The sequence below is a fragment of the uncultured Ruminococcus sp. genome (genome assembly GCF_937915125.1).
Taxonomy (GTDB): domain Bacteria; phylum Bacillota; class Clostridia; order Oscillospirales; family Ruminococcaceae; genus Ruminococcus_C.
Genome location: NZ_CALDMP010000056.1, coordinates 1 through 45,557, shown reverse-complemented (window position 1 = coordinate 45,557; position 45,557 = coordinate 1). Strand labels below are relative to the sequence as shown.

At 47.4% G+C, this 45,557-nt stretch carries 21 protein-coding genes and 4 pseudogenes; 7 read left to right on the top strand and 18 right to left on the bottom strand.

Annotated elements, in window-relative coordinates; all coding sequences use genetic code 11:
* Window positions 1-104: 104 nt before the first annotated feature.
* The gene (locus Q0418_RS05630) at window positions 105-1,775 is read right to left on the bottom strand and encodes a SulP family inorganic anion transporter (RefSeq protein ID WP_298483036.1); all 1,671 of its coding nucleotides are present in this window, start codon (window positions 1,773-1,775) and stop codon (window positions 105-107) included.
* Window positions 1,776-2,043: 268 nt separating this feature from the next.
* Window positions 2,044-2,796 carry a site-specific integrase gene (locus tag Q0418_RS05625; protein WP_298483034.1) on the bottom strand — a complete coding sequence of 251 codons (753 nt, stop codon included), beginning with the start codon at window positions 2,794-2,796 and terminating at the stop codon, window positions 2,044-2,046.
* Window positions 2,797-3,292: 496 nt separating this feature from the next.
* Here Q0418_RS05625 and Q0418_RS05620 point away from each other — a divergent pair, with 496 nt between their 5' ends.
* Complete coding sequence (locus tag Q0418_RS05620; RefSeq protein WP_298483032.1) at window positions 3,293-4,771, top strand: nucleotide sugar dehydrogenase; 1,479 nt, start codon at window positions 3,293-3,295, stop codon at window positions 4,769-4,771.
* A gap of 41 nt (window positions 4,772-4,812) precedes the next feature.
* A complete protein-coding gene (locus tag Q0418_RS05615) occupies window positions 4,813-5,856 on the top strand; it encodes a diguanylate cyclase domain-containing protein (RefSeq protein WP_298483030.1) in 1,044 nt (347 codons plus the stop codon).
* A gap of 631 nt (window positions 5,857-6,487) precedes the next feature.
* On the opposite strand, the gene Q0418_RS05610 is transcribed toward Q0418_RS05615, so the two are convergent.
* The 4 genes from Q0418_RS05610 to Q0418_RS05595 form a co-directional block, all read right to left on the bottom strand.
* The gene (locus tag Q0418_RS05610; RefSeq protein WP_298483028.1) at window positions 6,488-17,110 is read right to left on the bottom strand and encodes a hypothetical protein; all 10,623 of its coding nucleotides are present in this window, start codon (window positions 17,108-17,110) and stop codon (window positions 6,488-6,490) included.
* Between the two features lie 45 nt (window positions 17,111-17,155).
* Window positions 17,156-18,211, bottom strand: a complete 1,056-nt coding sequence (locus tag Q0418_RS05605; protein WP_298483027.1) for a hypothetical protein — start codon at window positions 18,209-18,211, stop codon at window positions 17,156-17,158.
* A gap of 26 nt (window positions 18,212-18,237) precedes the next feature.
* Complete coding sequence (locus Q0418_RS05600; protein ID WP_298483024.1) at window positions 18,238-19,065, bottom strand: hypothetical protein; 828 nt, start codon at window positions 19,063-19,065, stop codon at window positions 18,238-18,240.
* Window positions 19,066-19,137: 72 nt separating this feature from the next.
* Window positions 19,138-20,094, bottom strand: coding sequence for a hypothetical protein (locus Q0418_RS05595; RefSeq protein ID WP_298483022.1), 957 nt, complete (start codon window positions 20,092-20,094; stop codon window positions 19,138-19,140).
* Between the two features lie 1,025 nt (window positions 20,095-21,119).
* On the opposite strand from Q0418_RS05595, the gene Q0418_RS05590 reads away from it, so the two are divergent.
* Window positions 21,120-23,459, top strand: a complete 2,340-nt coding sequence (locus tag Q0418_RS05590; protein WP_298483020.1) for a glycoside hydrolase family 9 protein — start codon at window positions 21,120-21,122, stop codon at window positions 23,457-23,459.
* A gap of 168 nt (window positions 23,460-23,627) precedes the next feature.
* On the opposite strand, the gene Q0418_RS05585 is transcribed toward Q0418_RS05590, so the two are convergent.
* The 9 genes and pseudogenes from Q0418_RS05585 to alr all read right to left on the bottom strand — a co-directional run bounded on the left by Q0418_RS05585 (window position 23,628) and on the right by alr (window position 34,434).
* The gene (locus Q0418_RS05585) at window positions 23,628-24,644 is read right to left on the bottom strand and encodes a glycoside hydrolase family 5 protein (RefSeq protein ID WP_298483018.1); all 1,017 of its coding nucleotides are present in this window, start codon (window positions 24,642-24,644) and stop codon (window positions 23,628-23,630) included.
* Window positions 24,645-24,719: 75 nt separating this feature from the next.
* Window positions 24,720-25,298: pseudogene (locus tag Q0418_RS05580) on the bottom strand (glycoside hydrolase family 16 protein); the annotation flags it as partial.
* A gap of 129 nt (window positions 25,299-25,427) precedes the next feature.
* Window positions 25,428-26,006 (bottom strand): annotated as a pseudogene (locus tag Q0418_RS05575) (glycoside hydrolase family 16 protein); the annotation flags it as partial.
* 129 nt (window positions 26,007-26,135) lie between these two features.
* Window positions 26,136-26,711 (bottom strand): annotated as a pseudogene (locus Q0418_RS05570) (glycoside hydrolase family 16 protein); the annotation flags it as partial.
* 132 nt (window positions 26,712-26,843) lie between these two features.
* Window positions 26,844-27,116, bottom strand: a pseudogene (locus Q0418_RS05565) (dockerin type I repeat-containing protein); the annotation flags it as partial.
* A gap of 119 nt (window positions 27,117-27,235) precedes the next feature.
* Window positions 27,236-28,054, bottom strand: a complete 819-nt coding sequence (locus tag Q0418_RS05560; RefSeq protein WP_298483016.1) for a helix-turn-helix domain-containing protein — start codon at window positions 28,052-28,054, stop codon at window positions 27,236-27,238.
* 503 nt (window positions 28,055-28,557) lie between these two features.
* Complete coding sequence (locus tag Q0418_RS05555; RefSeq protein ID WP_298483015.1) at window positions 28,558-29,790, bottom strand: 2-hydroxyacyl-CoA dehydratase; 1,233 nt, start codon at window positions 29,788-29,790, stop codon at window positions 28,558-28,560.
* A 232-nt stretch (window positions 29,791-30,022) separates the two neighbouring features.
* Window positions 30,023-32,953 carry an acyl-CoA dehydratase activase gene (locus Q0418_RS05550; RefSeq protein ID WP_298483013.1) on the bottom strand — a complete coding sequence of 977 codons (2,931 nt, stop codon included), beginning with the start codon at window positions 32,951-32,953 and terminating at the stop codon, window positions 30,023-30,025.
* Window positions 32,954-33,285: 332 nt separating this feature from the next.
* Window positions 33,286-34,434 carry an alanine racemase gene (gene alr, locus Q0418_RS05545; RefSeq protein WP_298483010.1) on the bottom strand — a complete coding sequence of 383 codons (1,149 nt, stop codon included), beginning with the start codon at window positions 34,432-34,434 and terminating at the stop codon, window positions 33,286-33,288.
* A 387-nt stretch (window positions 34,435-34,821) separates the two neighbouring features.
* On the opposite strand from alr, the gene Q0418_RS05540 reads away from it, so the two are divergent.
* The 3 genes from Q0418_RS05540 to Q0418_RS05530 all read left to right on the top strand — a co-directional run bounded on the left by Q0418_RS05540 (window position 34,822) and on the right by Q0418_RS05530 (window position 38,176).
* A complete protein-coding gene (locus tag Q0418_RS05540; RefSeq protein ID WP_298483009.1) occupies window positions 34,822-35,637 on the top strand; it encodes a TatD family hydrolase in 816 nt (271 codons plus the stop codon).
* A 27-nt stretch (window positions 35,638-35,664) separates the two neighbouring features.
* Window positions 35,665-36,648: a biotin--[acetyl-CoA-carboxylase] ligase gene (locus Q0418_RS05535; RefSeq protein ID WP_298483007.1), complete on the top strand. Its 984-nt coding sequence runs from the start codon at window positions 35,665-35,667 to the stop codon at window positions 36,646-36,648.
* A 508-nt stretch (window positions 36,649-37,156) separates the two neighbouring features.
* A complete protein-coding gene (locus Q0418_RS05530; protein WP_298483005.1) occupies window positions 37,157-38,176 on the top strand; it encodes an aldose 1-epimerase in 1,020 nt (339 codons plus the stop codon).
* Between the two features lie 124 nt (window positions 38,177-38,300).
* Here the strand turns inward: Q0418_RS05530 and Q0418_RS05525 are convergent, their stop codons facing one another.
* Window positions 38,301-41,477, bottom strand: coding sequence for a carbohydrate-binding domain-containing protein (locus Q0418_RS05525; protein ID WP_298483003.1), 3,177 nt, complete (start codon window positions 41,475-41,477; stop codon window positions 38,301-38,303).
* Window positions 41,478-42,104: 627 nt separating this feature from the next.
* Here Q0418_RS05525 and guaB point away from each other — a divergent pair.
* Window positions 42,105-43,577: an IMP dehydrogenase gene (guaB, locus tag Q0418_RS05520; protein ID WP_298483001.1), complete on the top strand. Its 1,473-nt coding sequence runs from the start codon at window positions 42,105-42,107 to the stop codon at window positions 43,575-43,577.
* 82 nt (window positions 43,578-43,659) lie between these two features.
* Here the strand turns inward: guaB and Q0418_RS05515 are convergent, their stop codons facing one another.
* Together Q0418_RS05515 and proS are read right to left on the bottom strand one after the other, a co-directional pair.
* Window positions 43,660-43,857, bottom strand: a complete 198-nt coding sequence (locus tag Q0418_RS05515) for a (2Fe-2S)-binding protein (RefSeq protein WP_298482999.1) — start codon at window positions 43,855-43,857, stop codon at window positions 43,660-43,662.
* Between the two features lie 83 nt (window positions 43,858-43,940).
* On the bottom strand, window positions 43,941-45,401 hold the full coding sequence (proS, locus tag Q0418_RS05510; protein ID WP_298482997.1) for a proline--tRNA ligase: 1,461 nt from the start codon (window positions 45,399-45,401) through the stop codon (window positions 43,941-43,943).
* Window positions 45,402-45,557 lie beyond the last annotated feature (156 nt).

Genomic DNA, 45,557 nt, shown 5'->3' with positions numbered 1-45,557 from the left:
TATACGGATTATGGAGTTGGACCATTATAGTCCAGCTCCATTCTTTTTCAAGACGCGGTGTATTTGACGGTTACAATGCAATTCATGGTGCTCTGGATGCACTGTTATGACAAACGTTTCTGTTCCAGAAATTCTGCGCGCTGTAAAGCCGCATCAATATGGTCACAGAAATTTTCTTTGCCAATGCGTTCTACAAACCCTGCTTTCTCCATAACCGCCATGGGCTGCTCATTGACGTGGGAGAATACCACTGCAATATTGTGCTTTTCACAGCGATTGACAATTTCTCTCAGTGTTTCGACACCTGTGGCATCCATGGCAGGAACATTTCTCATGCGAATACAGAGTACATCAATATTCGTGTCAGAAATCACATACATAAATTTATCGGATGCTGCAAAAAACATAGGTCCGTTGATCTCATAGACCTTTGTATTTTGCGGCACTTTTTTCAGTTCGATATGATCCGGATCATCATCTTCGTCGTCTACATAGACCCAATCCTGAACACCGGATACATCTGCCATCTGCTTCATAAACAGCAGGGAGGCCAGCACAAGTCCCACACCAATCGCAACGACCAGATCAAAGACAACCGTTAAAATCAACGTTACCAGCAAAATCAGAACGTCACTTTTCGGCGCTGTCCGGATGGTATCCACAATGGTTCGCCATCCGCTCATATTATAGGCAACGACAAACAGAATGGCTGCAATTGTCGGCATAGGAATCATGGAAGCATAGGGCATGAGCAAAACCAGAATCAACAATATCACAATGGAGTGAACCATGCCGGCAATGGGCGTTCTGCCGCCATTTTTGATATTGGCGGCTGTCCGTGCAATGGCACCAGTTGCAGGAATTCCGCCAAACAGAGCAGAAGCAATATTTCCTGCCCCTTGTGCAATGATCTCCATGTTGGAGCGATGTTTAGAACCGATCATGCCATCGGATACCACGCAGGAAAGCAGAGATTCAATTGCAGCCAGAACCGCAATGGTAAATGCATTGGGAAGCAGTGCTTGAATCCGTGCCAGACTCACCTGTGGAATACTGGGTGTGGGAAGTGCCGATGAAATGGTGTATAAATCGCCAACGGTATTTACTTTCAGATGGACCAGCTGAACCACCAGTGCACATACAATAACAGAAACAAAAGAAGCAGGGATTTTGTTCAGCTTTTTCGGCCAGAAAATTAAAATTGCCAAAGCAAGCATTCCCACAGCAAAAGCCTGTACGTTGAAGGTGGAGATGCTATGGATCACTTCTTTCATTTTATCAATAGATTCTACCGGTGATTTGGCAAAGGTCAAGCCCATAAAATCCTTTAATTGCCCAATGACAATGGTGATGGCGATGCCAAATGTAAATCCAGTGGTAATGGTGTTCGGGATGTACTTGATCAATGTGCCGAATCGGAATAGCCCCATGAGTATCAGAAGAATACCTGCCATGACAGTGGCGATAATCAGACCGTCCATTCCTTCAGTTGCCACGATCCCGGCAACGATTGTGGCAAACGCAGCAGTGGGACCGGCAATCTGTACACGACTTCCACCCAGAAATGCTACAACAAATCCGGCAATGATTGCAGTATACAGGCCCTGTTCCGGGCGAACGCCGGATGCCAATGCCAGTGCAATGGATAGGGGCAGCGCAATGATCGCAACAATTACACCAGAAATAACATCTTTCAGAAACTGTTCTTTCGAGTAATGTTTCATGACCGAAAAAAGTTTTGGCTTCAGTTTTTCTTTACTGATTTGTTTTTCCATACATACGTCCTTCTTTTTCAAGTTTTTGTCAATTATTGTATGAGACGACAACTTGAATATTATATCACGAAGGAGAAGATATTGCAAGGGATTTTTCCTGGTTTTTTCTTTTGTGATCAAACTTGTGGTTGTTCCAAGGAGAAAGTTTGAAAAGAATTGATATGGAAATATATAGATGTAAGCAATGTGCCGTTTGCAGATGAAAGACCACCAATAAAAAAGAAAAGCCTGCATGTGCGGGCTTTTCTCTCTGCCTGGGAATATATGCTCAGTGATTCTGAATAATACCATTGAAATAGTCATCGATCACCCTGTACGCTTTCGTGCGCTCGCTGTCGAAAGTCTCCTGATACACGTTCTTGTACACATCCGGCGTGCTCCAGCCGCCCATTTCCATGGCGTACTTCTCTGAAATGTGCAGCATTGCCGTGGTGCTGGCGAAGATATGCCGCAGGTCGTGAAACCGGATGTCCTCCAGCCCGTTCTCCCGTACCAGCTTTTTGAACCGCTTGCGGATGGTGTTGGGGGTGAATGGGATGATGCGATCCGTTTCCTTCTTGTGCGGAACTTCCTGCATCAGCTGATAAATGTACGCCGGCAGGTTGACATACCGCATACTCTTGGCAGTTTTGCAGTGGTCGATCTCTGCCCAGCCGCTGTCTATTTTGACGATCTCACGGCGCACATAGAGCCGCATCTGTACCGGGTCTACGTCACGGAACTGCAATCCCGCTACTTCCCCGATACGCAGAGAGAGCCACATGGCAAGCAGCACCGGGAGTTCACTGCTTGTCCCCTTCACAATGGAATAGATCACGTCTGCGGAGGGAAGCTTACGCTCCCTGATCTCCTTTTTCGGCAGGCGAATGCTGCCCATTTTGATGGTCACATCGTTTGCATTCAGAACTGCCCGGAGGAACCCAAAGGCACACTTGATGGACTTGTGACTGAGCCGCTGAGCATCGATATTGATGGCCACCTGAATATCCCGGGAGGTCAGCTCCTCAATTTTGATGTCCATGATGTATTGCAGCTTGTTATACTAATCTCTGATCAGTTCCATGAAAAGATTCGCCGACAGGCATTCGCTGATCAAGGAAAACGTCCGCAGGCAGGCTGTCGCCTGGCAAGGGCGTTTGACGACGAGCAGCGAGTGGATGGCGGTGAAGATTTTCATGGGTTTGGTCAGAGATTAGTATTACGAACAATCTCTCTGTAGCAGCACAGACTGGTGGGTTCCAGAACTGATAGGAGATATCAACCGTACAGAGCGTATATATATCGTGTGCGGATACACGGATATGCATAAAGCAATAGATTCACTAAAGAACCAAGCAATAAAACAGCGAGCGATTACACCCTTAACAGTTGTTTGGTTCGGTATTCGTACCATTCAGCTGAAAACAGAATCCCAAAAAGTCGTTCCAATATCATTGACAATTGATTTTAATAGTAGTATAATAAAACTACACTATCAAAAAAATTCAGTTTAAAACAGAATGTTGGAGTGGATAAAAATGAAAAAGCTATCTATTGATAAACTCGTGGATACAATCCACACTCTCCGAAAGGAAAAAGGACTTACCCAAGCACAGCTTGCCGATGCTACAGGCATCAACCGTGCAATGATCGGTCGTATAGAGAACAAGGACTATATTCCGACAGTGGAGCAGATGCAGACATTGGGAGAAGTACTCGGCTTTGAAGTAGTAGATATGTTTGTGAGTGATGAAATGTCAGACGCTCACACAACCGTTGACAAGTCCTACAACATCGCAGTTGCAGGTACAGGCTATGTAGGTCTTTCCCTAGCAACTCTTCTCGCACAGCACAACCACGTTGTTGCAGTTGACATTGTTCCTGAAAAGGTTGATATGATCAACAACAAAAAGTCACCCATTCAGGACGACTACATTGAGAAGTATCTTGCCGAAAAGGAACTTGACCTTACAGCAACTCTGGACGGAGAATCAGCATACAAGAACGCTGACTTTGTAATCATTGCTGCACCTACAAACTATGACAGTAAGAAGAATTTCTTCGATACATCAGCTGTTGAAGCTGTAATTGAACTTGTTCTGAAAGTAAATCCCGATGCACTGATGATTATAAAGTCAACTATCCCTGTAGGCTATACCGCATCAGTAAGAGAGAAGTACAACACCAAAAACATCATATTCAGTCCCGAATTCCTCCGTGAATCCAAGGCACTGTATGACAATCTCTTCCCGTCAAGAATTATCGTTTCCTGCGATGATGATTCAAGAGAAAAGGCAGAGATTTTTGCAAAACTCCTCCAGCAGGGTGCAATTAAGGAGAACATTGATACTCTATTCATGGGATTTACCGAAGCAGAGGCAGTAAAGCTTTTCGCAAATACATACCTTGCACTTCGTGTTTCTTACTTCAACGAACTTGATACTTATGCAGAATCAAAGGGTTTGAACACACAGGAAATCATCAATGGTGTTTGCCTTGACCCAAGAATCGGTACACATTACAACAATCCTTCTTTTGGCTATGGCGGTTACTGTCTGCCAAAGGACACAAAGCAGCTCCTTGCAAATTTTGAGAATGTTCCGCAGAATATGATGTCTGCTATTGTAGAATCCAACAGAACACGTAAAGATTTTATAGCTGACCGTGTGCTTGAAAAAGCCGGTTACTACAGCTACGGAAATAATAATGAATATGACAGTTGTAAGGAAAAACAAGTTATTGTGGGCGTGTATCGTCTTACTATGAAATCCAATTCTGACAACTTCCGTCAGAGCAGTATCCAAGGCGTTATGAAGCGTATTAAGGCAAAAGGCGCTACCGTTGTTATCTATGAACCCACACTGCCGGCAGGTTCAACATTTTTTGGTAGTCGTGTAATAGGTGATTTAAAGGAATTCAAGTCTATATCTCAGGCAATTATTGCAAATCGCTATGATGCCTGTCTTGATGATGTAAAAGAAAAGGTTTACACAAGAGATATTTTCAAGAGAGATTAAAACAGTAATTTCTATAAACATTTGCATCCCGGAGGTGTAATATGATAAACATGAAAAAACTGATGCTGTACGGCGGCATTGAAGCGGAAGAATACAAAGAAATAGCCGGCAACATCAAGGAAGAAAACAAGAAGTGCCTGAGAATGTATACGGTACTATGCTCATTTGTCTTTTTAGGTCTGTGTGCAGTATCCTTTGTTTCCGGAATAGGATATGTGAACAGAATCATATATCTTACTGCCTTTGTGCTTACAACCCTCATTCATCTGGCACTGGTTGTTCTGAAAACAGACAAAATAATGCTCCTTGAAGACCTTTTTATCTTCATTTTATACGGTTTCGGAATTGGTTTATCTGTGAATAACCCCGATACTCCGACGCTTACGTTTATCATTCTGCTTGTTGCAGTGCCAATTGTTTTTACTGATATCCCGCTGAGATTCATAAGCACAATTCTTATTGCAATCATAGTATACCTCATAGCCGCAATTCCTGTTATGCCAATGGATGTGCTTGGATTCAATATGTATAACATCTGCGCATTCAGCTTTGTAAGCATTGCATTAAGTTCCTATCTGTCAAGAGTAAAAATTGAGAGAATGCTCCTCATGCACAGAAACAAATTTCTCATTGAATGCGACCAGATGACAGGACTTTACAACCGTGCAAGTTACGACAAGGACATTCAGAGCGTTAAACCTCAGGAATATTTCAAATTAGTAAGCATGGACGTAAATGGTCTGAAACGTGAAAATGATACATACGGTCATGCCGCAGGTGATGAAATGATACTGTCAGCGGCAGATTGTTTAAAAAAGGTAATTGCACCATACGGCAAATGCTATAGAATAGGCGGTGATGAATTTACCGCCATAATAAAGACACAAACGGAACAGAATTTCCCGAAAATGCTTCACGATGAGGCAGAAAGCCATATCTGCACAACAGGCACCAGGCTTTCAATCTCAGTAGGTGAGGCAGATACAGGAGATTCCGACAGTATTCTTGGCATCATGCACCTTGCAGATACGAGAATGTATGATGAGAAGAAGGAATATTACAGAGTTTCTGGTGATAAAAGATGAAAAATTCCCGGTTGCGTGACCGGGAATTATTTTTTAGGTGTGGATTTAGCGATTTAAACTGGTGAAATACTGTTAGAGTCGGGGGCGTCAGTTTGTTTTCCACATACCCTGACAAATTACAGTGACTATCCCTGACAAAATATGTTCACTTCTGGATGACAAAATAGATGGGCTCCGACACCTGTTATTGAAAAGGGGCTGCCCGATCCTTCTCTTGTTGCAGATATAATGCAGAGGAAGTATCAGTTTGGTAAGCCGCTGTGCCGTCAGGAGCAGTATTGGAATCTGAGAGTCATCTATCTGAGCCGCACCTATCGAGACAGCCGAAGCAAGACTGTTGCGGAGGAACTGCGCCTTGATCGACAGAATGCTATCTGGCTACTTCTTCAACAGAATGATAAGGAAATCGTATAATATAAGGGCACCTCTAAAAACCTAGGGCGATTCGGCAAAGTGCACAAGGGACGCCGGATTCTAGGCGCAAAACCGCAGGCATACTTTGTGTCTGGCAAGGTTTTGCAACGACGAAGACGGTGTTCATTGGGCATTTTGACGAACGTCATAGTTTTTTAAAGGTGTCCATAATAAAATAGGCTTGATGAGGGTTAAAACCTCATCAAGCCTATTCGTTTTAAGATACCTCTTCAATCATAGAAGGATCAATTTTGGCATTCGTGTAAATGATATAAGAAGTTCTCTCATTATTGGATGAGCCATTCAGATGAACTGTTAATTGTATCTTATAGTTTGCATATTCCTTCTTTGTAAAGGCTTCATCTTTCAGAACATTGCAGGTGAAGTCTGTAAAAAAGACTGCATCCTTGTCAATACCATCAAGATCAAGATCTCTTGTATATACATACCGATTGACAGAGACATCATTTCCGTCTGCATCCGTCCATGTCACTTCTTCCACACGTTCAGTGAGATTGTTTTCTTCAGAGGGAATATCGGAATCCAGCAGTTTTACATCTATAATATAGTCAGAAATGTTGACCTGTTTATATTCCGTCTCACCGTTTGTGGTCGTTTTTCGGAACAGCTCCAATGTATACTCGATCGACGTTGAGTTCGTGTAGTCCTTGATATCAATTGCATTATAAACGGACTTGCCATGTATCACATTATTGTATGTGAAGTAATCATTGACACCCAGTCTGCTGTTATTCTTTGTGTTTGTACCGATATCCTCTTCATCAAGCTCATCAAGTACATCAAATGAGAACTGTGCGCTATTATCATCCTTGGTGTAGAAGAATGGTCTGACTGGATCGTACTTCGCATACATTTTAGAATACGGCAGATTATTCTGCTGATAAGCAATATTAGAACGCACCGCTCCTTGTACACCGATACCGTCGATATCACTGGGGTTAGATGGGAATTCATCACTAAAATTGGAAAATTCCATAATAGCTGTACCAGTGATAGTCACTGTATAGTTATTGTTTTTATTAATCAAGGCTGCTTTGATATCTCCGGTTGTGCATTGGATATAGCTGGTTTCTCGTATGATATCATCGCCGCTGATTGACTGTTCCGCACCGTTGTTAATAGAATAGGTGGCTGTAATGTTATTTTTCTCAATTCCTTTAATGATATCTGTTTGTGTTGTCAGTGTATTATGACATATCATTTGCAAATTGAAGGAATGATACAGATTGATTGAACTGTCACTGAGCGTTGTTGCAAAATAAGGTGCTTGTGTATGGGCATCGTTATCAATCAGATTTATGCTTGCAACTGTGGTAGCCGTCAGAGTTTTATTCGCCTCTGTGATGATGTTGCTATTCTGATTTGAAGTCACGCTGAAGCTTGTGACGTTATGCTCATAGAAATCACCGATAATCAGCGCCGCATTCAGCTTACTGGTAACAGTTGCACGAATCACATTACCGGATGCCTCAGTTCCGTTTTCGCTGACGGTTCCAAGCATACCAGAGGGTTGGATTTGTACCACATCTGCCTGACCAGAGGTTTTTGGAACATACAGACTAAGATAGTAATCTTCGCACAATGGCTCCTCCACAACCAGATCTATACTGCCGCTGCTGCCGGCAAACTCAAAATACCGCTCTGTGCCGTTAATATGAAATGTCAGCGAAGTTGCTGTTTTACTTGTAACTTCATTATAGGCGCCCTTATTGTCAGAATTGGTCTGCACGGTTACCTTGTCATAAAGAAGTTCGTGTAAAGTCTGTTCATGGAATTGTGCACCGGTGCCGTTTGAACGTTCCGTAAACTCTGAAAAATCCACCACTCTTGTCATATTAACAAGCGAGAAATGACCGGCTGTCGAATAGTACGCCTTATCCTTATTCTGATTGGGGTCGATGAGTACCATCTTTGTATCATCCGGAATATTATTCTCTCTTGTCCAGACGATGCTGACCTGTTTGTCATGATTCCATTTCAGATCAGATCCTAATCTCAGCAGTTCATTCACCTGATCAACAGGATATTTGAATCGGATATAGGTTGTTGTCCAGACGTCCATACTGTCTACCAAAATCGTCGGATCATTTGCATTTTTTCCGGCATTGATTTCACTTTCGATCTTATTGATGTAATCCATTGCTTTGTAGTCAGAACCGGAGATACTTGCTGCCATAAATTCAATATTCACGGTTTTCTTTGTCAGAACAGGAACATATAGATGGTAGGCAATTTTATTCGTATTTGTCGGGTCGTAATACTGCACATCGATCAGCGTAAACTGGTCATCATACTTCGAGTCGGCATTTTCCAGATTCATTTGATAGTAACCGTTTTGATAAAATTTTCCATCTGTGCTGTTAAGTGCATTCGCTTTTCCGACTTGGGTCAGACCTGAGTCGATTTCACTATGCAGCTCAAACTGATGCGTTTCGGAATTATATCTGCACGGTGTCACTTCGACATTATATTTTCCTGAACTATCCGCCATATAGTGGGTATCTGTGTTGGTCATCAGACGTATGTAGTTATCAATGAGATTCGTTGTGTTTTCAGGATCATTGGCATCATTGATCACAAGGAGCGTGAAATCATCCACACCTTCTCTTGCTCCCATTTCGGTATTCCATGTAGAAACCTTGAATTCGCCGGAAGCTGCATTCTGTTGAAAGAAGGTCTCTAAGCTGACAGGATCAGTAATATTACTGATCGGACTCGTCATTGACACTGCATATGCCCGGTTTGGTTTGGTTTCCGCCGCATAATCTGCATAGATTCTTGCTGCTGCGGATTTCCCTGATGTGTAATCTTCATATCCTGCAAGACTTTCTGAAAGCTGATATGCACCATCACCAGAGATATACGCACCATTACCCATTGCGCTTGACGGATTTATGGTCAGATAAGGTGCTTTCTTCTGATCATCGATGTTGTTATCATTGCCAAACGAAGAAATATTTTCAGTGTTTTTGCTGCTGATTAGGCTTTGTGCTGTGTAGTCGGCATAGACGATAAACGGACTTCCAGGATTTGTTTTAATATCACTTGTGGGAACTTTACTAATTTTATCTCTGTCTGCATATTTTGCAACTGCAACCAGATTTACTTGACGAGAAGTGTTAAAATTTTTTCCAACAAATGCACCGGCTTTGTCTGTTTTGCCATTTCCCTCCCAATCCTTAAAAATAACATTATTGGTGCTGATGTTATATCCTGAGATATATATTCTGTTTTCTCCTACTAAACCGCCATAATAATTTTTACCCTGAATGTTGCAATCAGAAACAACTGTATTACGAATAATGCAAGGTACAGTACCACTTCCATTAGTACCATCACCACTGCCCTGATATCGTACATGACCTATCAGACCTCCGACATTGCATCCTTTAATGGTATATCCGCTTACGGTACACCCATCTATCGTCTGATTTCCATTCTTTGTATTTACCTGTCCCAGCAGTCCTCCAACAATATCATAAGCATCATTTATGGTGGTTCCATTTGCTGAGATCACTGAGGTAGTTCCGTTTCCGATCACAGAGCAGTTCGTGACCTCAAGGCTCGTCGGCCCCCAGTCGTTATACCAGCTTCTTCCAAAAAGACCGCCTGCACATCGCCTTGCTTTTACACTGATATTTGTGATTGAACAGTTTTCAAAAACAAGGCTACTGTCACGAGTGTCATGTCTCTGTGTAAATCCAAGAATTCCACCAACAATCGCTACATTGTCCGCACCAATCACTGAACCATCGTTCATGGCAACAATATTCACGTTTTTAATTTCTGCACCCTGTCCGGTATAGCCTATCAGACCTCCAACCACACATCTGTTGTCTTCTCCGGTATAATAAGTTGATACTTTGGAAATATACATATCAGATTTTTCAATATTATGTTCTGGGTCAGCACCGTCAATATGAACGGTTGTTCCGATTGACATCCCAACCAGGCTACCGATTCCAATTCTTGGATTGTCATCTATTCCAAAGTATCCACCTGTTACGGAGATGCCCTGACCAACGGAATTGCACTTCTGAATCCTCATATCCTTTCCAGAGATATCACTATTCATTCCAATCAGTCCGCCGCAAGCATAGCTTCCATCAATTTCCAGGCCATCAAAATAAATATTATCAAAATTTTGATAAAATCCGTAATATCCCTGTCCGACAACGCCGCCAACAGCATATAACTGGGTCTGAGCATTTGTTCCAGTTACTCCTGTGCCGTCACTTTTATAGCAAACATCTTTAACATACCCTGTCAAAGTAAAGTTTTTGTAATAACTATTTTCATCCTTCGTCCAGGTCATATCAAAAAGCCCAAGACCTAACAAAGACTCTGTATAAGTGTCTATTCCATAGCTACTTGGCCATTTGGCGGTAAATTTTGTATTTTCACTGATATTTAATTTATAAAAATAGTTTTCGTGCTCTCTCTGATACCGTGTCATTTTAATAGACAGACAAATTGTATTGCCGTTTCCATCAAAAGAATTCACTTTCATATTATATTTATTATACTTATCTCTGTCGCCCTTGTTATTATCCTTTACTCCTTTACTTCTCAAGCCGACACTGCCAATGCCTCTAAAACTGGTATATTTGCCAAAGTCTTTAAAATCACCATTTTCTTTCAAAGTGATGTCCCAGAATTTATTTTCTGACTGAATCGTAGCAACACTTGCACCGCTTTTCGCATAACCAGTTGTCGTAATCGTCCTCGCCGGATAATTACCATCAGAATCCGCCTTGGTATAGGCATAGATGATATAGGGAACAGCCGTCTTTCTCGTTTCATCAAGTGCAACGGCAACGTCTTTGAAAGCGTTGCTGCTATAATCGGAGAGGTCAGCTTTGTCAGTATATATGGCATTAGCCTCATTCTTCAGCCCCACCTGGGAATAATCACCCAGATGGTTAGAACCGCAGAACACCTTGGTATTAATTCCATATGACTGAGAAACGCCGTAGTCACCGTCTTGAGAAACAGCGGTGCCTGCTGTAGACTGGGTAATAAGTGACATTACAAACAATGCCTGTGCATTTGGTATGTCGATTTTGCTATTATCATAATCCACATCAAGCTTATCTTCTTCGTTTGGTGGTGTTATCTTGTCAATGGTATAGTGCTTATCAGTGTTATTGAGAACGGAGCTGCCCTCATTTACTGCATAACCGTTGATGACTCTGCCAACGTAGGGGTTGACGTAGAGTTGCTTATAAACATCTTTGCCAAGACCAGACTCAATATCCAGAACTTTTTCATTTTCACTAATCGTTGTTTGAGTAGCATTACTACGAGAATATACTTTTAATCCTGTAACACTGTTTTTACCACGGAATATTAGTCCGCCATTGACAATGGCACCTGCAAATCCGCCCAGGGCAATCAGGTGACGCTGACCATCTCTTAAAAGTATAGGTCTGTTATCGGTAAATGTCACGCTTACATTATCAATGATATTATCGCCGCCCATAATCTCGCCGAACACACCGCCGTAATATCTTGCTTCTGATGCCGTAGTTCCCATGTAGCCGTACAGAGCATTACCTTGGTTAGAACTCTGATTAATCGTAATTGGGCTTTCGGTTCCTGTTTTACTATCCACAATAAAATTCAGATTTTTGACAACAGAACCATTGCTGATGTAGATAAACGAATTCACAGAATAATTCGTGATAGTTGGGTAAGTGCCATCACTCTTCTTTTCACCTACAATCACACCATGGAACACGGTCTTGCCGTTTTCACTGGCGCCACCTTTGCCAATACCCGGGAAATCACTTCCAAGTGTCATATCATCCGCAATGACATAGTATGCTCCGGCAAGATATTCACGTGCTGCTGAATAAGTCCATGTTGTAATTCCATTTGTTTCTCCATCTTCCGAATCATAACTGCTGGTTGAATCATTCTTTTTATAGATCGAATCTCCGTTTTCAGCATCATGCCAGGTTGCATTCAGCTGATTGGGCAGGCGAATGGTATCCAACACAGCGTTTACGCTGTTGATATAGTATGCTACCTTTGTCAGCTGCTTTGCGGAGGTGATGATATACGGGTCATTATAAGTTCCGCAGCCCTCAGTCAGACCACTGCTGACGAAGTTGACCTTTACTTCCGAAATGTTATAGGTTGCATCTATATTATTGATGCTTACATAAGGAAGAAATCCGTTGCCAAAATCAAACTCTGTATCAGAGCCGTCTGTCGGATTGGTAAAGGTTCGCTTTGTGCCAGAATAGCGGCGTTCACCGCTCTTTTCTTGTTCATCTTCATCCTTGTAGAAGCCAGTATAAGGATTAAAATTAACCTCTTTACCATAGGTGACATTTCTTCGAGGAGCAGTTTCTCCTTCATCCTTGCCCCAGTCCTCGTCCCAGGTGTAATAATATTCTATTGTATCTGTACTATTTGATTTGAGTGATTTAAAGAGCGTTGCTTTACTGAAAATTGAGCGTGATGTGCCATAGGCTTCATTCATAGCTTGTGCAGCAGCATCTGTCCAGTTTAAGTCTGAAATAGTATCGCCGTTACGTGCATCAAGCTTAATATCTGAAAAAATAAGCTTCATGTTTGTACCTTCAGCTTTATTTATCAATGCAGATGCAACAGTACTTGTATTTTCAGCAGAATAACCCTCCAGACGAAGACCGCTTAGCAGAAACTGAGGACTTATGTCAGCGGCAGTACCATTTATGTAATTTACAAGCATTGGTGAGTCTGGAACAGACGGCTTAACTTCTTTGAGAGTTACGCCCTTCGTAAGATCAATGTTTCCTGTCAGTTCATTGCCTACAAGCATTCCAGCATTGCCTACTCCGCCAAAATCTCCTGAAAATGTAACTCTGCCATTAGCTTTTAATGTTCCGGTTACATTATTAAATAGTCCGTTGTGCATGAGGTAATGTTGGTTGCGTCGTTCAGTATCAATTGTTTTATTCATGTCACCGGTAGTATCAGGATATCTTGCCCAGTTGTCTGTATTATTAGTATTATCAGATTCCCATGATTTAATTTCATTGAATCCAAGTTTAATTTCTGCAGTACCGAAAGTTACACTGCCTGCATTCACAGGATAATATGATAATCCCGTCAGGTCTATATCTTTTAATGATGTAACATCATTATTCGTGACATTTGTTAACACACCATAATTCTGAATATTACTTGAAGCATAGTTGTTATATATACTCCACATGAGGAATTTCTCACCGTCTGTCGGAGTTTCCTTTGCCTTTATTACATCAAGATTGTAGTAATATCTTGCGTTCTGGTTGGCAATCAGTTTATCTTTGATTACCCGATTCTGGTATGTACCAGTATCCGTGATTTTCGTATCTGAGCCGTCTGCGGTATTCATATTGATATTGATGATACCAGTACCGTTGCCGCCGGAAACGACATTGCCCTCGCTGCTTGCCGTTTTTGCTGCGATCTCATCGGCATAATAGCCGTCTTTTGTCAAAGTGGGAATAGTAACATCTGTCAGTGAATAGCCGCTGTTTTTCAGATTGAGATACAGACCGTCATTACCATTATAGGCTTCATTGACAATCAAACCAAAGTTAATATGTGCGTTGTTTGTTGCAGAAAAATCAGTATTTGAAATGTTTAATTCATTAATATCCCATTTACCCGTTGCACGATATACCAAACCACTTAGATTATTATTATCACTGGTTCGTTTATTTTCAACTTTTGAACCGGTAATTGTAAGTCCATCTATAGTAACTTGTGTTCTGTCCCAGAATGCGCCTAACAAACCGCCGGAATACTGGCATATCTGCTCGACGACAGCACCATTCATAGTTACGGTATTTAAAGAAATCTCACGCTCATTTGTTGTGTTCTTTCGCACATATCCGATCATACCGCCGATAAAGGAATCGGTTACATTACCAACATCATCTCCCAGCTTAATAATTGGTGAGATTTCAGTGCCTTTTATTGTCACATTGTATTTTGTTGTTTCAGCACCCTTAAGCAGTCCAAGAACACCGCCTGCATATATATTTTTATTGTTAAAATCATGATATGAGGCAACATCTCCTGTCAGAGTAATATTAGGCTTGATCTGACTGTCTATTATTGAAAGTGAATATTCCGAGGTATCTTTTCCGTCAAAAACACCCGATACGCCGCCGATATAGTATTTTGAGTTAACGTCTTTATTAGAAGTTATTTCAGTAGTAATATTTACATTATTAAGTGATGCACCATTAGTCATTACGCCCATTGCTGCTGCCATATACAGATGATTATAAGTTGTATCACTTGTTTTCTCTACTGACATTGATCCACTTATTGTAAGATCTTCAATGGTCGCACCTTTTCCAAAGGAAATCAATCCCTGAGCATCATGTCCGTAGTTTTTTGAAAGATAAATATGTCCGCCAGTTGCAGAAACTGTTTCACTATCAGCAGAATCAACACCATAAGACTCACCTACATTGAGTACAATTTCAGCGTTATTACTGCCTTTGATTTTACCGCTGAAAAAATCCGGAGAATTCTCAAAAGTATTATTGTCATGCTTAAGATATTTTCCATTGCCACCGTCACGCATAAGCCCAAGAAGACCTGTTCCTGTTAACTCAATCTTATTTTCAACATTGATTATACCAGAAAGAAGAGTTTGCTTTTTCGAATCTGTGATGTCTGCAAAGCAGAGAGCTCCATGATTCTCACCGTCATTCAGCTGCATATTCAGCGCAACCTTTGCAAAGGATGCCGTATCAGAAATTGAAGTATCTGCTTCCGCAATGGTAACAGTATGATCTGTTTCATTGACTGTTACAATTCCAGCATCTTCCGCATTGGATGTACCAAAAAGGCGCACGACCTCGCCCCACTGTCCTAAGTCCGAAGCAGTCGTATCCGCATTTCGCTTGAATGTCCAATTCGCATCACTGCCCGAACCCTTGGCATAAACAAGGGTATTGTCGTTTTCGTAAATCAGCTGTCCATAGCCATTCGCTGTCTGTGCGCCACTGATATCTGTCGTTCCTGCAAGACGTAAAACACCATTTTTAAAGCTGCCTGCAATCGCACCACCATTATATGCGGCACTGGTTGTCAGCGTAAAATCACCTGCAACGTCCAGAAAACTGCCTGAAGTAGTAGATGAACCGATAGTAGAAACAATTCCGCCGAATGGGTTAGATGTGTCACATTTTTCTGCGCCGCCTGTCACGTCAACGGTTACACCATCTACTTTGATATAGCTTTCATCTGTGACATTCAGAATGACGCCGCCGAGCTTCTTTTTGTCTGTGGTCTGATTTACACTATCTACAGTTAAGCCCTTCAGTATTAAAGAATTTGCAAGTCCATTGCTTGTATACTTTCCAATTACACCGCCGTATTCCACAGAGCTTTCCGGCGCACTAAATTCTCCTGTGATGGTCGTATCACCATTTGCATTGTAAACGCCGAATACACCGCCAGCACTGCCCTTATTAAACTTTGTTCCAGAAAAGACAAATTTGCTGACATCAAATGTTTCACCTCCGACAGAGTCATACTCACCCACAATGCCGCCGGGATTATTTCCGCTGATTGTGCAGTTGGTCAAGTTGTAGGTGATATTGTTCAGCGTATTGTCATTATTTGTTGATGGGGCATAATAGCCGATAACTCCTCCGACTTTATCTGTACCGGAAACTGTCACGCCGTTCAAGGTAACACTGCCAGTACCTGTTTCCCCGATTATAATATCGGAACTATTCAGAGAACCCACCAATCCTCCGGCACACTTACCACTGCTGGTGACTGAACCCGATACAATCAATTCATTCGGCAAATTGATGACAGAACTTGCCCCCGCAGAACCTGCAATTAGTCCATTGCCTTTGTCTCCTGTATTGACAGCAAAATTCAGAGCAGAACTTCCCGGATTCAGCGTGAAAGCAGCACCGGCCATAGAACCGACAAGGCCGCCTGTGGAAGCATTCACATCTTCTCCGACTTTGATTGCTCTGCCAGTTGAGTTGATATAGGTTGCGGTCAGGGATGCGCCGTTCGTCATCTCTCCGCAAAGGATACCCTGTGCGGTGCTTCTTTTGACTGTTGCGCCTTGCTCAGCTGTGGATTTATCCGTAAATTCAAGATTAAGCACAGCGTTCTCATTCATTTTACCAATTACGCCGCCGTAGGTATGAAAGTTTCCGTATGTGATTTTACTGCCGTTGATCGTTTCCTCTCTTGTCTGATCACTAAGATTCACTTTCCATAATGTAGAATTTTCCTGTGTTTCGGCATATCGCACCTCATTTGCCATCAATGGTTTCTCATTGCTTTCGATCTTAATAAATTCCAAGGGAACAGGTGCTGTAGTCTCTCCTTTATAGATATTGACTGAATCATAGACAATATCAAACAATGGTGAATCCATCAGAAGCAGAAAACTTTGACTTTCTTCAAGTGCATTCACTCTGATTGTTCCTTTAAAAGGGGAAGCTTCTGTGCCAAGCGGCACATATGCATCATCTCCGCTGCTTTCCAGCTTCCAGTAACCTGCCGGATTCAGTTTGACTTCATCCTCCTGGTGAGCAGCCGCAAAATCAGGATCGTTTGCATAGCACCTTGAATATTCAGCAAAATCTTTCAATCCCAAGCTAAGTGCTTCCATATTGCTGAACTTAGAAGTATCGTATACTGCCTCTGCGTTTGCAGAGAGCATAATATCGCTGAAATCAAAATAATCTGCCATATCATACATAGAGGTGCATGATGGAATCAATACCAGAGCCGTCGTAAAGCTGACAACTCGTTTGATCCATTTTTTCTTATGGCTTGTTTGCAATTTCATAGTATCACCTGCTTATAAAGCATCTGTAATAATCACCTCAGCTGATTACTGCGCCGTTTCCTTGTATCCACCTGCATCAATATAATTTGAAACAGGATCATCCTCTGTATACGTATGCTCTTGCACTTTGAAGAACTGAATATCATATTTGTTCTGCTCATAGGAATTCACCCTGAGTATCACCTTTTTCCATCCTTGAACAGAATCATCCAGAATGGCAGCATCTCCCGTGAGCTCGTTGCCATTATCATCTTCAAATTTATTAGAATCATCCATAAGGAATATATCGCTGATGGTAAAATAAGAACTATTCCAACGAATTTCAATTGTACCAGTACCTGAACCATATACCTGCATATTATAGGCATCGTAATCTTCATGATCCGTTTCGATTAGTGAACCTGTCCAGCCGGCTCCGTAATCCTTTCCCTTAGAAGCACTTATCCATGCCCGAATCTCTCTGACTGTACCGCTGATTGCTGTATTTTCAGCAGGTGTTGCTGTGATCTGAATAAAATATTCTGAGTTTTCCTGATTCAATTCTTCTCTGTCAAATACCAGAGTAAATGTATCCGTCATCGATGACGTACCGGGTAATATTTCGTTAGTATATATAACTTTAAATTCATCTGTACTGCTGTTCAGATCATATATTGTTTCGCTTACAGAAGCGTTGTCGTCTCCGGTTTTTTTGATCTGGAAAACCTTTTTGGTTACTCCATCTTCTCTAAGGAGCTCTTCTGTCACTGGCATATAGGATGTTCCGTTATACCTGACAAGTTCCGCTGTCAAATTGTACATAATTTGCTCCTTGGCATAATTTGCCGGAGACATCTGTTCAAAATTACACACCGTTACAGGATACTCGTACTCACGCGATGTATCATTCGCATGAAGATTTTTTGCCGCAGGCGGTGCTTTCATGACATTTGATGAGAACACAATATCCGTGACACTTTTCGTAGATACCATACGCTTCAATTCTGAATTACCCATATACGCACTATAAACGCCATATGCACCGACAAGGAAAAAAAGCAGGAATGCCGAGATCATCCAGTATGTAATCCAGTGCTTTCTGATTCGTTTTAAAATCTTCATTTCTTCATAGCCTTTCCCTGTGTCCTTTATGTACTGCTGTCACGGCTTTCCTTTACAGTAATATAAAGTATATCTGTTTCCTTATCGTTGAACGCATAATTCCAATATTCATTTCCCTGTGCATTGTTGTTGACCACCCAGCTAACACGCAGTATAAAATAGTCTCTGCTGTCGGATGCATCAATCGTTTTATCGTTTGTCTGGATATGTCTTGCAACGGAGTAAAGCGGTTCTACAAATTGATTATAAGTATCCCCATCTGTGTAATTTTCTCTGCCATAGGTGCTCTTTAAAACAGACTCGCTTCCGATCTCTCGCTGTGCATTCACGTCCTGAGGATTGATGTTTTCAAGCTGAATATCCTGACTGATAGTTATTGCTTCATCATTGAAAGTGCCGCTTAATATGGAATATCTGATTATTTTTCCTGCATCATCACCCTCTTGAACGTTGTACTCAACTATTCCATTTTCGTCCTCTTTGGCTCTGTATAGCTCGTAGACAAACGGAATATTTGTTGTATGTGCAAGTTGGATATCGTATTCTGCTGCTTTCCCTGTTTCGATTGAAAAGACATAATCCTGATAATATTCACCATCAGTTTCTCTTTTTACATCAATATTTTTTAATTCAAAGCATTGCACAGAATCATTATGACCCGAAGCAAGGCTAAGTGTTGGCGGATCATTGACATAACTCATAGTTTCCACTTTATTCTGAAAAGAAAACCATGCGAACACCGAAAGTGCTGCAATAGAAGCAAGTGAAAACAGCGCTGCTGTCACAAACTGGATTTTTTTCACAGTAGATAAGGTTCTATACCATTCTACCTTTTTTTGCATTTTAGCATTCACTATTTTCACCCTCCTCTCTTAAGACAACACCGCACAAAGAGCGACTGTCAGCTTTGCACGGTATGCCTTAAATTATGAATCAGATAACGTTACAGATAATCCCATAATGACGTACTGTACGTTTCTTCCGATCTCCAGATCTGCTTTATCAAACATAATACTGTAGCTGCCATAATGCTCTACGTTTGTCAGATCACTCATCAGTTCTTCATCTTCTTTTGTAATATCCTTAAAAAAACCAGATTTATTTGCCACAATATAGTTAATGACTTCTGTTCGTTCCGCCTTGTCATATATCAATTCATTTTCCTGATTGCTAATAATATCACTCAGATGCAAAGGCCACTTCCAATAGAGTTGGGTGTACGTTGTATCATCTTTGTTGTAGGTTTGATTTTTAAGATAACGTTTTAATTCTGCATCATTTTCGATCAGTCCTGTATATTTACCATTTTCATCTATATCAGTGAACAGCATGATATGTGAAGCAAGCATTTTCATTAACTCAGGACTGGTTTCTGTTATTTCAACGAGCGGCAGTTCTTCAGTTCCTTCCGTATCGTTCTGCTGGGAAGGCTTTTCTATTGCCCGTATGGTGAAACATATATCAACCTGAATACTATCATAATTGTCATTCGGTTTCACACGAAACTCCAGAATTCCACTGTCTCCCGGCTCTAATCCTAGTTTATCCTCTGTTGTATTTGAGCCGTTATCAAAATTATGATTCTCTGCCACCAGCCATATTCCTGACTGAGAGGATAACGTGCGGTATTGATCAATCCATTTTCCCTCATCACTTCCAGGAAATTCAATCGTAAATGGAACGCCGTCTGCTTGAAAAGACGTTCCGGTTTCTTCTACCTCTCTATTCATGGTAAACCACGCAGTGGAACTAAATATAAGCATAATAACTGTTAAGGCAAGCATAACTGACAATTTAATTATCGAAGCATTTCTTGCTTTTTTTTTCTGTTCTAAGTCCTCCGAGGCGGCAGTACCAAAGTTATTTTTTTTCAGTTTTTTCATCTGCCCGACATCCTTTATAAAATTATATTATAGCACATATAACTACAATTTTCAAGTTGTGCTGTGCTGCTTTTATCAGTTTTTGGTATTTGCATAAATATTAGCCCAAAAGAATTTTGTATTATCTACAAAAAATATCTGACGATACAGACAACAAGTCACAAGTACTTACACTTATACATAATATACTATACCAGAAAACTGTCCAAATGTCAACAACCATTGGTATTTTTTACGGAATCCATGGCATGATCCACCCACCGGCAACCAAAAACAAAAACCGCCCAAATCACGTCAAATCCAACCCAAATTCCACATATTCGAATCTTGTCACCTCGACCAGATGTATAAGGCTGAATTACGAAAAAGTCACGTCATTCAGCCTTTTTTCGTGGTTTGGGCATTTCCGGGATGGGAAAGACACTTCGAAAAGTCTATAACAGCGTATTACAGCAGAGACTGTGATTTCAGAGAACTATTTCAGAACATGAAAATTGCCTGGAAGTCCAGCTTTGAAAAGAACTTAAGGCAACACCGCGCAAAGCCATCAGACGGTCTTTGTGCGGTGTTGCCATAGGTATAACTTTCAGTCGCCGCATAAGCCGCAGAAAATGCAGGTTAACAAACTACCACTTTTATGCGAATTATGATATTTTTTCAAGGCATGGCATGCTATAATGAAATCAGAATCAGCATAGCTGTGCTGACTGTTCCGGCGAAATGGGGCATCTCCTTTCCGGAATAGAATTGTACGGTCATATGACCCGGATCAGCCAGGAGACAGAATTGTTCCAACTGTTTCCTGACATCTTATCCAAAGGTCAAGGCAATACCGCACAAAGCCGCCAAGCGTTTTTTGTGCGTTGTTGCCTCAATTGTACCAGAATATTCCGATCCGGCGACACCGCCAATTACATCCAAAATGAAATCTCGTTCCAATTCACATAAATGCGGTATCGCCGACCAGATCGGGCATTGCATCATCAATTGCAGAAACGCAGTTTTTGTTATGAAAGGAAAATGCCATGAAATATTATCTGAAAAAAGCTCTCGCCATACTCACTTCCTGTATGGTTCTGTCAGCCGCTGTGACTGCCCTGCCCATAACAGCGGATGCAGCCTCCAATATGATCAGCAACTCCACCTTTGACAGCGGCACATCCGGCTGGGGCATCTATAAGGAAAGCGGCGGAAAAGCGTCTCTTTCTACAGACAGCGGCAGACTTGCCCTGAACATCAGCAGCGTGGGAACACTGAATTATGCCGTACAGATGTACTACGATATTGTTCCCCTGTATCAGAACGGCGTATACCGGCTGAGCTATGAAATCTCCTCCACCACAGACCGCTTTGTAGAATGCATGATTCAGCAGAACGGCGGCACCTACCAGGCGTATACCTGGAAAGGACTGGATCTGACTGCGGAACCGCAGACTGTGGATTACACCTTCACCATGAAAGCAGATACGGATATTATGGCAAAACTGGTGTTCAACTGCGGTGACCAGGGAGAGGAGCTTCCGGAGCACACCATTTATCTGGACAATGTGGTGCTGGAGCTTGTAGACGACAGCAACGTGGATTATTCCGAAATTCTCCCCTATGAACCGGATATTGTTGTAAACCAGGTGGGATACAAGCCAGCCAGCGAAAAAGTCGCTGTGTTCCGGGATGTGACAACAGAGACCGCTTTTTCCGTTGTCAATGCAGATACAGAAGAAATCGTCTATACTGGAGAACTCTATGGTGAAACACAGAATGCCAGTGCCGGCGAGACCGACTTTTTCGGCGATTTTTCCGCAGTGACAGAACCAGGTTCCTACTATATCACCTGCGGCGGTCTGGACGATTCCTATGCCTTTGAAATTGGCGAAAATGTGTATGGCGCATTGCTGGACGATTCTGTCAGAATGCTTTATCTCCAGAGATGCGGCACAGAGATCGTGGATGACAATTTCGGTCACACTGCCTGCCATACAAGCATGGCAACTGTCTATGGCACAAACGAGACCATTGATGTCAGCGGCGGCTGGCACGATGCCGGAGATTATGGCAGATATATTGTACCAGCTGCAAAATCCATTGCCGATCTGCTCTATGCATACGAAGCCAATCCAGAGCTGTACAGTGATGCCATCGGGATTCCCGAAAGCGGAAATGGTGTGCCCGATATTCTGGATGAAACACGCTATGAACTGGAATGGATGCTGAAAATGCAGGCAGAATCCGGCGGCGTATATCATAAAGTCTCCTGTGCCAACTTCCCCGGCTATGTGATGCCGGAAAAAGAAACCGCAGAACTGATCGTGACCCCGGTCACCACGACAGCCACTGCCGATTTCTGCGCATCTATGGCATTGGCATATGAATTTTACAAAGAAATTGACAGTGACTTCGCACAGACTTGCCGTACTGCTGCAGAAAAAGCGTGGGCATTTTTGGATGCAAACCCCAACCTGATCTTTAAAAATCCTGAAGACATCACTACCGGTGATTATGGTGACACTTCCGACAGAGACGAGCGTTACTGGGCAGCTGCACAGATGTACCGGGCAACAGGCGAACAGACCTATCTCACCGCCCTGGAAAACATGGCTGTACAGACCGGTCTGGACTGGTCCACCGTAGGAGATTACGGCAATCTTGCAATTCTGACCATGAAGGGCGTGGACACGACTTCCACAGTTTACACAAAAGCAAAAGCTTCTGTCCTTTCCCAGGCAGATCAACTTGCTAGGGCAACGATAAACAGCCCCTATAGCGTAGCAGTTTCCCGCTTCAACTGGGGCAGCAATATGACCGTTGCCAATGCGGGCATTATACTGGGCGCTGCATATCAGCTGACCGGGGACGATTCCTACTATACCGCAGCAGAATCCAATCTGAACTATCTGTTGGGCAAGAACCCCAATGGCGTGTGCTATGTCACCGGATATGGCACAGTCTCTCCCCAGAATCCTCATCACAGACCGTCCATGGCAAAGAAACAGGCAATGAAGGGAATGCTGGTTGGCGGTGTCAACTCCAATCTGGAGGACAGTGCCGCAAAGGCATATCTGATAAATATGCCTTCCGCCAAATGCTATGTAGACCACTCCGAGAGCTATTCCACCAATGAGATCACCATCTACTGGAATTCACCTCTGACTTATCTGCTTTCTCTGACAGATACAGCAGAACCGGAAGATATCCGGGGCGACGTAAATGATGATGATACATGCTCTGCGGCTGATCTGGTCATGATGCAGAAATTCCTTCTTACACAAGGCGGTCTGACCAACTGGAAAAACGGCGATATGAATACAGACAATTGTATCAACGGTTTTGATCTGAGTATTCTGCGCCAGTTTCTGCTGGAAAGCTAAGGCAGAAACCACATGATCGATTTCCTCATTCATTCTTCATAATCTTCAGACAACACCGCACAAAGCTGACAGGCGCTCTTTGTGCGGTGTTGCCTCATATAAATCAAAAACACAGCTGCATTCCTTTCTCAGGAATACAGCTGTGTTTTTGCTATCCGGTGAACCAGATCATAAATACGGTATCAGCGCATCTGTCAGATTTCCCTTCAATAATCCGAAATCCAGGGATTTGTAGCACCATGCGGCACGGGCAATGCCGTATTTCTCAAAAGACTGGTGTATTGCCTGATACCATGCAATTGTACTCTCCCTATCTGCAAGCTGGATCACACCATATTCTCCGCAGTACAGGGGAACGTTCCGTTCTTCGGCAATTGCCGCTGCCTTGGAGAACAACGCATCGAAAAATTCACTTCCCACAGTGGGGGTGTCTGCGCAGCTGACGAGATCCACGGTCTCCAGTGCAAGGGCTTTGATTTTCTCCGCGTATTCTTCTACTGTACCAGGATATTTCAGCCGGAAATCCTGGGGCATATTTTTCACCCAGTAGGCACCCTGATGGGTAAAGATCAACGGCTCATAACAGTGGAAATTGTACACGATCTTATCATCAAAGGGCAGCTTCAGATCCGGGATTGCTGCAATACAGTTGTTGTCATAGCCGCCGATGAGAATGAAACTGTCGGGGGCTATGTTTCGGATGCGGCGGATACAGGTCTCTGCAATGGTATTCCAAACCTCACAATAGCACTTATCTGTTACCTCGTTCAATAACTCGAATGCCAGGCGGTCATGGTACTTCCCGAAGCGGGACGCCAGTGCTTCCCAGAGACGATAAAACCGTTCCTGGAGCGAAGCTGATGTGAAAAATCCGCTTTCGTTTTCTCCTGCATCAAAGGAGAAGCCGCAGGTCTTATGCAGATCCAGCACCATATTCAGACTGTATTTTTCGCACCAATCCACGGCACGCTGAATATATGCCATTCCTGCTTCGATGATCTCACCGTTGTCCTGTTCCACCAGGTTGTAGTCAACCGGAATCCGCACGTGGTCGATACCCCACCCGGCGATCTCGGCGAAATCTTCTTCTGTGATAAAATTCTCATAGTGATTCCGGGTGTGTTCGCACTGGGAAAACCAGCCGCCCAGATTGATTCCTTTTTCATAACCGTTCCATTTTTTCATATGCTTCACTCCTCTTCTGATACAAAGAGAATCACCAGATTCTCTGATGATTCCCCTTTGTGATTACTGATTGTTATATGTGACCCACTGATACCGTGCGGTCAGAGGTGTTGTACCATCGTATGGCTTCAGCCACGCATCCACGCCTGTTCCCGGCCAGGTGTTCATCATGATCTTGCCCGGTGTTGTGGGAATATTGCTGGTAGCCCGGTAAACTTCCACGCCGTCCACATACCATGCAATATAGTCCGGCTGCCACTCAAAGCCGTAGGTGTGATAGCCTTCCGAAGCGTCAAATCCCAGGTCGTACATATACTCGTGGTTGCCAACGCCGTTGGTGTAGTAGTTGAACTGTACCTTCGTAGTGTCCTTGCCCAGGATCTCGATGTCGATCTCATCCCAGGGGTTATTGTCGGACGGTCCTGTATAGGTGAAGAACGAAGAAACCACACCGTCATTTTTGATTGCCTGCATAGAGGTCTCATAGTAGCCGTAGTGGTAGAAATCCGTTGTCCGGTATTCACCGCCGGAGTAGTTGTACTTGCCGGAGCTGTCCTTGTCGATGGACAGGTGCAGTGCACCGTCGTGGATCACTGCGTTTTCCTTGTACCAGCCGCAGTCGAAGCAGGAACCATTGCCCCAGCCGTCAGAAGCGAAGAACAGGGGTGTTTCGCCCTTTCTGAAATCAGCCACTGCTGTGGCAGAACTGTTCATGGGTGTGCCATAGTCCTTGATCTCTGTTGTGGGGTTATCATCGCCGCCAGTAGAAGTGGAACTCTCGTTGTATGTCACCCACTGATACCGTGCGGTCAGAGGTGTTGTACCATCGTATGGCTTCAGCCACGCATCCACGCCTGTTCCCGGCCAGGTGTTCATCATGATCTTGCCCGGTGTGGTGGGAAGATTGCTGGTTGCACGATACACTTCCACGCCGTCCACATACCATGCAATATAGTCTGGCTGCCAGTCGAAACCGTAGGTATGATAGCCTTCCGAAGCATCAAATCCCAGGTCGTACATATACTCGTGATTGCCTACACCATTTGTATAGTAGTTGAACTGTACCTTTGTGGTATCCTTACCCAGGATCTCGATGTCGATCTCATCCCAGGGGTTGTTGTCGGACGGACCTGTATAAGTGAAGAACGAAGAAACCACACCGTCATTTTTGATTGCCTGCATAGAGGTCTCATAGTAGCCGTAGTGGTAGAAATCCGTTGTCCGGTATTCACCGCCGGAGTAGTTGTACTTGCCGGAGCTGTCCTTGTCGATGGACAGGTGCAGTGCACCGTCGTGGATCACTGCGTTTTCCTTGTACCAGCCGCAGTCGAAGCAGGAACCATTACCCCAGCCGTCAGAAGCGAAGAACAGGGGCGTTTCGCCCTGTCGGAAGTCCGCAACCATTGTGGCAGCGCTGTTCATGGGTGTGCCATAGTCCTTGATCTCTGTTGTGGGGTTGTCATCGCCGCCAGTAGAAGCAGAACTCTCGTTGTATGTCACCCACTGATACCGCGCGGTCAGAGGTGTTGTACCGTCATAAGCTTTCAGCCAGCCGTCCACGCCTGTTCCCGGCCAGGTGTTCATCATGATTTTCCCCGGTGTGGTGGGAAGATCGCTAGTTGCCCGGTATACTTCCACGCCGTCCACATACCATGCAATATAGTCCGGCTGCCAGTCGAAACCGTAGGTGTGATAGCCTTCCGAAGCATCAAATCCCAGGTCGTACATATACTCGTGATTGCCTACACCATTTGTATAGTAGTTGAACTGTACCTTTGTGGTATCCTTACCCAGGATCTCGATGTCGATCTCATCCCAGGGGTTGTTGTCGGACGGACCTGTATAAGTGAAGAACGAAGAAACCACACCGTCATTTTTGATTGCCTGCATAGAGGTCTCATAGTAGCCGTAGTGGTAGAAATCCGTTGTCCGGTATTCACCGCCGGAGTAGTTATACTTGCCGGAGCTGTCCTTGTCGATGGACAGGTGCAGTGCGCCGTCGTGGATCACCGCGTTTTCCTTGTACCAGCCGCAGTCGAAGCAGGAACCATTGGTCCAGCCGTCAGAAGCGAAGAACAGGGGAGTCTCGCCCTGTCGGAAATCCGCAACCATTGTGGCAGCGCTGTTCATGGGTGTGCCGTAATCGGGAATTTCTGTGCTGGAAACAGGGAATTCCGTGATCTTTCCCAGGAGATATTCCTGCAAAAGCTTCAGATCGGTTCCGTCTACCGTACCGCTCTGATCCACATCTGCCGCCGTCTCGGCTTCTGTGCTGCCAAAGCCGCTCTGACAGCCGCTTCTGGCAAGTGCCAGATCAAATCCGTCAATTTTCTGATCCAGATTTACATCCCCGAGAATGGTACTTCCTGAGCCAGCCGCACTGACAGCTGCCGCATCACCAGCCACAGCCAGCCCTGCCGAAAGGCAGACACAGCAGAAAGCAGTGGAGATGCCTGCTGCAATTCGTTTCATATTCATGATATTTCCTCCTTGTTGTCATCAATGAGATATTCCGTATCTTCTATTCCCATTATAGCAGGAGGATTTTGTATAAAATACCAGTATCCGCACAAAAGTAGTAGTTTCTTAACCTATTTTTTCTCGATTTTCTCATTGAGCCAGCCCACAGAATAATACCGCTTGCGATATTCTTTCGGGGTGATGCCAATGTATTTTTTGAACTGTTTGATGAAATAGCTCTGGGAGCTGAATTGCAGATAATTGCTGATCTCCAGGGCAGAATAGTCCGAAAACTGAAGCAGATTTGCGGCAGCTTCGATCTTTTTCTGCATAATATACGTACTGACGGATACGCCCAATTCGGCATGAAACAGACGGGAAACATAGGGCACAGTGCAGGAAACAAAATCGGCAATATCCTGCACCAGTATCTTTTCGTGAAGATGGTCGCTGATATAATCCAGCATCAGGGCAGCGGTTTTGGAATAAATATGCCCGTTCCGGATCTGCCGCATACGTTTGGTGAATGCAATGGTCATCCGGTAGTGGACATCGTGGATTTCCTCCTGATTCCGGCAACAGTCGGTCTGCTGAATGTACACATCGCTGAAGCTGTACGCCTCTTCCGGCGTCATGCCGCCGTTGATGCAGAACCGGGTGATCATGGCAATGGTCACCACCAGATGGTATTTCAGATTCCGCAGAGGATCCTCGCTGAGCTTGCCGAAGCCCTCTCCGCCCAGGGGCGTGAACAGGGTTTTCACCGTTTCCAGACTGCCCGAGCGCACGCTCTCATAAAACGCCATTTCCCGTTCAAAAGGCGCATGTTTCCATCCATTTTCCCGCTTTTCAAAGAGATGTCTGGACAACGCTTTCTGGGTGTCCAGGTGATAGGTTTCATTCTCCTCTGTGTCGTTGATCATATCTGGGAGTTCCCGATTCTGGGGCATGGCAATTTTCCTTTCCTTTTGAGTAATATGTCCAATGTTTTCACCATTATAGCATATTTTTTTCTATTTTGCAAGAGAATTTTTGAATTCTTCTGCAATGGGGTAATTTGTTTGCCTGGGAATTATTCAGCGGGCGAATGCAGTTCGCCCCTACAAAGGGTTCCTTTTCGGTTCTTCGGGAACGGCGGGAATAAGCCCCCGCCCTACGCTTCTGGTTTTCAAACCAAAAGTAACGCTTTCGGTGGGACAGCCTACTACACAACAAAAAGCTGCCGCAAACAGCTCCCACCCAAACGGTTCCCGACTGTCTGCAACAGCTTTGATTTCTATATGGGCATCTCTAAAACCCCCGAATCCGTCAGATGTGGTGCAGATTTGCGACAGATTCCCTTTCGAAAAAACGCAGGAATACTCGATGTATTTCAAGTTTTTTCGAAAGGGAAGATGGCGTAAAGATGCGCCGCAGATGACGGGTGAGCGGGTTTTTAGAGGTGACCTATATATTATGCATGGCTCTCCAGCTTGGCATTCGCCAGCATCAGCTTGATGCGGTTTTCCTGGTTCACACGAGTCGCACCGGGGTCGTAGTCAATTGCCACGATATTGGCGTTGGGGTATGCGTTCTTGATGGTTCTCGCCATACCCTTTGCCACAATGTGATTGGGCAGGCAGCCGAAAGGCTGGGTGCAGATGATATTTTCCGTACCCGTCTCCGCCAGAACTGCCATTTCCGCCGTGATCATCCAGCCCTCACCCATGGAAACACCCTGGCTGATATACTTGTCAGCCGCACGGCGCAGATCCTCGAAATCGTGAGGCGGTATGAATTCTCCATGCTTTTCCACGCAGCGGATCATCTGCACCTGCTTGCTGTGCAGGAATTTGTACCCCAGCCCAAATGCCATGGTCTTGAAATTTTTGTAGTCATAGAGGTGGCTGTTGGTCTCCGTGTTGGCGGCACAGTACAGGATAAATTCCAGCAGCGTGGGCACCACCGGCTCGCAGCCCTCGGAGATGAGGAATTCCTCCAGATGGTTGTTCGCCAGGGGAGAATATTTCACATAGATCTCCCCAATAATACCCACCCGGATCTTCGGCTTCTTGCTCCGGGGAATGGCTGCAAAATCCGTGAGAATCTGGTTGTAGATCTTTTCCGCCGAGAGATACTTGCTGCTGTCGAAGAGCTTCGGCAGCTTCTCCTGCCATGCGTCCAGCACCTGCTGGGATTCGCCCTCGTTCAGCTCATAGGGGCGGCACTGGTTGTATACAGTCATGAGCAAATCGGCATACAGCACACCGTACACCATTTTCATGCACATGGGCACGCTCAGTTCCAGACTGCTGCCCTTTTCCAGCCCGGCGAAATTCAGGGACAGCACCGGCACCTGGGGGAAATGCTCCTCCATGCACTTGCGCAGGAGATGGATATAGTTGGACGCACGGCATCCGCCGCCGGTCTGGGTGATCAGGAGCGCCGTGTGATCCAGGTCATATTTGCCGCTTTTCAGTGCCTCCATGAACTGTCCCACTACCAGAAGTGCCGGATAACAGGTGTCGTTGTGGACATTTTTCAGTCCCTCTTCCACCACAGTGCGGGAAGTGGATTCCAGCAGTTCCATGTGATAGCCGAACTGTTCCAGGATCTTGATGATCAGGTGGAAGTGAATGGGCAGCATATTCGGCACAAGGATGGTGTGCGTTTTCTTCATTTCCGGTGTGAACTTTGCGTATGCCATATTTATGGTTACCTCCTTGGAACGTTCGGGTTCGGCGAAGTCGATTGTTATGTGGTTGCTTTTGTAGGGGCGAACATTGTTCGACCGTGTTTTCCGTCTGTATTACGGTTTCCATTCTGTAGGGAACGACCCCTGTGTCGTTCCATCCCATTTGAAATATCCAGCGGAACGACACGGAGGTCGTTCCCTACAAATATAACCGCAGACCATGAACAGAGAATTCTCTGCATTCTTATTCCATCGCCGCAATCAGACTCCGCAGGCGAATCTTGATGGCGCCCAGATTGCTGATCTCGTCAATTTTCAGCTGGGTGTAGAGCTTTCCGCCGTCCTCCAGAATGCGCCGCACCTCGTCTGTGGTAATGGCGTCGATGCCGCAGCCGAAGGACACCAGCTGTACCAGCTGCATATCCGGCTGGGTGGTCACATACTGGGCGGCACGGTACATTCTGGAATGATACGTCCACTGGTTCAGCGCCTGTAACTGGGGCGTCTGCGCCAGATGTGCCACGCTGTCCTCGGTGATCACCGCAAGCCCCAGACTGCCGATGAGTTTGTGGATACCGTGGTTGATCTCCGGGTCCATGTGATAAGGTCTGCCGGCGAGAACAATGATCTTCTTGTTTGCCTCCCGTGCCAGCCGGACGATCTCCTCGCCCTGGGAAATAACCTCTTTTCGGTACTGTTCCAGTGCTGCAAAACCGTGCTCCAGCGCCGCCTCCACCTCTTTTTTGGAGGCATACCGTCCGAACATGGTATGCAGTGTCTTTACCACATGGCTGCGGCGATTCAGATCCAGGAAGGGATAGAGGAAATTATCCGGCGTCAGCTTCTCGCAGTTTGCCATGAGCAGCTCAGGGTAATACGCCACCACGGGACAATTGTAGTGATTGTCAGAATCGCCCTCGTCAATGTTGTAGCTCATGCAGGGATAGAAAATGAAATCCACGCCCTGTTCCAGCAGACTTTCAATATGCCCGTGGGTGATCTTTGCCGGATAGCAGACGGTATCCGAGGGAATGGTACTCTGTCCCTTGTAATACGTATCCCGTGTGCTCTCCTCGGAGAATTTCACAGCAAAGCCCAGATCCGTGAAGAATGTGTGCCACAGGGGCATCTGGTCGTAATAGTGCAACGCCAGAGGCAGACCTACAGTTGCCTTAGGCTGTTCCGGCTGGTGTTCTGCCAGGGACAGGATCCTGCGATATTTCCACTCGAACAGGTTCGGCAGCTGTTCCGATTCCTTTTTGCCGGCTCCCTTTTCGCAGCGGTTGCCGGAAATAAAGCGGCTGCCGTCATTGAAGCGAATGATGCTGAGAGCGCAGTGGGCGGTACAGCCCTTGCAGGTCGTCGCCTTTGCTGTGTAAGAAAATTCCCGCAGCTGTTCCGGAGAAAGGAGGGTGCTGGTGCCCTGGGATTTTTCCTGGGCATAGAGTGCCGCACCGAATGCACCCATCAGTCCGGAAATGGCAGGACGAATAACCTCCTGACCGATCTCCCGTTCGAAGCAGCGCAGTACCGCATCATTGAGGAACGTACCGCCCTGCACCACGATATGCTGTCCCAGATCCTCCGGATTGTGGGCACGGATGACCTTGTAAATGGCGTTTTTTACGATAGAACCGGACAGTCCGGCGGAGATATCCTCCACCGTTGCGCCGTCCTTCTGCGCCTGTTTTACGCTGCTGTTCATGAATACCGTACACCGGGAGCCCAGATCCACAGGATGCTCCGCAAAGAGTCCCAGCTTAGAGAATTCCGCAATATCATAGCCCAGTGCCACGGCAAATGCCTGAATAAACGAGCCGCAGCCAGAGGAACATGCCTCGTTCAGCATAATGCTGTCAATGCTGCCGTTTTTGATCTGAAAACACTTGATGTCCTGTCCGCCGATGTCAATGATGAAATCCACATCCGGGCAGAAGAAAGACGCCGCCTTGAAGTGCGCCACAGTTTCCACAATGCCGAAATCAATGCCCAGTCCGGCACGGATGAGATCCTCGCCATAGCCGGTAACTGCACTGCCGCAGATGGTGCAGTCGGGACTCAATCCCTCATACAGTTCTGTCAGTTCCCGTTTCACGCAGTCCAGAGGCTGCCCCTTGTTGGACGCATAGAAATCATAGAGCAGTTCGTGATTTTCCGACAGAAGCACCATTTTTGTCGTGGTAGAGCCGGCGTCAATACCCAAATACGCCTTGCCTTTATAGGTACGGTAATCGCCCCGTGCCACATCGTGGGCAGCATGACGTTCCTGGAAACGCTGGTATTCCTCAGGATAGCTGAACAGAGGCTTATCTGCCACCAATGCCGTCTGGGTCTCCGCCGTGCGGAGCAGTTCGCCCAGCTGTTCCAGGGTATAGGTTTCCGTCAGAGCCGCCGCAGACAGGGCACTGCCGTATGCCACAAAGGTTCTGCCGTCCTCCGGGAAGTGGGCATGTGCCTCATCCAGTCCCAGAGTCTTGGTGAATGCATTGCGCAGTCCCTGCAAAAACGACAGGGGACCGCCCAGGAACAGGACATTGCCCTGAATCCGTCTGCCCTGTGCCAGACCGGAAACAGTCTGGTCAACCACCGCCTGAAAGATACTGGCGGCGATATCCTCCCGGCGTGCGCCCTGATTGAGCAGCGGCTGGATATCGGACTTTGCGAACACGCCGCACCGTGAAGCGATGGGGTAGACTTTCTCCGCAGAAAGCGCCATTTTGTCCAGCTGATCGACGCTGACATCCAGAAGGGTCGCCATCTGATCAATAAATGCCCCCGTACCACCGGCACAGGAGCCGTTCATGCGCTGTTCCACGCCGCCGGTGAGGAAGATGATCTTGGCATCCTCGCCGCCCAGCTCAATGACCACGTCTGCTTCGGGGTATCGCTGTTTCACTGCCAGAAAAGCGGCGTGTACTTCCTGGACAAAGGGCAGCTTCGCCGCCTGTGCCAATCCCAGACCAGCAGAGCCGGTGATGCTGACACGGAGCTGTGTCTCCGGGTATTCCTGCCCCAGCGCAGCCAGCTTTTCGCAGACGGTTTCACGCACCTTGGAAAAATGCCGTTCATAGCTGGAGGACAGCACCTGACCCTCCTCGGTCAGAAGAACCGTCTTGACGGTGGTGGAACCAACGTCGATTCCCAGTGCATATGGTGTTTCATGGATCTCGCTCACAGATGGATGCTCCTTTCCTGCGGCGCACGCTGCGCCCGTTTCTCACTGCCTGTTTTCATGTTCTTTCATTATATAACATTTTTCGCCCGATTTCAACAGAAATCACGAAATTTTCATCAAAAAACTTTTGGAGTTTTTGTTGGACGGAGACGGTAAATATTTGTGCCGGCATAATACCCCTCCACCGCCTGTCGGCGGTCCCCCTCCCCTTTCAGGGGAGGCTGAAAACGACTGTTGTTGACAAATGTGAATTTTACAGATAATGCCTCCCCTGAAAGGGGAGGGGGACCATTGCGCAGCAATGGTGGAGGGGTCATCACGCCAATAAGCATTTAACCGCCCACCACGTCCCTCGGCACACGCTTGGAAATGCCGCAGACGATCTCATAGCCGATGGTGCCGTACATTGCCGCCAGTTCATCAGCGGTAATGGTCATATTCCCGTCCCTGCCGAACATAGTGACCACATCGCCGGGCTTTACTTCATCCGGGACATCTGTCACATCCAGCATCAGCTGATCCATGCAGACTCTGCCCACAATGGGACATGCCCTGCCGTGCACCAGAGCACTTGCCATGCCCGACAAAAGCCGTGCATAGCCGTCGGCATAACCGATGGTCACTGTGGCAATGGTACGGGGACAGTCGGCGGTATAGGTTCTGCCGTAGCTGATACATGCGCCGGCGTCCACAGTTTTCACGTGGGAGACTACGCTGCGCAGGGACATGACCGGGTGCAGTTCCATAGGCACATGCACGGGATAGTTGGGTTCCAGACCGTACATAATAATGCCCACCCGTGCCAGGGTCGCCCGGGGATTGGGGCGCATGACCGAGGCGGCACTGTTCATGAAATGCAGATGCTTCAGCTTGTGCCCCTTTGCGGCAAGCTGGTCATATACCGCAATGATAAATTCCTCCTGCCCCTGGGTATAGGCAACATCCGCCTGTTCCAGGGAATCCGCCACGGCAAAGTGGGTATAGATACCCTCTACGGACAGCCTATCCAGAGAAAACAGAGGCAGCAGTTCCTCGGCGCAAGCCTCCGGGGAGGCACTGCGGAAGCCGATCCGTCCCATGCCTGTGTCCAGCTTGATATGACAGCGCACAGGCTGGTGGGCAAAGTGCTGGAGCTGGTTTGCATAGTCCAGGGACAGAACGCCCTGGATGATATTGTTCCGGGACAATTCCGGGGCAAATTCCGGCGGCGTATAGCCCAGAATGAAGATCTCTCCATAGGGGCAGTACTGCCGCACCGCAAGGGCTTCTTCCAGATTCGACACGGCAAACCACCGCACGCCCAGCTCCCACAGCTTTTTGCAGACTGCCTCGTCACCGTGGCCGTAGGCATTCGCCTTGACCACCGCCATATATTGCGTCTGTTCCGGCAGAATCTTCTGCACGGCACGGACATTCTGTTCCAGCGCAGACAGGTCGATCTCCGCCCACGCACGATAGCGTTTTTGCTGTTCCAGTTCCATGAAATATCACGTTCCTTGTGTATAAATCAATGCATAATTTGCGTATCCCTTTTGTTCACGGATGAAAATACATTGTGGGGACAATTTTGCATTATACATTGATGTCCTGCCTTGCATTTCCCCATAAAATATGATATGATAACAAAAGAGACAATATGAACACCGGAAAACCTGCCGGCATTCGTTCGGCGTACTCTTTAGTATAGCACACAGGGTGCGAAATTGCAAGTAAGAATTGTTAATATGCTCGAAAATCAATTTTATGGCATACTGGTAATATTTTTTGGATCATATGGACGAAACTGTAGGGGCAAACTGCGTTCGCCCGTGAAAAGACTCCCGAAATATGCAAGCGAACACAGTTCGCCCCTACAGCGGAACAGTTTTATGAAACAAGTCACAACTATGTTGAAAGAGGGAATAGACGCTATGTTTACCCAGATTTTTGATACACACAGCCACTACACAGATAGTGCCTTTGACCAGGATCGAGACGAGGTACTCCGCCGTCTCCCGGAACAGGGCGTGGTACACACGGTTCTCGCCGGAACGACCATCGAGGACAGTGCCCAGGGCATCGGACTGACGGAGCAATATGATTATCTCTATGCCGCCGTGGGGATTCACCCGGAAACTGCCGGGCAGGAGCCGGGGGATTATCTGGCGCAGCTGGCAGAGATGGCAAAGCATCCGAAAGTCGTTGCCATCGGTGAGATCGGTCTGGACTATCACTACGAGGGCTACGACCGGGAGGCGCAGATCACACTGCTCCGGGAACAGCTGGATCTGGCGAAACAGCTGGATCTGCCGGTAATTATCCACGCACGGGACTGCACCGAGGACTATCTCCGGATTCTGACGGAATTCCGTCCCCGTGGGGTAGTGCACTGTTTTTCCGGCAGTGCAGAGACAGCCCGGCAGGTACTGGCATTGGGGATGTACATCGGCTTCACCGGCGTGCTGACCTTCAAGAACGCTAAAAAAGCCCTGAAAGCCCTTGCCGTGGTACCGGAGGACAAGCTGCTCCTGGAGACCGACTGCCCCTATATGGCGCCTGTGCCTTTCCGGGGAAAACGCTGCGACAGCGCCATGATTCCCTACACCGCCGAAGCTGCTGCCCTGGTGCGCGGCACAGACACCCAGACCATTCTGGAACAGACCTGCCGGAACGGAGAACGCTTGTTCGGCATTCCGGCTGTTTAATACAATGAGGAATTAGGAGGTTATCACATGAGTGTGAAAGAATCCGTTGCCGCATGTCTGGCAGAGGCAGAGGGACAGTATCTCTCCGGCGAAGCCATGGCGAAAAAACTGGGCGTCAGCCGGAACGCCGTGTGGAAAGCTGTCCGCACCCTACAGGAAGAGGGCTTTCCCATTGAATCCAAAAAAAAGACCGGCTACCGCATTACCCAGGACGCAGACCTCCTGACCGAGGACACTGTCCAGCCATTTCTTCACAGCCGGGTGCTGGGGCATCCTCTGCTGGTGTTCCCGGAACTGGACTCCACCAACAACTATTGCAAAAAGCTCATCCGCCAGGGTGCAGCGCACGGTACTGTCGTCACCGCCAACTGTCAGACAGCCGGAAAAGGCAGGCAGGGGCGGACGTTCTGTTCCCCGGCAGGTTCCGGGCTGTACTTTTCCGTGCTGCTGTCCCAGGCAATTGCGCTTCAGGATGCGCCGCTGCTGACTGCATGCGCCGCTGTGGCGGCTGCCCGTGCCATTGATGCCCTGTACGGCACGCATATCCAGATCAAGTGGGTGAACGACCTGTATCTGGAGGGCAAAAAGTGCTGCGGTATCCTCACCGAAGGAGACATCAGCCTGGAGTCGGGAAAGCTGGAGCACGCCGTAGTGGGGATCGGCATCAATATCCGCAACACCCGGAGTGCACTGCCGGCGGAACTGCTGGACAAGGTGACTTCACTGGAAGAAGCCGTGCCGGTCTGTCACGTCCGCCGGGCGGAGTTATTGGCGGCAATTCTCTATGAGCTGGAATATGCCCTGCGTGACCTGCCCACAAAGCGATTTCTGGGGGAATATCGGGGGCGCTCCTGTCTCCTGGGGAAAACAGCGGAATTCGTCATGGACGACGGCACACGCAAGAAGGTCTCCGTTCTGGAGATCGCCGACGACTGCGGTCTGGTGGTGCAGGATTCCTTCGGCAATGTGGAAACGCTCCACGCCGGCGAGGTGCATGTGACGCAGTTTTAAGGCAATACCGCACAAAGATTGTGCGTCAGATGCGCAGTCAGTTTTTTCGTCAGATGAAACAAAAAGCGCAGTGAATACTTTGTGTATTCACGAGCATTTTTGTGAAATATGACGGAAAAGATGCAAGCATATGACGTGCAAAGCCGCCAGGCGCTCTTTGTGCGGTGTTGCCTTAAGGCAGAACCGTTTTTACTGTTTTCAGAAACGTCGCTCATCCATGAAGTTTTTTGGTCCAGCAATTTTTCAAAAATGCTGGCGAGGTTCAGGGCGAGAAGCCCTGGTCGCCGTCCGCAGACGGCGAAACACCCTGCGCCGGATTTGTGCGGTTGTGGAGAATGCGACAGCCCCAAAACCAAGCCAGAACTGGCAAGAGATTCCCCACATTTTTGTGCAACATATCCAAATCTACAAATCTGCACTAGACAGATTTTGCATAATGTGATATAATCAGATTGTTATTGTATTGTTACGGCATATTTCGTGCCAAACAGAAAGGAATCCATCGTTTATGAAAAACACTGCAACCTTAATCGACTGGAAGGGTATGGAATGCATCCAGCTCTCCGCCGGCGGCTATACTGCTCTGATCGCACCGGGCATCGGCTCCAACGTGCTGCGTCTCCACGATGATGCAAACGGCGTGGAATTTTTCCGCTGGGATGAAAACAACACCCCGGATGACATCCGGAATTCCGCAGAGGTATGGGGTCTTCCCACGCTGTATCTCCCGAACCGGTTTTCCGATGGTGTGCTGCGCACTTCCGATGCTGTGTACCAGCTCCCGGTGAACGAGGCGGCACCCTTCCACAACCACATCCACGGCTTTTTACATAAGCGGGAACACACTGTGGTTGCCTATTCCGCAAACGAGGACGGCGCATGGCTGCGCACAGCCTATGTCTATAACGAAAATGACCCGTTCTTCCAGTATTTTCCCCTACCCTTTACGGCAGAGTTCTTCTTCGTGCTCAGCGAATATGGGCTGGAGTATAAGTTCTCCATCATCAACCAGTCTCAGAAGAAGCTGCCCATTTCCGTTGCTACCCACACCACCATTACCGCACCCTTTGTGGACGGCGCAAGAGAAGAGGATATCCGCATTCAGGTACCGGTGACAGAAAAGTGGACGCTGAACGAACGCTGTCTGCCCACCGGCGAGATCCTGCCTCTGTCGGACTATGACATGGCATACAAAAACGGCACCACCTGCCCGGTGAAGCGTGTGGTGGACAACGACATGTACACTGCCGGTATGCTGGAATTGGACAGAAAGCCTTTCCGGGGCGTAAAAATGACCGACACCGCCAGTGGAAAGGGCATCGGCTATGCCGTTTCTGACGGATACAAGTTCTGGATCCTGTGGAACGACCGGGGCGAGAAGCACTATTTTTGCCCGGAGCCTATGACCGCTATGATCGATGCACCCAATCTGGACATGCCCGCAGAAAAGACCGGCTACAGAGAACTGGCATCCGGCGAAATGTTCCACCTGGCACAGCATTTCTTCACCATCCTGCCGGAGGCGTAAAAACAGAACGATATTTGTCAGACAACGGAAAAGCAGCCCCACCGCAATGGTGAGGCTGCTTTTTTTGAGGGGATACTTATGCTTTACCTGATTATAGGATAGATGTTATTCTGCTATAAAAGGATCAACCCCAGTTGCCAGGGCCGCCCGGATTACCGCCGGAAGAGCCAGCCGAAAGCGCTGTGCCGCCAGAAATCGTACCGCCGACAGTCACAACATAGCTCGACTGTGTCAGAATATCTGTGCCGCCGGAAATCGTTCCGCCAGACTGTGCGGACGTACTATTTTCCGAGTATGCAAGGCTTCCGCCGCTTGCAGAATAGAAGGATACGATGGCATTTCCGGAAGCATCTACGAAGGTATATCTTGTGGTCAGAGAGGTGTTTCCGCTTGTCATCGAAATCACATTGCCGCCGGTACGTGTGATAGAGTAACCATCACCGCAGTCCAGGGGTTCCTGACCATTTGCACAGTAGTAACCGCCGTTGATGTAGAGAGGACCATTGGAGTCAAGCGAATCGTGATCGCCGCTTGCAGAGTTACATACGACCAGACCGCCGTTGAGGTGCACCTCACCATAATCACTGCTCATGCCGCCCTGACCGAAGCCGCCACCGCTGCTGCTCGTGCCGGAACCGTCGCCGCCGGCAGCATTGTAGCCGTCGTCAGTTGACACAATATATACCGTGCCGCTGTTCTGATAAATATATCCGCCTTCTACGCCTTCATAGCATTTTGAAACGTAGATCTGCACATCGTCATAGGTACCGGCGTTTTCTGTACCGATATACAGGTTATGGTCGCTGTGCAAAGCATCGTCGGCAGAAGCCAGTGTCAGAATGCCGCCTGTTGCATGCAGATCTCCTGCGCAGTGGACACAGTCGTCAGAAGAATCAATCTTCAGCGTACCGCCGCTGATGGTCAGATCGCCGCCGCTCTGGTAGGTAGTTCCGGCTGCGTCATAGAGACCAACTGCCTTGATACCCTTGGCGCTGATGTCGGTCTTGTTGGAGTTGCCGTCCGACATGCCACCGCCCATGCCGCCGCCCCAGCCGCCGGTGCTGCCGGAAGATGCGCTGCCGGTGAATCCAGAGCCCTGGTAGGTGTTGATGGTCACATCGCCGCCATTCATGGTGAAGGTCTGCTCTGCCTGGATGCCGTCTGCATAGGAGTTGATATTCACTGTACCGCCGCTGATGGTGACAAAGCCCTTGTCTGTCTCTGTGGAGGTAGACTTGATGCCGTCGCCGCCGGTAGTACCGTTATTGGTGTTGACAGTAACATTCAGTGTGCCGTAATTGGTGCTGTCTGTGGGGTCACCGATGCGGACAGAGTCGTTGCCGCGGATGCCGTCGTCCACTGCGTTGACAGTAATATCACCGTTCCACAGCTTCAGATCGTTCTTGCAGACAATGCCATCCTCGGCGTTGCCGTTGACAACAAGTGTACCCTTGCCCTTGATCTTCAGATCGTCACGGGAGAAGATGGCACCGTTGACAGTCTGGGTCACACCGTCACTGTCTACGTAGGTATCGGTATGGGAAGTACCATCAGAAATGGTATTGGTCGTGCCGTTCTTGGCAGAGATGGCAACTTCATCGCCGATTGCTTCTACATAAATCGGAGCCACGCTGCTGTTGGACAGGGTCAGACCGCTCAGGTTCAGGGTAACCAGACCTGTGGGCTCTGCGGTCTTGTCCACGTTGACAATGATCTGTCCGCTGTCGCTTTCGCCGCTGACGGAGATCTCACTGGAAGCAGTGACGGTTACGGTTGCCCCGGAAATGGTCAGGTTGGACGGATTGGAGATAGATTCGCCAGCCGCATTGTTTGCAGTAATCGTGCTGCCGCTGAATACCAGAGCCGTTGCCACATCGTCACCAGTGGTCACAGTACCGCCGCCGGAAAGCTCTGTTACGCCGGTGAACTTGGTAGGTGAACCAGTCATCTTGAATTCGCCGTTGGCAGAGCCGTCGTGAGTCATCTGGGTGCCGCCGGTGTATACCTGATAGGTGTTGGATGCATCCAGACCGCTGCCGCTGACAAGAACATAGTCGAACTTCTTGATGGGTGTCATTTCATAGACCGTGCTGCCGCTCTTCTGAATGGTGACAGCATTGCCCTTCTTCCACTCTGCTGCATAATCCAGCTGCATAATGGTCTGTGTGCATCCAGAAGTATCAATGGTCATAGCCGTACCGGTTGCATTCTGTCCGAAGGCATAATCTGTTGCCGTTGCGATCACATTACCGCCGGTAATGGCAAGTGCGCCGCCTTCATCCAGAGTGAAACCACGGTCGCCGCAGGCTACGACAGTACCGCCGGAGATCGCCAGAGAGGTTGCCGCCTGTACAGCGTCATTGCCTGCCTTAATGGAAACTGTACCAGAGAGAATGGACACATTTTCCTTAGAGGACTTGATGCCGTCTGCGGAGGAGTCGATGGTAACAGTTGCGCCGTCTACCTCAATCGTATTATTTGCCTTGATGGCGTCTGCATCGGAGGCAGTATCCACGTCAGTCACAATATTGATGATACCGCCGTTGAGCTTGATATCATCCTTACAGTTGATACCAGTGTTCATGCTGCTGGTGATGTTCAGCGAGCCGGTGCTGTTCTTGGTGACAGTGATATCACAGTCGCCGTAAATGACACCGCTGGTTGCAGCATTGGCAGAAGTTGCCGTATCCGTCAGAGTATTGGTGCCACCGCAGGTCAGCTTTATCTTTGCGGCACTCTGACCATAGACGCACGGTGCACCGGTGGAGGAGGTCATGGTGACATCCTGTAAGAACAGGGATACATCCTCTGCATCGGCGGTGGTATCCGGTACATTCACCAGAATCTGACCGTCTGTGATGGTGCCGTCTACCACATAGGTACCAGAAGCGGAAATGGTCACGGTCTTTCCGGAAACAGCAGTAACGCCCTTTGTGTCACCCTCTACTGTAATGCCAGCATCGTTCAGGTGAATATAAATTGCATCGCTTACCGGGTCAGTACTTGCCGCCATCTGGCGCAGTTTTGCCAGATCCATACCATTGACAGTGCCATCTGCCACAACATCTGCATTCAGATACTGTTCCGCCGTCAGAGGCGTACCGCCCAGCAGAGCTGTCTGAAGGATCTTGACATCCGCAGCAGTGACGCTGCCGTCTGCATTCAGATCGCCGGACGCATTGGATGCAGCTGCACCTGCCGGGATCGCCAGCATGGTGGGAACAGCCGCTGTACACAGCATAGACAGTGCCACAACGCCTGCCATTGTCTTACGCACATGGCGGTGCGAGAATTTTTTCATGTTGCTCACTTCTCCCTTTTAATCACATATTTTCATTGAAATAACAGGATCATACGACAGCGGATCGCAGAACCGGAACAATTGCTGTCCGCCGTCTGGATGAATGGGCAATACCGCACAAAGATTGTGCGTCAGATGCGCCGTCAGATTTTTCGTCAGATGAAACAAAAAGCGCAGTGAATACTTTGTGTATTCACGAGCATTTTTGTGAAATATGACGGAAAAGATGCAAGCATATGGCGTGCAAAGCCGCTAGGCGCTCTTTGCGCGGTGTTGCCAATGGTATATTGGAACAACACGGAGGTGAGAAGTCCTCCTGTTATTTTCCAGTATACCGTCTGTTTCTTAAAGGATTCTTAAACCATGTGGGGATTCCCATTATTTTTGTTCGCATTCTCACCGAAAATACCGCCGAAAATTTGTAAAAGGTGTAAAATATCACCCGAAACACCCGAAGCTCTTGACAAATGGGAGAAAAAAGAGTATCATAGATATAATAATCTGACACTTGCCGCAGGGGCTTTTACGGGGAATCATACGCAGGCTCTTGCGGCAATGCGGGATACTGGCAGAACCCGTACAGAACCCGTAAAGATTTCGGGAATTTATGATAACTGGAGGGTCATTATGGCAACAGAACTGTGTGAAAAGTTTGGAAAACAGGGACTGACGTTTGATGACGTTCTGCTGATTCCGGCAGAATCGGACGTAACTCCCAACATGATCGATCTGCGCACGAAATTGGCTGGAAATGTGCATCTGAACACGCCGATCATGACTGCCGCTATGGATACGGTAACCGAGGCGCAGATGGCAATCGCCATTGCACGGGAAGGCGGCATCGGCATCATTCACAAGAATATGACCATCGAACAGCAGGCGGACGAAGTGGACAAGGTAAAGCGCTCGGAAAACGGCGTTATCGTGAATCCCTTCTCCCTGACGGAAAATCACCTGGTTTCCGATGCGGACGAGCTCATGGGCAAGTACAAGATCTCCGGCGTACCCATCGTTGACCGTGTGGGTAAGCTGGTGGGCATCATCACCAACCGTGACATGCGGTTCCTGACAGACTACAACGGCCCCATCTCCGAGGTCATGACAAAGGAAAACCTCATCACCGCTCCCGTGGGCACCACCATGGAAGATGCACAGGCGATCCTGCGCCAGCACAAGATCGAGAAGCTGCCTCTGGTGGACGACGAGGGCTACCTGAAGGGGCTTATTACCATTAAAGATATTGAAAAGGCAGTACAGTTCCCCAACTCTGCCCGTGACGAAAAGGGTCGTCTCCTCTGCGGCGCCGCTATCGGTATCACAGCCAATGTGCTGGAGCGTGCCCATGCACTGGTAGATGCACAGGTAGATGTGCTGGTTCTGGACTCTGCACACGGTCACAGCAAGAACATCATGACCACCCTAAAAAAGGTCAAGGAAGCATTTCCCCACATTCCGGTCATTGCAGGCAATATTGCCACAGCAGAAGCGGCAGAAGCACTGATCGCTGCCGGCGCAGATGCTGTGAAGGTAGGTATCGGTCCTGGTTCTATCTGCACCACCCGTATCGTTGCCGGCATCGGCGTACCCCAGATCACAGCGGTCTATGACGTGGCACAGGTAGCCATGAAGCACGGCATCCCGGTCATTGCAGACGGCGGCATCAAGTATTCCGGCGATATCGTAAAGGCACTGGCAGCCGGTGCAAATGTAGTTATGCTCGGCTCTCTGCTGGCAGGCTGCGAGGAATCTCCGGGTGAGACCGAGATCTATCAGGGACGTTCCTTCAAGGTATACCGTGGCATGGGCAGTCTGGCTGCCATGGCAAACGGTTCCAAGGATCGTTATTTCCAGGAGGGCGCAAAGAAGCTGGTTCCCGAGGGCGTTGAGGGTCGTGTACCCTACAAGGGCAGCGTTGCGGATTCCGTATTCCAGCTGGTGGGCGGTATTCGTTCCGGTATGGGCTACTGCGGCTGTCCTACCATTGAGGATCTGCACCAGAAGGCAAAGTTTGTCCAGATCACAAACGCAGGTCTCCTGGAGAGCCATCCCCACGACATCCAGATCACCAAGGAAGCGCCGAACTATTCGACACATTCCTGATTGTTACAAAATAAAAAAGTAACCGGCAGCCGGAGCGTATTTGCTCCGACTGCCGGTTTTTCTGTGTACGAACGAGTTTGCATTACTTGCTCATGATATCTGCAATGATATCCAGAACCTTATCGTGGCATCCGCCGCATCCGGTAGAACAAGAGGTGATCTCCTGTACCTTCTGGAATGCAGACTCTACCTCGCTCATGCTCTGTGCTTCGTGCATAACACCTTCGATATCCGCATAGGATACACCCATGCAATGACATACTTCGTAGTTTTCCTGCATGATTTTTTCACCTCCTTTCGTGCCATTGATCTGGTCTGAACAAAATGCTTTGTACAGTGCTGCCAAAAGCTTTCTGGAATGGATCAATATGCCTTGCCCCAGAGCACCATATGCTTTGCAGGCTTGCCGCAGCAGACGCATTTATCGGAAATGGTGTGCTGTTCCAGCGGAATGCAGCGGGAACCCACGCCGGTGACTTCCTTGACCTTGTCCTCGCATGCCTCGTCACCGCACCACATAGCTTCTACGAAACCATCGCCCTTTTCTTCCAGCGCCTGGGTGATCTGCTCCATGGTCTCGCAGACATAGGTCTTGTTTTTGCGGTTTTCCATTGCCTTGGCGAACATACCCTCCGGAATCTCAGTCTCCAGGAGACGGGTGACAGTTTCCAGCAAGGTCTCATAATTGTTGTCCAGAGAAACGGTCTGCTTTTCGCCGTTATAGCGGGCAGCAACTACGCACTGACCACTCTCGATATCCTTAGGACCGATCTCAATGCGGACAGGAACGCCCTTCATCTCATACTGTGCAAACTTCCAGCCCGGTGTGTTGTCGGAATCGTCCAGCTTCACACGAATGCCCTTTGCCTGAATTGCCCCATAGAGCTCGTTTGCCTTATCCAGAACGCCTTCCTTATGCTGTGCAATGGGCACGATCACCACCTGAATGGGTGCCACAGCCGGGGGCAGTACCAGGCCGCTGTCGTCGCCGTGGGTCATGATGATCGCACCGATGAGACGAGTGGTCACGCCCCAGCTTGTCTGGTGGGGATGTGCCAGCTTGTTATCCTTTCCGGCATACTGGATGCCGAATGCCTTTGCGAAGCCGTCGCCGAAATAGTGGGACGTACCTGCCTGGAGTGCCTTGCCGTCATGCATCAGCGCTTCGATGGCATAGGTTGCCACAGCGCCGGCGAACTTGTCGCTCTCGGTTTTCTTTCCCTTTACCACAGGCATTGCCAGAGATTTCTCGCAGAATTCCGTGTAAACGTTCAGCATACGCACGGTTTCTTCCATGGCTTCTTCCGCAGTAGCGTGGATGGTGTGGCCCTCCTGCCAGAGGAATTCACGGGAACGCAGGAACGGACGGGTGGTCTTTTCCCAGCGCACTACGCTGACCCACTGGTTATACAGCTTCGGGAGATCACGATAGCTATGTACGATGTCCGCATAGTGTTCGCAGAACAGTGTCTCAGAAGTGGGGCGAACGCAGAGACGCTCTTCCAGCTTTTCGTTGCCGCCGTGGGTTACCCACGCCACTTCCGGCGCAAAGCCCTCAACGTGATCCTTTTCCTTTTCCAGCAGGCTTTCCGGGATGAACATGGGCATATTCACATTTTCGTGACCGGTTGCCTTGAACATGCCGTCCAGAATGCGCTGGATATTTTCCCAGATGGCATAGCCATAGGGTCGGATGACCATACAGCCCTTGACGCTGGTATATGAAACAAGCTCTGCCTTTTTGCAGATATCGGTATACCACTGTGCGAAATCCACGTCCATTGCCGTGATTTCTTCCACCATTTTCTGATTTTTCTTTGCCATAATATCCTCCTGTACTTACTCATGCAAGATATGGTTTCAGTATAGCATATTTTCGTGAGAATTGCAAGTGTTATGTGCGAACTTGCACGCAAATCAATTTTAGGGCAATACCGCACAAAGATTGTGCGTCAGATGTACTCTACGAGCATAAACTTT

Coding starts and splice junctions, on each gene's coding strand:
- Q0418_RS05630 (WP_298483036.1), bottom strand. CDS start 1,775: ATGGAAAAACAAATCAGTAAAGAAAAACTGAAGCCAAAACTTTTTTCG.
- Q0418_RS05625 (WP_298483034.1), bottom strand. CDS start 2,796: ATGGACATCAAAATTGAGGAGCTGACCTCCCGGGATATTCAGGTGGCC.
- Q0418_RS05620 (WP_298483032.1), top strand. CDS start 3,293: ATGAAAAAGCTATCTATTGATAAACTCGTGGATACAATCCACACTCTC.
- Q0418_RS05615 (WP_298483030.1), top strand. CDS start 4,813: ATGATAAACATGAAAAAACTGATGCTGTACGGCGGCATTGAAGCGGAA.
- Q0418_RS05610 (WP_298483028.1), bottom strand. CDS start 17,110: ATGAAATTGCAAACAAGCCATAAGAAAAAATGGATCAAACGAGTTGTC.
- Q0418_RS05605 (WP_298483027.1), bottom strand. CDS start 18,211: ATGAAGATTTTAAAACGAATCAGAAAGCACTGGATTACATACTGGATG.
- Q0418_RS05595 (WP_298483022.1), bottom strand. CDS start 20,094: ATGAAAAAACTGAAAAAAAATAACTTTGGTACTGCCGCCTCGGAGGAC.
- Q0418_RS05590 (WP_298483020.1), top strand. CDS start 21,120: ATGAAATATTATCTGAAAAAAGCTCTCGCCATACTCACTTCCTGTATG.
- Q0418_RS05585 (WP_298483018.1), bottom strand. CDS start 24,644: ATGAAAAAATGGAACGGTTATGAAAAAGGAATCAATCTGGGCGGCTGG.
- Q0418_RS05560 (WP_298483016.1), bottom strand. CDS start 28,054: ATGCCCCAGAATCGGGAACTCCCAGATATGATCAACGACACAGAGGAG.
- Q0418_RS05555 (WP_298483015.1), bottom strand. CDS start 29,790: ATGGCATACGCAAAGTTCACACCGGAAATGAAGAAAACGCACACCATC.
- alr (WP_298483010.1), bottom strand. CDS start 34,434: ATGGAACTGGAACAGCAAAAACGCTATCGTGCGTGGGCGGAGATCGAC.
- Q0418_RS05540 (WP_298483009.1), top strand. CDS start 34,822: ATGAAACAAGTCACAACTATGTTGAAAGAGGGAATAGACGCTATGTTT.
- Q0418_RS05535 (WP_298483007.1), top strand. CDS start 35,665: ATGAGTGTGAAAGAATCCGTTGCCGCATGTCTGGCAGAGGCAGAGGGA.
- Q0418_RS05530 (WP_298483005.1), top strand. CDS start 37,157: ATGAAAAACACTGCAACCTTAATCGACTGGAAGGGTATGGAATGCATC.
- Q0418_RS05525 (WP_298483003.1), bottom strand. CDS start 41,477: ATGAAAAAATTCTCGCACCGCCATGTGCGTAAGACAATGGCAGGCGTT.
- guaB (WP_298483001.1), top strand. CDS start 42,105: ATGGCAACAGAACTGTGTGAAAAGTTTGGAAAACAGGGACTGACGTTT.
- Q0418_RS05515 (WP_298482999.1), bottom strand. CDS start 43,857: ATGCAGGAAAACTACGAAGTATGTCATTGCATGGGTGTATCCTATGCG.
- proS (WP_298482997.1), bottom strand. CDS start 45,401: ATGGCAAAGAAAAATCAGAAAATGGTGGAAGAAATCACGGCAATGGAC.